56 protein-coding genes, 4 tRNA genes and 1 riboswitch are annotated in these 56,491 nt (G+C 76.2%); of the genes, 43 read left to right on the top strand and 17 right to left on the bottom strand.

Annotated features, from left to right (window positions below):
- Nucleotides 1–205 precede the first annotated feature (205 nt).
- The 5 genes from V9U69_RS05900 (at nucleotide 206) to V9U69_RS05880 (ending at nucleotide 4,672) form a co-directional block, all read left to right on the top strand.
- Nucleotides 206–1,384, top strand: a complete 1,179-nt coding sequence (locus tag V9U69_RS05900) for an aldose epimerase family protein (protein ID WP_337060412.1) — start codon at nucleotides 206–208, stop codon at nucleotides 1,382–1,384.
- A 208-nt stretch (nucleotides 1,385–1,592) separates the two neighbouring features.
- Nucleotides 1,593–2,417: a DUF4397 domain-containing protein gene (locus V9U69_RS05895; protein ID WP_337060411.1), complete on the top strand. Its 825-nt coding sequence runs from the start codon at nucleotides 1,593–1,595 to the stop codon at nucleotides 2,415–2,417.
- A 227-nt stretch (nucleotides 2,418–2,644) separates the two neighbouring features.
- Entirely contained in the window at nucleotides 2,645–3,133 is a 489-nt protein-coding gene (locus tag V9U69_RS05890; protein WP_337060410.1) for a class F sortase, read from the top strand.
- A 77-nt stretch (nucleotides 3,134–3,210) separates the two neighbouring features.
- Nucleotides 3,211–3,864 carry an RNA polymerase sigma factor gene (locus V9U69_RS05885; RefSeq protein WP_337060409.1) on the top strand — a complete coding sequence of 218 codons (654 nt, stop codon included), beginning with the start codon at nucleotides 3,211–3,213 and terminating at the stop codon, nucleotides 3,862–3,864.
- Nucleotides 3,851–4,672, top strand: a complete 822-nt coding sequence (locus V9U69_RS05880; RefSeq protein ID WP_337060408.1) for an anti-sigma factor — start codon at nucleotides 3,851–3,853, stop codon at nucleotides 4,670–4,672. The genes V9U69_RS05885 and V9U69_RS05880 overlap by 14 nt, the downstream gene beginning before the upstream one ends.
- A gap of 61 nt (nucleotides 4,673–4,733) precedes the next feature.
- On the opposite strand, the gene V9U69_RS05875 is transcribed toward V9U69_RS05880, so the two are convergent.
- Entirely contained in the window at nucleotides 4,734–5,348 is a 615-nt protein-coding gene (locus tag V9U69_RS05875; RefSeq protein WP_337060406.1) for a TetR/AcrR family transcriptional regulator, read from the bottom strand.
- A 196-nt stretch (nucleotides 5,349–5,544) separates the two neighbouring features.
- On the opposite strand from V9U69_RS05875, the gene V9U69_RS05870 reads away from it, so the two are divergent.
- Nucleotides 5,545–6,438 carry an alpha/beta hydrolase family protein gene (locus tag V9U69_RS05870; RefSeq protein WP_337060405.1) on the top strand — a complete coding sequence of 298 codons (894 nt, stop codon included), beginning with the start codon at nucleotides 5,545–5,547 and terminating at the stop codon, nucleotides 6,436–6,438.
- 123 nt (nucleotides 6,439–6,561) lie between these two features.
- A complete protein-coding gene (locus tag V9U69_RS05865) occupies nucleotides 6,562–7,554 on the top strand; it encodes an LLM class flavin-dependent oxidoreductase (protein WP_337060403.1) in 993 nt (330 codons plus the stop codon).
- Between the two features lie 25 nt (nucleotides 7,555–7,579).
- Here the strand turns inward: V9U69_RS05865 and V9U69_RS05860 are convergent, their stop codons facing one another.
- Nucleotides 7,580–8,485: a GAF domain-containing protein gene (locus V9U69_RS05860; protein ID WP_337060401.1), complete on the bottom strand. Its 906-nt coding sequence runs from the start codon at nucleotides 8,483–8,485 to the stop codon at nucleotides 7,580–7,582.
- Nucleotides 8,486–8,844: 359 nt separating this feature from the next.
- On the opposite strand from V9U69_RS05860, the gene V9U69_RS05855 reads away from it, so the two are divergent.
- Entirely contained in the window at nucleotides 8,845–10,779 is a 1,935-nt protein-coding gene (locus V9U69_RS05855; protein WP_337060400.1) for a phosphatase PAP2 family protein, read from the top strand.
- A gap of 139 nt (nucleotides 10,780–10,918) precedes the next feature.
- Here V9U69_RS05855 and V9U69_RS05850 read toward each other — a convergent pair whose 3' ends face one another.
- Nucleotides 10,919–11,962 (bottom strand): NAD(P)-dependent alcohol dehydrogenase, encoded by a 1,044-nt coding sequence (locus tag V9U69_RS05850; RefSeq protein ID WP_337060398.1) that lies wholly within the window; start codon nucleotides 11,960–11,962, stop codon nucleotides 10,919–10,921.
- Between the two features lie 193 nt (nucleotides 11,963–12,155).
- Here V9U69_RS05850 and V9U69_RS05845 point away from each other — a divergent pair, with 193 nt between their 5' ends.
- The 8 genes from V9U69_RS05845 to V9U69_RS05810 all read left to right on the top strand — a co-directional run bounded on the left by V9U69_RS05845 (nucleotide 12,156) and on the right by V9U69_RS05810 (nucleotide 20,240).
- The gene (locus V9U69_RS05845; protein ID WP_337060396.1) at nucleotides 12,156–13,532 is read left to right on the top strand and encodes a sensor domain-containing phosphodiesterase; all 1,377 of its coding nucleotides are present in this window, start codon (nucleotides 12,156–12,158) and stop codon (nucleotides 13,530–13,532) included.
- Between the two features lie 48 nt (nucleotides 13,533–13,580).
- Nucleotides 13,581–14,951: a glutamate-1-semialdehyde 2,1-aminomutase gene (hemL, locus tag V9U69_RS05840; RefSeq protein ID WP_337060395.1), complete on the top strand. Its 1,371-nt coding sequence runs from the start codon at nucleotides 13,581–13,583 to the stop codon at nucleotides 14,949–14,951.
- A 107-nt stretch (nucleotides 14,952–15,058) separates the two neighbouring features.
- Nucleotides 15,059–15,685, top strand: a complete 627-nt coding sequence (locus V9U69_RS05835) for a histidine phosphatase family protein (RefSeq protein WP_442907620.1) — start codon at nucleotides 15,059–15,061, stop codon at nucleotides 15,683–15,685.
- Entirely contained in the window at nucleotides 15,682–16,314 is a 633-nt protein-coding gene (locus tag V9U69_RS05830; protein WP_337060391.1) for a TlpA family protein disulfide reductase, read from the top strand. The genes V9U69_RS05835 and V9U69_RS05830 overlap by 4 nt, the downstream gene beginning before the upstream one ends.
- Complete coding sequence (locus tag V9U69_RS05825) at nucleotides 16,311–17,057, top strand: cytochrome c biogenesis CcdA family protein (RefSeq protein ID WP_337060390.1); 747 nt, start codon at nucleotides 16,311–16,313, stop codon at nucleotides 17,055–17,057. Before V9U69_RS05830 ends, V9U69_RS05825 begins: the two co-directional genes overlap by 4 nt.
- 3 nt (nucleotides 17,058–17,060) lie before the next feature.
- Entirely contained in the window at nucleotides 17,061–18,905 is a 1,845-nt protein-coding gene (gene resB / locus V9U69_RS05820; protein WP_337060389.1) for a cytochrome c biogenesis protein ResB, read from the top strand.
- The gene (gene ccsB / locus V9U69_RS05815; RefSeq protein WP_337060387.1) at nucleotides 18,902–19,927 is read left to right on the top strand and encodes a c-type cytochrome biogenesis protein CcsB; all 1,026 of its coding nucleotides are present in this window, start codon (nucleotides 18,902–18,904) and stop codon (nucleotides 19,925–19,927) included. The genes resB and ccsB overlap by 4 nt, the downstream gene beginning before the upstream one ends.
- Before the next feature lies 1 nt (nucleotide 19,928).
- Nucleotides 19,929–20,240 carry a DUF4229 domain-containing protein gene (locus V9U69_RS05810; RefSeq protein ID WP_337060385.1) on the top strand — a complete coding sequence of 104 codons (312 nt, stop codon included), beginning with the start codon at nucleotides 19,929–19,931 and terminating at the stop codon, nucleotides 20,238–20,240.
- Between the two features lie 81 nt (nucleotides 20,241–20,321).
- Here the strand turns inward: V9U69_RS05810 and V9U69_RS05805 are convergent, their stop codons facing one another.
- The 5 genes from V9U69_RS05805 to menE form a co-directional block, all read right to left on the bottom strand.
- Nucleotides 20,322–20,615, bottom strand: a complete 294-nt coding sequence (locus tag V9U69_RS05805; RefSeq protein ID WP_337060383.1) for a hypothetical protein — start codon at nucleotides 20,613–20,615, stop codon at nucleotides 20,322–20,324.
- Nucleotides 20,616–20,640: 25 nt separating this feature from the next.
- Nucleotides 20,641–21,558, bottom strand: coding sequence for a 1,4-dihydroxy-2-naphthoate polyprenyltransferase (locus tag V9U69_RS05800; protein ID WP_337060381.1), 918 nt, complete (start codon nucleotides 21,556–21,558; stop codon nucleotides 20,641–20,643).
- 252 nt (nucleotides 21,559–21,810) lie between these two features.
- Complete coding sequence (locus tag V9U69_RS05795; protein WP_337060380.1) at nucleotides 21,811–22,332, bottom strand: hypothetical protein; 522 nt, start codon at nucleotides 22,330–22,332, stop codon at nucleotides 21,811–21,813.
- Nucleotides 22,333–22,615: 283 nt separating this feature from the next.
- Entirely contained in the window at nucleotides 22,616–22,879 is a 264-nt protein-coding gene (locus tag V9U69_RS05790; RefSeq protein WP_337060379.1) for a PLDc N-terminal domain-containing protein, read from the bottom strand.
- 93 nt (nucleotides 22,880–22,972) lie between these two features.
- Complete coding sequence (gene menE, locus V9U69_RS05785) at nucleotides 22,973–24,250, bottom strand: o-succinylbenzoate--CoA ligase (protein WP_337060377.1); 1,278 nt, start codon at nucleotides 24,248–24,250, stop codon at nucleotides 22,973–22,975.
- 257 nt (nucleotides 24,251–24,507) lie between these two features.
- Here menE and V9U69_RS05780 point away from each other — a divergent pair, with 257 nt between their 5' ends.
- Complete coding sequence (locus tag V9U69_RS05780) at nucleotides 24,508–26,871, top strand: putative bifunctional diguanylate cyclase/phosphodiesterase (RefSeq protein WP_337060375.1); 2,364 nt, start codon at nucleotides 24,508–24,510, stop codon at nucleotides 26,869–26,871.
- A 414-nt stretch (nucleotides 26,872–27,285) separates the two neighbouring features.
- Here the strand turns inward: V9U69_RS05780 and V9U69_RS05775 are convergent, their stop codons facing one another.
- Nucleotides 27,286–28,227: a 1,4-dihydroxy-2-naphthoyl-CoA synthase gene (locus tag V9U69_RS05775; protein WP_337060373.1), complete on the bottom strand. Its 942-nt coding sequence runs from the start codon at nucleotides 28,225–28,227 to the stop codon at nucleotides 27,286–27,288.
- A gap of 149 nt (nucleotides 28,228–28,376) precedes the next feature.
- Between V9U69_RS05775 and V9U69_RS05770 the strand changes: the two genes are divergently transcribed.
- Nucleotides 28,377–29,237 carry a hypothetical protein gene (locus V9U69_RS05770; RefSeq protein ID WP_337060372.1) on the top strand — a complete coding sequence of 287 codons (861 nt, stop codon included), beginning with the start codon at nucleotides 28,377–28,379 and terminating at the stop codon, nucleotides 29,235–29,237.
- Nucleotides 29,238–29,299: 62 nt separating this feature from the next.
- Nucleotides 29,300–30,331, top strand: a complete 1,032-nt coding sequence (locus tag V9U69_RS05765; protein WP_337060371.1) for an o-succinylbenzoate synthase — start codon at nucleotides 29,300–29,302, stop codon at nucleotides 30,329–30,331.
- On the opposite strand, the gene V9U69_RS05760 is transcribed toward V9U69_RS05765, so the two are convergent.
- The gene (locus V9U69_RS05760; protein ID WP_337060370.1) at nucleotides 30,300–30,728 is read right to left on the bottom strand and encodes a hotdog fold thioesterase; all 429 of its coding nucleotides are present in this window, start codon (nucleotides 30,726–30,728) and stop codon (nucleotides 30,300–30,302) included. The genes V9U69_RS05765 and V9U69_RS05760 overlap by 32 nt on opposite strands.
- A gap of 63 nt (nucleotides 30,729–30,791) precedes the next feature.
- On the opposite strand from V9U69_RS05760, the gene menD reads away from it, so the two are divergent.
- The 6 genes from menD to V9U69_RS05730 all read left to right on the top strand — a co-directional run bounded on the left by menD (nucleotide 30,792) and on the right by V9U69_RS05730 (nucleotide 37,425).
- The gene (menD, locus tag V9U69_RS05755) at nucleotides 30,792–32,498 is read left to right on the top strand and encodes a 2-succinyl-5-enolpyruvyl-6-hydroxy-3-cyclohexene-1-carboxylic-acid synthase (protein WP_337060368.1); all 1,707 of its coding nucleotides are present in this window, start codon (nucleotides 30,792–30,794) and stop codon (nucleotides 32,496–32,498) included.
- A 139-nt stretch (nucleotides 32,499–32,637) separates the two neighbouring features.
- The gene (locus V9U69_RS05750) at nucleotides 32,638–33,684 is read left to right on the top strand and encodes an acyltransferase family protein (RefSeq protein WP_337060366.1); all 1,047 of its coding nucleotides are present in this window, start codon (nucleotides 32,638–32,640) and stop codon (nucleotides 33,682–33,684) included.
- 74 nt (nucleotides 33,685–33,758) lie between these two features.
- Nucleotides 33,759–34,472, top strand: coding sequence for a demethylmenaquinone methyltransferase (locus tag V9U69_RS05745; RefSeq protein ID WP_337060365.1), 714 nt, complete (start codon nucleotides 33,759–33,761; stop codon nucleotides 34,470–34,472).
- Nucleotides 34,473–34,537: 65 nt separating this feature from the next.
- Nucleotides 34,538–35,863: a geranylgeranyl reductase family protein gene (locus V9U69_RS05740; RefSeq protein WP_337060364.1), complete on the top strand. Its 1,326-nt coding sequence runs from the start codon at nucleotides 34,538–34,540 to the stop codon at nucleotides 35,861–35,863.
- Nucleotides 35,864–35,873: 10 nt separating this feature from the next.
- A complete protein-coding gene (locus V9U69_RS05735; protein WP_337060362.1) occupies nucleotides 35,874–36,905 on the top strand; it encodes a polyprenyl synthetase family protein in 1,032 nt (343 codons plus the stop codon).
- A 118-nt stretch (nucleotides 36,906–37,023) separates the two neighbouring features.
- Entirely contained in the window at nucleotides 37,024–37,425 is a 402-nt protein-coding gene (locus V9U69_RS05730; RefSeq protein WP_337060361.1) for a hypothetical protein, read from the top strand.
- A gap of 25 nt (nucleotides 37,426–37,450) precedes the next feature.
- On the opposite strand, the gene rarD is transcribed toward V9U69_RS05730, so the two are convergent.
- Nucleotides 37,451–38,446 (bottom strand): EamA family transporter RarD, encoded by a 996-nt coding sequence (rarD, locus tag V9U69_RS05725; RefSeq protein ID WP_442907618.1) that lies wholly within the window; start codon nucleotides 38,444–38,446, stop codon nucleotides 37,451–37,453.
- 85 nt (nucleotides 38,447–38,531) lie between these two features.
- On the opposite strand from rarD, the gene V9U69_RS05720 reads away from it, so the two are divergent.
- The 6 genes from V9U69_RS05720 (at nucleotide 38,532) to htpX (ending at nucleotide 45,562) form a co-directional block, all read left to right on the top strand.
- Complete coding sequence (locus V9U69_RS05720) at nucleotides 38,532–39,935, top strand: FAD-dependent oxidoreductase (protein ID WP_337060358.1); 1,404 nt, start codon at nucleotides 38,532–38,534, stop codon at nucleotides 39,933–39,935.
- A complete protein-coding gene (locus tag V9U69_RS05715; RefSeq protein WP_337060357.1) occupies nucleotides 39,936–40,745 on the top strand; it encodes an electron transfer flavoprotein subunit beta/FixA family protein in 810 nt (269 codons plus the stop codon).
- A complete protein-coding gene (locus tag V9U69_RS05710; protein ID WP_337060356.1) occupies nucleotides 40,742–41,713 on the top strand; it encodes an electron transfer flavoprotein subunit alpha/FixB family protein in 972 nt (323 codons plus the stop codon). Before V9U69_RS05715 ends, V9U69_RS05710 begins: the two co-directional genes overlap by 4 nt.
- Before the next feature lie 47 nt (nucleotides 41,714–41,760).
- Nucleotides 41,761–41,849: riboswitch (SAM riboswitch) on the top strand.
- A 5-nt stretch (nucleotides 41,850–41,854) separates the two neighbouring features.
- On the top strand, nucleotides 41,855–43,204 hold the full coding sequence (locus V9U69_RS05705) for an MFS transporter (protein WP_337060355.1): 1,350 nt from the start codon (nucleotides 41,855–41,857) through the stop codon (nucleotides 43,202–43,204).
- Entirely contained in the window at nucleotides 43,201–44,595 is a 1,395-nt protein-coding gene (locus V9U69_RS05700) for an LLM class flavin-dependent oxidoreductase (protein ID WP_337060354.1), read from the top strand. The genes V9U69_RS05705 and V9U69_RS05700 overlap by 4 nt, the downstream gene beginning before the upstream one ends.
- Before the next feature lie 79 nt (nucleotides 44,596–44,674).
- Nucleotides 44,675–45,562, top strand: coding sequence for a zinc metalloprotease HtpX (gene htpX, locus V9U69_RS05695; RefSeq protein ID WP_337060353.1), 888 nt, complete (start codon nucleotides 44,675–44,677; stop codon nucleotides 45,560–45,562).
- A gap of 130 nt (nucleotides 45,563–45,692) precedes the next feature.
- Here the strand turns inward: htpX and V9U69_RS05690 are convergent, their stop codons facing one another.
- The gene (locus tag V9U69_RS05690; RefSeq protein ID WP_337060351.1) at nucleotides 45,693–46,184 is read right to left on the bottom strand and encodes a YajQ family cyclic di-GMP-binding protein; all 492 of its coding nucleotides are present in this window, start codon (nucleotides 46,182–46,184) and stop codon (nucleotides 45,693–45,695) included.
- 96 nt (nucleotides 46,185–46,280) lie between these two features.
- Here V9U69_RS05690 and V9U69_RS05685 point away from each other — a divergent pair.
- The 8 genes from V9U69_RS05685 to V9U69_RS05650 all read left to right on the top strand — a co-directional run bounded on the left by V9U69_RS05685 (nucleotide 46,281) and on the right by V9U69_RS05650 (nucleotide 50,168).
- A tRNA-Tyr gene (locus tag V9U69_RS05685) sits at nucleotides 46,281–46,362 on the top strand.
- Between the two features lie 84 nt (nucleotides 46,363–46,446).
- Nucleotides 46,447–46,518, top strand: a tRNA-Thr gene (locus tag V9U69_RS05680).
- A 33-nt stretch (nucleotides 46,519–46,551) separates the two neighbouring features.
- Nucleotides 46,552–46,624, top strand: a tRNA-Met gene (locus tag V9U69_RS05675).
- Nucleotides 46,625–46,777: 153 nt separating this feature from the next.
- A complete protein-coding gene (gene rpmG, locus V9U69_RS05670; protein ID WP_012085006.1) occupies nucleotides 46,778–46,945 on the top strand; it encodes a 50S ribosomal protein L33 in 168 nt (55 codons plus the stop codon).
- A gap of 19 nt (nucleotides 46,946–46,964) precedes the next feature.
- Nucleotides 46,965–47,426 (top strand): FAS1-like dehydratase domain-containing protein, encoded by a 462-nt coding sequence (locus V9U69_RS05665; protein ID WP_337060350.1) that lies wholly within the window; start codon nucleotides 46,965–46,967, stop codon nucleotides 47,424–47,426.
- Nucleotides 47,423–47,848, top strand: a complete 426-nt coding sequence (locus V9U69_RS05660) for a MaoC/PaaZ C-terminal domain-containing protein (RefSeq protein WP_337060348.1) — start codon at nucleotides 47,423–47,425, stop codon at nucleotides 47,846–47,848. The genes V9U69_RS05665 and V9U69_RS05660 overlap by 4 nt, the downstream gene beginning before the upstream one ends.
- Entirely contained in the window at nucleotides 47,845–49,068 is a 1,224-nt protein-coding gene (locus V9U69_RS05655) for an MFS transporter (protein WP_337060346.1), read from the top strand. Before V9U69_RS05660 ends, V9U69_RS05655 begins: the two co-directional genes overlap by 4 nt.
- Nucleotides 49,065–50,168, top strand: coding sequence for a UDP-N-acetylmuramate dehydrogenase (locus V9U69_RS05650; RefSeq protein WP_337060344.1), 1,104 nt, complete (start codon nucleotides 49,065–49,067; stop codon nucleotides 50,166–50,168). The genes V9U69_RS05655 and V9U69_RS05650 overlap by 4 nt, the downstream gene beginning before the upstream one ends.
- Here the strand turns inward: V9U69_RS05650 and V9U69_RS05645 are convergent.
- From V9U69_RS05645 to V9U69_RS05625, 5 genes are read right to left on the bottom strand one after another with little or no spacing between them, the layout of a single operon-like run.
- Nucleotides 50,134–50,526, bottom strand: a complete 393-nt coding sequence (locus V9U69_RS05645; protein WP_337060343.1) for a GntR family transcriptional regulator — start codon at nucleotides 50,524–50,526, stop codon at nucleotides 50,134–50,136. The genes V9U69_RS05650 and V9U69_RS05645 overlap by 35 nt on opposite strands.
- Nucleotides 50,523–51,443: a hypothetical protein gene (locus V9U69_RS05640; protein WP_337060342.1), complete on the bottom strand. Its 921-nt coding sequence runs from the start codon at nucleotides 51,441–51,443 to the stop codon at nucleotides 50,523–50,525. Before V9U69_RS05640 ends, V9U69_RS05645 begins: the two co-directional genes overlap by 4 nt.
- A gap of 35 nt (nucleotides 51,444–51,478) precedes the next feature.
- Entirely contained in the window at nucleotides 51,479–52,543 is a 1,065-nt protein-coding gene (locus V9U69_RS05635) for an adenosine deaminase (RefSeq protein ID WP_337060340.1), read from the bottom strand.
- A 22-nt stretch (nucleotides 52,544–52,565) separates the two neighbouring features.
- Nucleotides 52,566–53,003 (bottom strand): ACT domain-containing protein, encoded by a 438-nt coding sequence (locus V9U69_RS05630; RefSeq protein ID WP_337060338.1) that lies wholly within the window; start codon nucleotides 53,001–53,003, stop codon nucleotides 52,566–52,568.
- Nucleotides 53,000–54,232, bottom strand: coding sequence for a pyridoxal phosphate-dependent aminotransferase (locus tag V9U69_RS05625; protein ID WP_337060337.1), 1,233 nt, complete (start codon nucleotides 54,230–54,232; stop codon nucleotides 53,000–53,002). The genes V9U69_RS05630 and V9U69_RS05625 overlap by 4 nt, the downstream gene beginning before the upstream one ends.
- A gap of 163 nt (nucleotides 54,233–54,395) precedes the next feature.
- Between V9U69_RS05625 and V9U69_RS05620 the strand changes: the two genes are divergently transcribed.
- The 4 genes from V9U69_RS05620 (at nucleotide 54,396) to rplK (ending at nucleotide 56,454) form a co-directional block, all read left to right on the top strand.
- Nucleotides 54,396–54,468, top strand: a tRNA-Trp gene (locus V9U69_RS05620).
- Nucleotides 54,469–54,579: 111 nt separating this feature from the next.
- Nucleotides 54,580–54,807 carry a preprotein translocase subunit SecE gene (secE, locus tag V9U69_RS05615; RefSeq protein ID WP_242126788.1) on the top strand — a complete coding sequence of 76 codons (228 nt, stop codon included), beginning with the start codon at nucleotides 54,580–54,582 and terminating at the stop codon, nucleotides 54,805–54,807.
- 62 nt (nucleotides 54,808–54,869) lie between these two features.
- Complete coding sequence (nusG, locus tag V9U69_RS05610; RefSeq protein ID WP_337060335.1) at nucleotides 54,870–55,856, top strand: transcription termination/antitermination protein NusG; 987 nt, start codon at nucleotides 54,870–54,872, stop codon at nucleotides 55,854–55,856.
- Between the two features lie 166 nt (nucleotides 55,857–56,022).
- Entirely contained in the window at nucleotides 56,023–56,454 is a 432-nt protein-coding gene (rplK, locus tag V9U69_RS05605) for a 50S ribosomal protein L11 (protein WP_337060333.1), read from the top strand.
- The last annotated feature ends 37 nt before the right edge of the window (nucleotides 56,455–56,491 follow it).

Genomic DNA, 56,491 nt, shown 5'->3' with positions numbered 1-56,491 from the left:
CCCCCCCCCCCCCCCCCCCCCCCCCCCCCCCCCCCCCCCCCCCCCCCCCCCCCCCCCCCCCCCCCCCCACTCCCGGCCGGCCGGTCGTCCCTCGCCGCCCCGTCACGGGGAGCGTTGACTTCGTTGCACAGCGCCCCTAGTTTCCCGAACGCCACCGCAGCGGCGCCGCCGCTGCCCGAGCGAGGAAGCTCAGACAGGGGACCAGATGCCTTCTCCGACCTTCACCCGACGCAGCGTCGTGCTGGCCGCCACCGCGGCCGGAGCCCTGGCGGGCACCGCCGCGACCGTCCAGTCCGCGGCCGCGGCGCCCTCCCGGCGCCCCACCGTCTCCACCGAGGCGTGGGGGAACCTCCCCGACGGCACGCCCGTCGAGCGGTACACCCTCACCGGCGGCGACGTGACCGTGCGGATCCTCACCTACGGCGGGATCGTCCAGAGCCTGGAGTTCCCCGACCGCGAGGGCCGCACCGCGAACGTCGTCCTGGGTTTCGACGACCTCGAGGGGTACCTGGCCGGCAACAACCCGGGCCCGTACTTCGGTGCGCTCATCGGCCGGTACGGCAACCGCATCGCCGGCGGGAGGTTCACCCTCGACGGCGCCGAGCACCAGCTCCCGCTGAACGACGGCCCGAACTCCCTGCACGGCGGTGACGACTCGTTCGACAAGCGCGTGTGGGACGCCGAGGCGCTGCCCGGGCACCACACCGCCGGGCTGCGCCTGACGCTGGTCAGCCCCGACGGCGACCAGGGCTACCCCGGCACCCTCACCACCGAGGTCACCTACACCCTGGACCGGTTCTCGCAGCTCACCATCGACTACCGCGCCACCACCGACGCGCCGACGGTCGTGAACCTCACCAACCACAGCTACTGGAACCTCGCCGGCGAGGGCACCGGCACGATCTACGACCACGAGCTGACGATCCACGCCGACGCCTACACGCCCGTGGATGCCACCCTCATCCCCACCGGGGAGATCGCCCCCGTGGCGGGCACCCCGATGGACTTCCGCGACCCCACCGCGGTGGGCGCGCGGATCCGCGAGCCGTTCCAGCAGATCCTGTTCGGTCGGGGCTACGACCACAACTGGGTGCTGGACCGCGAGAGCACCGACGAGCTGGAGGAGGCGGCGGTGCTGCACGACCCGGCCAGCGGCCGCACCCTGACGGTCTCCACCACCGAACCGGGCCTGCAGTTCTACTCCGGCAACTTCCTCGACGGCACCCTCGTCGGCACGTCCGGGAAGGTCTACCGGCAGGGCGACGGGCTGGCGCTGGAGACGCAGCACTTCCCCGACTCGCCGAACCAGCCGGGGTTCCCCTCGACGGTGCTGCGCCCCGGTGAGGAGTACCGCTCGACGACGGTGTTCGCGCTGACGCGCTGAACCACCGGCGCGGCGCCGCCCCCGCGGTGGTCGAGGAAGTGGCGACCTCCTCGACCACCGCGGGGAGGGGGTGGGGCCGGCAGTGCCCGCGCGCGCCGGGGAGCTCCCGGGGAGAACTCCGGGCCAGGTGCATCCGGGGGCGCCCCTGCGCGCGCAGAGGGGGCAGGAGCGGGACCACCGAGGTCCCGACCGCCCCGAGGAGGAAACCGTGCGCAAGGCAACCGCTGTCGCCACCTTCGTCGCCGCTCCCGCGGTGGCCCTCGCCCTGCCCGCCGCCGGTGCGTCCGCGGCCACCGCCGAGCAGGCCGTCGTCTCGATCCTGCACGGCGTGCCGGACCTGACCGTCGACGTGTACGCGAACGGGGAGGAGGTCGTCGGCGACTTCGCGCCCGGCACCCTCACCGACCCGCTGGTGCTGCCCGCCGGCGAGTACGACCTGGACGTCTACCCGGCGGGGGCGGACCCCGCCTCGGCCGAGCCGGCGATCTCCGCGCAGGACGTCGCCGTGCCGGCCGGGGTGAACGCCACCGTCGTGGCGCACCTGTCCGCCGAGGGCGTCCCGGTGCTGACGCCGTTCGTGAACACCCCTGCCGTCCTCGACGCCGGCCAGGCGGAGCTGACGGTGCGGCACGTGGCCGCCGCCCCCGCGGTGGACGTGCGCGCCGGTGGCCAGCCCGTCCTCACCGGCCTGACGAACCCGAACGAGGCGAGCACCACCGTGCCCGCCGGGACGGTCAGCGCCGACGCGGTGCTCACCGGCACCGACCAGGTCGCCGTCGGGCCGGCCGACGTGACGCTGCGCGAGGGGACCGAGACGGTCGTCTACGCGTGGGGCTCGGCCGCCGACTCGAACCTGGCGCTGGCCACGCAGACCGTCGACGCGAGCTCCTCGGCGCCCTCCGGCGTCGCGGCCGGTGAGGCCGGGACCGCCGAGGCGGGGCTGCCGTGGTGGGTGGCGGCGGCCGGTGCCGTCGCGCTGGCCGGTGCGGCCGTGCCCGCGCTGCGCACCCGTGCGCAGCGCACCCGGGCGTGAGGCGGCCGGCCCCACGGACCCTGCGCGCCGCCTCGGCCCTGCTGGGCGCCTGCCTGCTGGGCGCCTGGTGGGCCGAGCGGCCCCCCGCCGGCTTCGGCGCCGTCGCCGCCCCCCCCACCCCCTCCCTCGCGCAAACCGTGCTCTCCGCCCCGGCAGGGGCCCCCGCGAGGGCGGAGGACACGGTTTCCGCGGGGGGGAGCGAGCGGGGGGAGGGGGTGCTGCCGCGGGTGACCGCACGCCCGGCGGCCCCGTCGGCGCCGGCGGTCGTGACCGCGCCCGTCGCGCTGCGGGTCCCCGAGCTGGGGATCGACGCCCCCCTCGACCCGGTCGGCGTCACCCCCGCCGGGACCATGGAGGTGCCCGAGCGGGCGGCGCGGGTCGGCTGGTACCGCTTCGGCCCGGTGCCCGGCGCGCCGGGGTCCGCCGTCCTGGCCGGGCACGTCGACACCGCCCGCGACGGACCGGGCGCCCTGCACCCCCTGGCGCGCGCGGCGGCCGGTCAGGTCGTGGAGGTCGCCCTCGCCGACGGTGCGGTGCGGCGGTTCGCGGTGACCGCGCGCCGCGAGGTGGTCAAGACGGAGCTGCCCGTCGCCGAGCTGTTCGCCCGGGACGGCCCGCCGCGCCTGGTGCTGGTGACGTGCGGCGGGGAGTTCGACGAGGAGCGCCGCAGCTACGCCGCGAACGTCGTCGTGGTCGCCGAGCCGCTGCCCGGCTGAACCCGCCCCGGTCGGCCCGTCCCGGCCGGGGCGGCGCCGACTGGCGGCGGGGTGCCCCCTCCGCCACCGTGGGGTGCGTGAGCACCCCGGACGCCGTCGCCCTGGGTGGCGCCGCCCCGGTGCGACCCGCCCCCGCCGCGCAGGACGGGGCGGCCGGCCCGGCGCCCTCGGCCGCCGGGGAGGTGGGCGACGCGGAGCTGGCGCTGGCCCTCGCCGCCGGCGACGAGCGCGCCCTGGCCGAGGCGTTCCACCGGTTCGCCCCGCTCGTGCACGCCCTCGCCCTGCGCCGGCTGCCGGAGGCCGACGCGCAGGACGTGGTGCAGGCCGTGTTCGTCGCGGCCTGGCGCTCGCGCGGGACCTACGACCCCGCGCGCTCGGCGGTGGGGGCGTGGCTGGTGGGCATCGCGCGGCACCGCATCGCCGACTGCCTGCGGGCCCGGCACCGCGACGCGGAGGTGAGCACCGGCTCCGTGGAGCTCGTCGCGGGCCCGCACCAGCAGGTCGCCGCCGACCCCGCGGAGCTGGCCGCCGACCGGATCGTGCTGCTCGACGAGCTGGAGCACCTGGGCGAACCCCAGCGCACCCTGCTGCGGATGGCGTTCTTCGAGGAGCTCACCCACACCGAGATCGCGCAGCGCACCGACCTCCCCGTGGGGACCGTCAAGAGCCACCTGCGACGATCGTTGCGACGTCTGCGCACCCGACTGGAGGGGGACCGTGCTGCCACCTGACCCCGGGGGTCACCCGCCCGCACCCGGGCCCCACCTCGGGGAGGACGAGCTGGCGCTGCTCGCGCTCGGCGAGGACGTCGAGGGCGCCCCGGAGCACCTGACGGCGTGCGCGGCCTGCCGCGCGGAGGTGGCGAGCCTGCGCGAGGTCACCGCCGCGGTGCGCTCCGCCCCGACCCCGCCGGCCGTGCCCGTCCCGGCCGGGGTGTGGGAGGCTGTGGCCCGCGAGACCGGCGTGCGGGCCGTGCCCGGGGGCGGTGCGGGCCAGGCGCCCGCCGGCCCCGGGGACGCCGAGGGCGCCGCCGTCGCGCCCGGCGCCGAGCCCGTCGCCACCGTGCTCCCGGCGGCCCCGCCGCGGGGCCGGTCGCGCCGCTCCTGGCTGGCGCTGGCGGCCGCGTTCCTCGTGGGGACCGCCGCCGGGGTGGGGGCCTCACGCCTGGCGGAGCGGGACGCCCCCGTCCCGGCCGCGCAGCGGGTGCTCGCCTCCACGGAGCTGGCCCCGCTCGGCGCGGGCGCCGCGGCGGGCACCGCGACCGTCGCGAGCGTCGACGGCCACCGCCACCTCGGCGTGGACGTGCGGGGCGTCGACGCCCCCGGCGAGGCCGTGCTGGAGGTGTGGCTGCTGGACCCCGCGGGAGGGGGTCTGCTCTCCCTCGGCACGCTCACCGGCGAGCGCCTGGACGTGGTGCTGCCGGACGTGGTGGACCTGACCCGCTTCGCCGTCGTCGACGTCTCCCGCGAGCCCCTCGACGGCGACCCGGGGCACTCCAGCGACAGCGTGCTGCGCGGTGAGCTGACCCCGCGCGCCTGAGCGCGTGAGCTGACCCCGCGCGCCTGAGCGCGGTGAGCCGGCCCCGCGCGCCCGAGCGCGCTCAGGACCGCCAGGTCGCCGCCCGCACCTCCACCCCGCGGGCGAACGCCTCGAAGGCGGCGTCCACCCGCGCGGTGTCGCCGGTGACGAGCCGGTCCAGCACCAGCCCGCGCATCGTGCCCAGCACGAGCGTGGCCAGCGCTCCCGCCTCCGGCGGCGGGCAGCCCTCGCGCACCAGCCCGGCCTCGACCATGCCGGTGCGCTCGCGCACGGAGCGGCGCACCGCGCCGGCGAGCGCCTCGTCGTGCAGCGCGTTCCCGGTGACGGCGAGGAACAGCCGCACGTACGCCTCGCCGCGGCCGGTGGTGGCGTGCCGCCACAGCGCCCGCAGCGGCCCGCCGGGCGGGTCGGCCTCCAGCAGTTCCGGGGAGGTGAACGCCCGGTCCAGCACCCGCTCGACGATCTCGGTGACGAGGCGCTCGCGGGTGCCGAAGTGGTGCAGCAGGGCGGCGTGGCCGACGCCGGCGCTGTCGGCGACGCGCCGCAGCGACAGCTGGGTCAGGCCGTGGGTGAGCACGTGGTCGGTGGCGGCCTGCAGCAGCTCCTCGCGGCGGTGCCGGTAGCGCAGGCGCCGGCCGTCCACGCGCTCCGCCGGCTCGTCCTCGGTGTCCGCCACGCGGTGAGGGTAGCCGCGGCCCGCAGCCGTGCGGAGATTGCTTGACCGAGTGGTCAGGCTATGGCTAGCTTGTGGCCCACGTCAGGGGGGTGGAACTCCCGGGCGGTGGCCGGCGCGAGGGGGCGCCGGGCTCCGCGCGCTCCGCCCTCCCCGTCGGCCCTCCCTCCCGCTCGCCCGCACCCCTGGAGAGACCGCGATGCCGAACACCACCACGCACCCGTCCCGCCGCACCGCCCGCGGGTTCCGCGCCTCGCTGGCCGCCGCCGTCGCCCTGCCGCTCCTCGCGGGCGCCGCGCCCGCCCAGGCCGCCGACAACCCCTACGAGCGCGGCCCGGCGCCCACGAGCTCCAGCGTCGAGGCCAGCCGGGGCTCCTTCGCCGTCTCGCAGACCAGCGTCTCGCGCTACGCCGTGCGCGGTTTCGGCGGCGGCACGATCTACTACCCCACCACCACGAGCGCGGGCACCTTCGGCGGCGTGGTGATCGCCCCGGGCTACACGGCCTCGCAGTCCAGCATGGCGTGGTACGGCCCGCGCCTGGCCTCGCAGGGTTTCGTGGTGTTCACCATCGACACGAACTCCCGGTACGACCAGCCCTCCTCGCGCGGGGACCAGATCCAGGCCGCCCTGGACTACCTGACCGGCAGCAGCAGCGTGCGCGGCCGCGTCGACGCGGACCGCCTGGCCGTCATGGGCCACTCCATGGGTGGCGGCGGCAGCCTGGAGGCCGTCGCGGACGACCCGTCGATCAAGGCCGCCATCCCGCTGACGCCGTGGAACCTCGACAAGACCTGGTCCGAGGTGAGCACTCCCACGCTGATCATCGGTGCCGAGGACGACACCGTGGCCCCCGTCCGCTCCCACTCCGAGCCGTTCTACGGCTCCATCCCCTCCAGCACCGACAAGGCGTACCTGGAGCTGCGCGGTGCCAGCCACTTCGCGCCGAACATCTCCGACACCACCATCGCGAAGTACAGCATCAGCTGGCTCAAGCGCTACGTGGACGACGACACCCGCTACACGCAGTTCCTGTGCCCGGCGCCCACCGTCAGCCTGGCGATCAGCGAGTACCGCAGCACGAACTGCTCCTGAGCGGTCCCGCACCACCCCCGGCGCGGGCGGGAATGCCCCGCCCGCGCCGGGGGTTCACCACGGCGAGCGCCCTGCCCCGCGCCGGGGGAGGGCCGTCGTGTCGCCGTGCGAGAGGTCGTCCCCGTGTCCGTTCCGCTGTCCGTCCTCGACCTCGCCCACATCGCTCCCGGGCAGACGGCCGGCGAGAGCATCGCGGGCAGCGTCGCGCTGGCGCAGCAGGCCGAGCGGTACGGGTACCGCCGCGTCTGGTACGCCGAGCACCACAGCATGCCCACCATCGCCTCGTCCGCCCCGGCGGTGCTCGTCGCGCACGTCGCCGCGCACACCAGCACCATCCGCCTGGGCGCCGGCGGGGTCATGCTGCCCAACCACTCCCCGCTGACGATCGCCGAGCAGTTCGGCACGCTCGACGCGATCCACCCCGGCCGCATCGACCTCGGCCTGGGCCGCGCCCCCGGTTCCGACGAGCGCACCACCTACGCCCTGCGCCGCGACCCCTCCTCCGCGGAGAGCTTCCCCCAGGACGTGCAGGAGCTGCGCGCCTACCTCGCGGGCGAGTCGCGCGTCCCGGGCGTGGACGCCGTGCCCGGCAAGGGTTCCCGGGTCCCGCTCTTCATCCTGGGTTCCTCCCTGTTCGGTGCCAGGCTCGCCGCCGCGCTGGGCCTGCCCTACGCGTTCGCCTCCCACTTCGCGCCGCAGGCGCTGGAGGCCGCGGTCGCCACGTACCGGCGCGAGTTCCGGCCCTCGGAGGACCTCGAGGCTCCCCACGTCATCGCGGGCGTGAACGTCGTCGCCGCCGACACCACCGAGGCCGCGCAGCAGGCGTTCGAGCACGTGCGCCGCGCGTTCGCGCAGTCCCTGTTCGGGCGCGGCCGCACCTTCAGCGAGGCCGAGGTGGACGTGCTGATGTCCTCCGCCGCGGGCCAGCACGTGAACTCCATGCTGTCGTGCGCCGCGGTGGGAACCCCCGCCGAGGTGCGCGAGCAGATCCAGGAGTTCCGGCGCCGCGCCGACGCCGACGAGCTCATCGTCGCGCACCAGGCGCGGGACACCGAGGAGCGGCTGCGTTCGGCCGCGCTGCTCGCCGAGGCGGTCCAGTCGGTTCCCGCGTCCTGAGCACCACCCCGCCTCACGCCCCGCCTCACGCCGCGGCGTGCTGCACCCGCGCGGCGTGCGCCGCCGCCTCGGCGCGGGCCCACGCCGCGGCGAACCCGTCGGCGATCGAGTAGACCGACGAGCCGACGCCGACGGGCAGACCGGCGTCGGTGAGGGCCCGGTGCAGCCGGCCGACGCACAGCTCGCCGGCCACCGGGGGGATGCGGGTCAGCACGACGCCGACCTCGCCGGCGCCCAGGTCGGCGACGACGTCGTGGTCCCGCAGGTTCTGCCGCAGCACCTGCGCGGCTCGTGCCGCCGCGGCCTCGTCCGCGGCCCGGAACACCGCGACGCGCGCGGGGTCGCCGTGGGCGCGGTGCTGCTCGTCCGCCGCGGTGAGGAACTCGTACCAGGCTCCGCGGTTGAGCACGCCCTTCAGCGGGCTGCCCGCCGCGCCCGCCAGCGTCCACCGGGTGAGCTGGCGGGTCCGGTCGCGGGAGCGCTCGGACCGCAGGACCGCCGTGAGGAGGGAGCCCAGCAGGTCCAGCAGGGGAGCGTGCTGCCCCAGGCGACGGTCCTGGGGCAGCGGGTCCAAGCCGCAGAGGGTTCCGAACAGGCCCCCGTCGGCGTCGTGCAGGGGAACCCCGACGTAGGCGCCGATCGGGGCCTGCTGCCGGACCGGCGCGTTCGCGTACTGCGGCACGGCCGCGACGTCGGGGGCGATCCCCGGGGCCCCGGCGACCATCCGGGCGCACAGGGAGGCGTCCCAGGCGCGGTGGTCACCGGCGCGCACGCCGTAGGTGTCGTCGCGCACCTGGAGGTGGACCTGGCGCTCGCCGTCGTAGCGGTTGATCGACCAGTGACCCAGGGGGATCTCCCGCCGCAGGAAGTCCAGGACCTGCGCGCAGGCGTCCTCGAACGGCGGCTGGGCGGTGGTGCGGGGCAGGGGCACGGCGGGCTCCGGGGAACGTCGGGACGGGGGTGCGGGGGCTCCCGGGGTGGACCGCGGGCGGGTGCCGCCCCTCCACCATCGGTGCCGCACCCCGTGAAGTTTCGCTCTCAAGCGCATTCGGCCGGGTGAACCACCTCCCCGGTGCAGCGGGCCCTCCGTGCGCGTCACCGTGCGCCACCGCGGTGGGCCCGGCCCGCCCCGCGCGGTCGCGGCGGCACCACCCGCGCGGCGCAACCGTCACGGCTGGCGACTGTTCGCCCGGTGGACACCCGAGGTTCGCCGTCCGGTGGCCGGTGCTCAGCAGGCTGCCGGATCGCCGGCGGACGACCGCCGGAGCCCCCTGAGCCCCGGAGACGCCCGTGCCCGCACGCACCGCAGCACCCCGCACCACCGGCCGTCGCGACGTCAGGCGCCGCGACGTCCTGACCCTGGCGCTGGCCGGTTCCACCGCGCTGCTCGCACCGGCCGTCCGCCCGCAGCCGGCCGCCGCGAGCACCACCCCCACCGGTGCGCTGCTGCCGTTCGTCGAGCACTACACGACGAACGTCGCGGAGAACACCACGCAGTGGACGAACGCCGCGGTGCGGATCCTGTCGGGTTTCGACGACCTGTGGGAGACCGGCCCCACCTGGGACACCGGCCGCGTCCTGGACCGCGCGGTGCTGCGCGCCAACGTGCAGCACGTCGTCGACGTGACCCGCGCGCGAACCGACGAGGAGGCGAAGGTCGCCTTCGTCCGCGACCGCCAGCACCAGAGCTACGCCGTCACCGCCGGCCTCGGGCCGCTCGCGGAGCTCTACCGCGAGGGCGCGCAGGCCGTCACCGGCATCACCGAGGGTCCCGACGGCACCCCGCCGGAGAAGGTCAGCGACGAACTGCCGGCCGAAGCGCCCGCCGGTTCCGCGCTTGGTGCCGGTTCGGAGACCTCCGAGCTGGGGTTCGTCGCGCAGCTGGTGAACACCGTGCGCGGCCCGTACGCCTCCAGCAACCCCAGCAAGAACGCCTTCCAGTACCCGCGGCCGTGGCGCCTGAACGCCGACAGCGAGGTCGTGCCCACCGGGGCGACCGACGAGTTCGGTTTCCCCGTCTACGTCTCCGACGTCGTGGTCGCCCCGCAGCTGCTGCGCCAGCGCGGCGACGACCCCGCCGAGGACGGAGGGTTCCCCAGCGGCCACACCAACGCCTTCCACCTGGCCGCCCTCGCCCTGGCCCACGCGGTGCCCGAGCGCTTCCAGGAACTGCTCGCCTGCGCGTTCGAGCTGTCCGACAGCCGCATCGTCACCGGCATGCACTCCCCGCTGGACGTGATGGGCGGGCGGGTCATGGCCACCGCGCTGGCCGCGGCGGCGCTGCACGACCCGGCCAACGCCGTGCTGAAGCGGGCCGCGCGCGAGCAGGCGGCGGCCTGGTTCCAGGAGCGCACCGGCACCGACGCGGCCGGCCTCATCGCCCTGGCCCGCTCGGGCGGCGACGGCGAGGACCCGTGGGGCGACCGCGAGGCGAACCGCGACCTCGTGCAGCGCTTCCTCACCTACGGCTTCCAGCGCACCGGCCCGCGCACGCCGGTGGTGGTGCCGCAGGGCGCCGAGGTGCTGCTGGAGACCCGCCTGCCGTACCTGAGCGCCGCCCAGCGCCGCGAGGTCCTGCGCACCACCGCCCTGCCCGCCGGGTACCCGGTGCTCGACGGCCCGGAGCTGTGGGGGCGCCTCGACCTGTTCACCGCCGCCGACGGCTACGGCCGTTTCGACACCAGCGTGGTCGTCGACATGGACGCCGCCGCGGGCGGTTTCTCGGCGGCCGACGCGTGGCGCAACGACGTCACCGGCCGTGGCGACCTCGTCAAGCGCGGTTCCGGGGAGCTGACCCTGAGCGGGGACAACTCCTTCACCGGCGGCACCCGTGTGGCCGGCGGCACCCTCGTCGCGGCATCGCCGAGCGCGCTGGGCCGCGGGGACGTCAGCGTCGCTGCGGGTGCGCTGCGGGTCACCGCCGGCTGCACCGCGCAGGTGCGCGGCGACTTCACGCAGGCGGCCGGCGCCGCCCTGGAGGTGGCGCCCGCGGCGGGCGGCGGGGTGCCGCTGCAGGTGCGCGGCACCGCCGTCCTGGACGACGGCGCCGTGCTGCGGATCGACCCGGCGGCCGCCGGCGGCTGGGTGCCCGGTGAGGAGCGCCCGGTCCTGCGCGCCCGCCGAGTGCGGGGGAGCTCCCCGGCGGTCGAGGTCGCCGGCGGCGGCCGCGCCGAGCTGGTCCGCGCCCGCGACGGCGTCTCCGTGCGCCTGCTCGCCACCGCCTGACCCCGGGCCGCCGCCCCGAGGCCCCCGCCCCGCCCGCCCCGGCCAACCTCCTCCGACACCGCGGTGATCAAGGAAGTTGCCACTTCCTTGATCACCGCGGGAGGGGTGGGGTGGGTGGGTGGGGGGAACGGGGAGGGGGTCAGCCCAGGGACGGGACGACGACGGCGCGGCCGTCGAGGGTGCCGGCGTGCAGCGCCTCGTACGCCTTCGGCGCCTCGCTCAGCGAGAACTGCTGCGTGTGCACGTCCAGCACCCCGCGGTGCGCCAGCGCCACCAGCTCGTGCAGCTCCGGCAGCGTCCCCCAGTAGGGGGCGCTGACGGAGGTGCCGAACGGCGTGCGGAAGAACCCGACGCTCGCCGCGCCCCCGCCGATCCCGACGATCGTCACGTCCCCGTCCACGGCCGCCGCCGCGATCGCCGTGTCGATCGTGGGCTGGGCGCCGACGAAGTCCAGCACCACCTCCGCCCCGCGCCCGCCGGTCAGCTCCCGCAGCGCCTGCGCCGCGGAGGCGTCCGAGGTCAGCACGTCGTCGGCGCCGACGGAGCGGGCCAGCGCCAGCTTCTGCTCGCTGACGTCCAGCGCGACGACACGGGCGGGGGAGAGGTGCTTGAGCAGCTGGATGCCGATGTGCCCGAGACCGCCGGCACCGATGACGACGGCCGTCGAGCCCGGCACGAGCTTGCCCAGGGACCGCTTGACCGCGTGGTACGGGGTGAGCCCGGCGTCGGTCAGCGGCACGGTCTCCACCGGGTCCAGGTCCCCGATGGGCACCAGGTGGCGCGGGGAGTCCACCAGCAGGTGCTCGGCGATCGCGCCGGGAGCTCCCAGGCCCGGCGGGACGATGCCCAGCTCCGCCGCCCGCGGGCAGTAGTTCTCCTTCCCCTGCACGCACGTGCGGCAGGTCCCGCACCCCCACGGCCCGTACACGATCACGTTCGTGCCGATCTCCAGCCCCTCCACGCCGGCGCCGACGGCCGCGACCTTCCCGGCGCCCTCGTGGCCCAGGGTCAGCGGCAGGCCGTAGGTGTACTGCTCGGCGGGCAGCCCCATGACGAAGGCGTCCGAGTGGCACACCCCCGCGGCCGTCACCTCCAGCAGGACCTGCCCCGGCCCCGGTTCGGGGGTGGGCACCTCCACGACCTCCGGTGCCCGGCCGATCTCCCGGTACTGCAGCGCTCGCACGTCGTACCTCCCCGGTGAGGCCCGGGACCCTCCCGGCCCTCACCCGCAGGAGTACCCCGTGCGCGACGCGCCGACCCGGGCCGGAGGTCCCGGACCGCGAGCCGCTCACGCTGCGCGCCCGGCGGTGGGCCCGGCCGGGTGAACGGCACCGCGAGCGCTGGAGCCCGGCGCCGCGCGACCCGATCCTCCCTCCGTGCCCATCGCGCCGCCCCACCGCCACGAGAGCGACCGCCTCGCCTCCGTGGCGAGCTACCGCTCGGCCTCGGCCGCGGGCGACCCGGGCCTGCAGGCGCTCGTGGACGTGGCCGCCCGCACCCTGCAGGTGCCCTTCGCGGCCCTGGCGCTGCTCGGCGCCGACGAGCAGAGCCACCTGGCGCGGGTGGGCGTGCCCGTGGCCGTGATCCCGCGGCACCTGTCGCTGTGCACGCACACCGTCTCCACCGCCGTGCCCGTCGTGGTCGGCGACGCGCCCGCCGACCCCCGCTTCGCCGACCACCCCCTCGTCACCGGCGAGCACCGCGTGCGCGCCTACGCCGGGGTGCCGGTGTTCGGCCGCGACGGGCTGCCGCTGGGCACGCTGTGCGTGGTGGACGTGCGCCCCCGGGACTTCACCGCCGGCGACGTGGCGCTGCTGGAGCGCCTGGCCCGCGCCGCGGCGGGCCTGCTGGAGCTGCACCGCCGCGACGCCGGTGCGGGCCTGGCGGGCCGCGACGTCCTCACCGAGAGCCTGCGGCTGCGCCGCGCCGTCGACGACGGGGAGCTGCGGGTGCACTACCAGCCGGTGGTGGACCTGCGCACCGGGCGGGTCGCGGCCGTGGAGGCGCTGGTGCGCTGGCAGCACCCCGAGCTGGGCCTGCTGCCGCCGGGGCGCTTCGTGCCGGTGGCGGAGGCCAGCGGGCTCGTCGTCGCCCTGGGGCGGTACGTGCTCGGCGAGGCGTGCCGGCAGGTCGCGGCCTGGCGCGCGCAGGACCCGGCCGCCGCCGCGCTGCGCCTGGCGGTGAACGTCTCCGGCCGCCAGCTCGCCGACCCCGGCGTCGTGGGCACCGTCCTGGACGCCCTCGACGACGCCGGGCTGCCCGCCCACGCCCTCACCCTGGAGCTGACCGAGACGGCCCTCGTGCACGGCACCGACGTGCAGCCGGCGCTGCGGCGGCTGCGGGACGAGGGGGTGCGCATGGCGCTGGACGACTTCGGCACCGGGTACTCGTCCCTGGCCTACCTGCGCGACTTCCCCGTCGACGAGCTGAAGGTGGACCGCTGCTTCACCGCCTCCCTGGGCGACTCGGTGCGCAGCGGCACCATCACGGCCGCGTCCGTCGCCCTGGCCCACGACCTCGGCTGCGAGGTCGTGGTGGAGGGCGTGGAGCACGCCGGGCAGCTCGCGCACGTCGCGGGCCTGGGCGCCCGCTACGCGCAGGGCTACCTGCTGGCCCCGCCCCGGGAGGCGGCCGCGTGCGACCTGGGCGCCACCTGGCCGGTGCCCGTGGGGGCGCTGCGCCGCCCCGCGGCGGTGGCCCTGCGCCCGGTGCCGTCCGCCCTCCGTGAACTTCCTCACGACGCGGCGTCGTAGACACCCCTGCGGCGCCCGCACCCCCGCGAGCTTGCGACACTGGAGCCCGTGACCTCGTCGACGCACCCCCCGGCGACCCCCGACCGGGACACGGCCGGCGCCGCTGCCGCCCCGGCCTCCGCCGCCCTGTTCCGGCGGGCGAGCGCCGTGATCCCCGGCGGCGTGAACTCGCCCGTGCGCGCCTTCCGCGCCGTCGGCGGCACCCCCCGCTTCACCGCCTCCGCGCGCGGGCCGTACCTGCGCGACGCCGACGGCACCGAGCTCGTGGACCTGATCTGCTCCTGGGGCCCGATGATCCTCGGGCACGCCCACCCAGACGTGCTGGCCGCCGTGCGCGCCGCCGCCGAGCAGGGCTTCAGCTTCGGCACCCCCACCGAGCGGGAGGTGGAGCTCGCCGAGGAGATCGTCGCCCGCGTCGAGCCCGTCGAGCAGGTCCGCCTGGTCAGCTCCGGCACCGAGGCCACCATGAGCGCCGTCCGCCTGGCGCGCGGCTTCACCGGCCGCCCCGTCGTGGTGAAGTTCGCCGGCCACTACCACGGCCACGTCGACTCCCTGCTGGCCTCCGCCGGCTCCGGCCTGGCGACGTTCGCGCTGCCCGACACCCCCGGCGTGACCGGCGCCGCCGCCGCCGACACCCTCGTGCTGCCCTACAACGACCCCGCCGCGCTCGCGGAGGTCTTCGCGCAGCACGGCGAGCGCATCGCCTGCGTGATCACCGAGGCGGCGGCCGGGAACATGGGCGTCGTCCCGCCCGCTGCGGGCTTCACCGCCGAGCTGCGCCGCCTGACCCGCGAGCACGGCGCCCTGCTGGTCTCCGACGAGGTCATGACCGGCTTCCGCGTCAGCCGCGCCGGCTGGTACGGCTTCGAGGGCCTCGGCCCCGAGCACGCCCCCGACCTGCTGACCTTCGGCAAGGTCATGGGCGGCGGCTTCCCGGCCGCCGCGTTCGGCGGGCGCGCCGACGTCATGGCGCACCTGGCCCCCGCGGGCCCCGTCTACCAGGCGGGCACCCTGTCCGGGAACCCCGTCGCCACCGCCGCCGGCCTGGCGACGCTGCGCGGCTGCACCGACGAGGTGTACGCCGCCGTCGAGCGCAGCGCCCGCACCGTGCGCGAGGCCGCGAGCGAGGCCCTGAGCGCCGCGGGCGTGCCGCACCTGGTGAACACCGCCGGCAGCATGTTCAGCGTCTTCTTCACCGACCGCGACGAGGTGCGCGACTACGACGGCGCCCGCCAGCAGGACCTCGGCGCGTTCCGGGCGTTCTTCCACGCGATGCTCTCGCGCGGCGTGCACCTGCCGCCCAGCGCGTTCGAGGCGTGGTTCCTGTCCGCCGCCCACGACGAGGAGGCGATCGGCCGGGTGCTGGACGCCCTGCCGCACGCGGCCCGCGCCGCCGCCGAGGGGGCGGGGTCGCTGTGAGCGTGCCCGCCACCGTCACCGGCTCCGGCGTCGAGCCCGGCCCCCGCACCGAGCCCGGCGACGAGCCCCGCGCCGAGGGCCACGACCCCGCCGGCGCCCCGCGCACCGTGGTGCACCTCGTGCGCCACGGCGAGGTCCACAACCCCGAGCGCGTCCTGTACGGGCGCCTGCCCGGGTACCGGCTCTCCGAGCGGGGGCGGGAGATGGCCGTGCGCCTGGGCCTGCACTTCTCCACCCGCGACGTCGCCTCCGTGACGGCCTCGCCGCTGCAGCGCGCCCAGGAGACCGCCACCCCGATCGCCGAGGCCCTCGGCCTGCCGCTGGGCACCGAGGAGCGCATCATCGAGGCCGGCAACAGCTTCGAGGGCTTCCACGTCACCACCGGCGCCGGCTCGATCCGCGACCCGCGCGTGTGGCCGCGGCTGTGGAACCCGCTGCGCCCCAGCTGGGGCGAGCCGTACGCCCAGCAGGCCGAGCGCATGGTGGCGACCGTCCGCGACGCGCGCGACGCCTTCCCCGGCCGCGAGTCCGTCCTCGTCAGCCACCAGCTGCCGGTGTGGGTGACGCGGCTGCGCGCCGAGCAGCGGCCCCTGTGGCACGACCCCCGCAAGCGGCAGTGCGCGCTGGCGTCGATCACGTCGCTGGAGTTCGCCGGCCGGCGCCTGGTGTCCGTCACCTACAGCGAGCCGTGCGCCGACCTGCTCGTGGGCGCCGACCCGGTGCCGGGCGCGTGAGCACCCCCACCCGCCCCCGGCGCCGCGCGCTGGCCGGTGCGCTGGTGGCCGCCGCGCTCCTCGCCGGCTGCGGCGGCGGCGACGGCCTGCCCGAGGCGCAGGGGCAGAACTGGATCTCCGGCGACGGCACCGTCGCGACCACCCCACCGGCCGAGCGCGGCGAGCCGGTCACCTTCACCGGCGAGACGATCGACGGGGAGACGATCGACCTGGCCGACCTGCGCGGGCAGGTCGTCCTGCTGAACACCTGGTTCGCCGCCTGCGGCCCCTGCCGCGAGGAGGCCGACGACCTGCAGCAGGTGTGGGAGGAGTACTCCGACCGGAACGTGCAGTTCGTCGGCATCAACACCTACGACACCGCCGCGATCGCCGAGTCCTTCCACCGCAGGTTCGGCATCACCTACCCCAGCGTGCTCGACGCGCAGTCCGGTGAGGCGATGCTCGCGCTGCGCGGCGTCGCCCCCCAGGCCACGCCCACCACGATCGTGCTCGACACCGAGGGGCGCGTGGCGGCCCGCGTGTCCGGGCCCGCGGACGCCTCCACCTTCGCCGGTCTGCTCGACGACGCCGGCGCCGCCCCCGCCGAGCCGCCGGCACCCACCGCGACCGGCACGGCGGCGCCCGCGTGATCGGCGAGCTGCAGCGGGCCGTCGCCGCCGGGCCCCTGCTGCTGGCGGTGCCGCTGGCGGCGCTCGCCGGGCTGGTCTCGTTCCTGTCGCCGTGCGTGCTGCCCCTCGTGCCGGGGTTCCTCGGCTACGTCACCGGCCTGACCGGCGAGGACCCCGCGCAGCAGCGGCGCGGGCGGATGCTGGCCGGTGCGGTGCTGTTCGTGCTGGGGTTCTCGGTGGTGTTCGTCCTGGTGAACTTCACCGTGGGTGCCCTCGGCGACGCCCTGGTGCGGTACCGGGTCGAGCTGCAGCGCGCCCTCGGCGTCCTCGTCGTCGCGATGGGCGTGCTCGTGGTCGCAGCCCCCCTGTGGGCGCAGCGGGAGCTGAAGGTGCGCTGGCGCCCGCGCGCCGGGCTGCTGGGCGCGCCCCTGCTGGGCGTCGTGTTCAGCCTCGGCTGGACCCCCTGCATCGGCCCGATCTTCGCGGCGATCTCCGCCCTCGGGTTCCAGAGCGGAACCGCCGGGCGCGCCACCGGCCTGGCCGTCGCCTACTGCCTGGGCCTGGGGCTGCCGTTCGTCCTCGTCGCCGCCGGCTACGAGCGGGGCGTGCGCGCCCTCGGCGTGCTGCGCCGGCACACCCGCGCCGTCAACGTCTTCGGCGGGGTGCTGCTCGTCGCGGTCGGCCTGCTCCTCGTCACCGACGGCTTCAACGCGATCCTGGGCTGGCTGCGCGGCCCCATCGGGAACTTCGAGACGGTGATCTGACCCATGGCCCGTACCGACGAGACGCACCTGGACGACCTGCGCGACGAGTACCGCGACGCGCAGCGGGCCGCCGGGGATCCGGCCGCGGGGGAGGGGACCGCGCACGCGCCGGTCGCCGAGCCCTCCGCACCGCGCGGCGCGCGCCGGGCCCGCACCCCCGCCCCGCAGGCCGCGCCGCTGGCGCCGCTGGAGCTCGCCCGCTACTGCTGGCGGCAGCTGACGAGCATGCGCACCGCGCTGTTCCTGCTCATGCTGCTCGCCGTCGCCGCCGTGCCCGGCTCCACCTTCCCGCAGCAGGACAGCGACCCGGCGGGCGTGGCGCAGTGGATGGCCGACCACCCCACCGCGGGGCCGTGGGTGGAGCGGCTGCAGGGCTTCCACGTGTACTCGTCGGTCTGGTTCTCGGCGATCTACCTGCTGCTGTTCATCTCCCTCATCGGCTGCGTCGTGCCCCGCGCCGGCGTGCACCTGCGCTCGCTGCGGGCGAAGCCGCCGCGCACGCCCGCACGGCTGCAGAAGCTGCCCGAGCACCGCACCGCCGAGCTGGCCGCCCCGCCCGCCGAGGTGCTGGCGGCCGCCCGCACCGTCCTGCGCGGGCGCCGCTTCCGCACCGAGGTGCGCGAGGAGGCCACCGGCGGGTCCGTGGCCGCCGAGCGCGGCCACCACCGCGAGACCGGCAACCTGCTGTTCCACCTGTCCCTGGTGGGACTGCTCGTCTCCATCGCCTCCAGCTCGCTGTTCTCCTACTCCGGCCAGCGCCTGGTCGTCGAGGGCGGCACGATGGTCGGCACCACCTTCGACAGCTTCACCGGCGGCGTCGGCGCCGACGTGGGCGACGTGCCGCCCTTCACGCTGGAGCTGGAGGACATGGACGTCGCCTTCGAGGCGCAGCAGAGCTCCCAGATCGGCCAGCCGCGCCGCTTCGCCGCCGACGTCACCCTCACCGACGCCCCCGGCGAGCAGCCGCGCTCGGAGACCATCCGCGTCAACCACCCCGCCCAGGTCGGCAGCACCCAGATCTCCCTGTCCGGCAACGGCTACGCCCCCGTCATCGTCGTGCGCGACGGGCAGGGGAACGTCGTGCAGGACGGCGCCACGCCGTTCCTGCCGCAGACCGGCAACTACGACTCCACCGGTGTCGTGAAGGTCCCCGACGCCGTCGACGCCGACGGGGACCCGGTGCAGATCGGCCTGTCCGGGGTGTTCCTGCCCTCGGCGACGACGGACGCCACCGGCGCGCCGGTCTCCGGCTTCCCCGACCTGGCCAACCCCTTCCTCGTCATGCAGGCCTACACCGGCGACCTCGGCCTCGACGACGGGGTGCCGCAGAACGTCTACGAGCTCGAGGGCGACGGCCTCACCCAGGTCCTCGACGACCAGGGGCGCCCGTTCCTCATCCGGCTCGCCCCCGGGGACAGCGTGGAGCTGCCCGACGGGCTGGGCACGGTGAGCTTCGAGGGCGTGCAGCGCTACGCCTCCTTCGACGTGCGCTCCACGCCCGGGCAGACCGCGGCGCTGGTGTCCTCCCTGCTGGCCACCACCGGTCTGGTGCTCTCGCTGTTCCTGCCGCGCCGTCGCGTCTGGGTGCGGGTGCGTCCCGGCGGCGCGGGCAGCGCCGTGGAGGTCGCCGGGCTGGCGCGCGGCGACGACGCCGGCCTCGCCCTCGAGGTCGACGGCGTGCTGCGGCGGTTGCGCGAGGCGACGGGGGGACCCCCCGTGCCCGGTGCGCCGGCTGCGCCGTCGTCGCCACCCGGCGCGGTGGGCGACGATGAGCACGAGCACCAGCGCGACGAGGGTCGCGACGAGCGCGAGGCGCGGGCGGGGTCCCGCGCGGAGGAGGCACGATGACCGTCGACGAGAACGTCGCGCAGGTCTCCAACCTGCTGCTGTACTCGGCGATGACGGCCTACCTGGGGTCCTTCATCGCCTACGCGGCCGACCTGGCCGAGGGCGGCAAGGAGATCAAGGCCCGCGACGCCCGCCGCCGCGGGAACGCCGGGGCCGCTGCCGCGGGCACGGCCGGGAGCACGGCCGGGAGCACGGCCGGGACGGTGCTGACCGAGGCGCCGGCACCCCCGCCGCGCCGCCGCCGCGCCGCCGCCGTGGGCACCTCCCTGTTCGCGGCGTCCACGCTGCTGCTGGCCGGCTCCGTGATCGCCCGCGCCCTCTCGGTGCACCGGGTGCCGTGGGGCAACATGTTCGAGTTCGCCCTCACCGGCTGCCTCGTGGTGTCGATCGGCTACCTCGTGGCCGTCGTGCGCGCCTCCCGCGCCGGGCTGGGCGGCGGGCGCGACGCCCGCTACCTCGGCACCTTCGTCGCCGGGCCGGTCCTGGCGACCCTCGGCATCGCGCTGCGCAGCTTCTACGTGGAGGCCGCCCAGCTCGTGCCGGCCCTGGACAGCTACTGGCTGGTCATCCACGTGCTCGTCGCGATCCTCGCCACGGCGCTGTCCACCCTGGGCTTCTCCGCGACGGTCCTGCAGCTCGTGCAGGAGAAGCGCGAACGCGTGCGGGCCGGCGGCAAGCACCCCGGCGGGGCGTTCATGGACGCCCTGCCCGGCTCGGCGGAGCTGGAGCGCACCGCCTTCCGGCTCAACGCGGTGGCGTTCGTGATGTGGACGTTCACCCTCATCGCCGGCGCCGTCTGGGCGCAGGTGGCCTGGAACCGCTACTGGAACTGGGACTCCAAGGAGGTGTGGACGTTCATCATCTGGGTCGTCTACGCCGCCTACCTGCACGCGCGCGCCACCCGCGGCTGGGACGGCCGCCGCGCCGCCTGGCTGTCCGTGCTCGCCTTCGGGTGCGTGCTGTTCAACTACCTCGTGGTGAACATCTTCTTCCCCGGTCTGCACTCGTACGCGGGGGTGTGACGTGGGCGCCACGCTGAAGTACACGGTCCTGCGGCTCGGCCTCTTCGTGCTGTGCCTGCTCGCGCTCAGCGCACTGGGCGCCCGCGGCTGGCTGGCCCTCGCCGTCGCCGCCGTCCTGTCGGTGCTGCTGTCGCTGCTGCTGCTGCGCCGCCAGCGCGAGGAGATGGCCGCGCGCCTGCAGCAGCGCGTCGAGGGACGGCTGCAGGGCGGCCAGGGCGGGGCGACGTCCGCGCGCGCGAAGTCCCGCTTCGAGCGGTCCCGCTTCGCGAAGGGCGTGCAGGACGACAACGCCGCGGAGGACGACGTCCGCTGACGCGCCTGCGGGCTCCCGCGCACCCCCCGCGGTGATCGGGGAAGTGGTGACTTCCTCGATCACCGCAGGAGCAGCGGGGTGTCAGCGCAGGGGCAGGTTCGGCAGCAGGTCGGGGACCTGGCGGTCCAGCTCGCGCAGGTCCACCACCTCCGGCACCGCCGGGGTGCGCCCGGCCGCCTCCGCCTCGTCGGCCGAGCGCACCAGCACCTCCAGGACCCGGCGCACCAGCACCGGCTCGTCGGCGGTCGTCGCCCCCAGCCCCTCCAGCACCCCCTCGTCGCACGTCACCACGTGCGACGAGGTGGTGCCGCCCGCCGTCGTGAGCGTCGCCGCGTAGCGGTGCTCCCCGTCTGCCTGCACGTCCACAGCGCCCATGCGGCGCACCCTGGCAGAGGTCCGCTCAGAGCGCGAGACCGACCGCCAGCAGCGCCCCGACGGCCAGCTCCAGCACACCGGTGTCCTTCAGCACGGGGATCAGGTCCCGGCCCGCCGCGCCGCCCAGCACCGTGCGCAGCGGCCGCACCGCCAGCGGCACCGCCAGCAGCACCAGCAGCGCCCACGGGTGCCACGGGGCGCACAGCAGGGCGGCCGCGAAGCCGCCCGCGACGAGCCCGGCGAACAGCGACCGGCTGCGGTGCTCACCGAGGCGCACCGCCAGGGTGCGCTTGCCCGCCACGGCGTCGGTGGGCACGTCCCGCAGGTTGTTCGCCACGAGGATCGCGCACGCCAGGAACCCCACGCAGAACGCCCCGGCCAGCGCCACGCCCCCCACCCGGTCCACCTGCACGTACGTGGTGCCCAGCACGGCCACCAGCCCGAAGAAGACGAAGACGAACACCTCGCCCAGTCCCGCGTAGCCGTAGGGGCGCTTCCCGCCCGTGTAGAACCAGGCCGCCGCGACGGAGGCCGCCCCCACCAGCAGCAGCCACCAGTGCTCCGACAGCGCCACCACCGCCAGCCCGGCCAGCCCGGCGACGGCGAAGCAGGCGAACGCCGCGTCGCGCACCGTGCGCGGCTCCGCGGCGCCGGAACCCACCAGGCGGAACGGGCCCACCCGCTCGGCGTCGGTGCCCCGCACCCCGTCCGAGTAGTCGTTGGCGTAGTTGACGCCCACCTGCAGCGCCAGCGCCACCACCAGCGCCAGCACCGCCGGCACCCACGCCGCCCCGCCCAGGGCCGCCGCGGCACCCGTGCCCACCAGCACCGGGGTCAGCGCCGCCGGCAGCGTGCGGGGGCGCGCCGCGGAGACCCACTGCGCCGCGGTGGGGCGGCGGGCGGGCGGCGGGGTGGGGGAAGGCGTTTCAGCGGGATCCGGCACGGAGGTCCATCGTGCCAAGCGCGCGGACGTCCGTCGCCGAGGGGTCGCTCGTCCGGGCTCCGGTTCGTCGCCGTGGCCGGGTTCGTCGCCGGGGCCACGGGGCGGTCGGGTGCCGGGCTCTCCGCCCGCGCGCTCCCCCGGGCGGCACCGTGTCAGCGTGCGTTCAGCGCGGGCTCCGGACGCCCTGTACCCGGCCACCCCGCGCCCCCTCCAGCGGCACCCGGCCGTGCATTTGAGGCAGACGAGAGCGCACTACCTCCGAGTCAGCACCTTCTGCAGGGCGTTGTTCGTCCGATGATCACGTGCAGGCCATGTCGTGGTGCAGCGCCCGACGTCTGGAGCGATGAACGACACGGTGATCGTCGCTTCGCTTAGCCGGGACCAGTCCTCCTTGGCCACGGACAAGATGCGTTCGCGTGAAGGGTGAGAGCTGTGAGGGGGCACGACGGATGCGGTCAAGTAGAGCGTGGAAGTCGGGGGGTCGTACTCCCTGCCACGGCGTCGGCGCACCTCACACCCGTACTGGATCGTCACGTCGACGTCGCTGACTGGTAGACGGCCGGGGTTGTTGATCGTGTACCCGTACGTCCAGTCCGCGCGCCCCTCCCGGACCTCCGCATCCCGTGGCTTGAATATCACGGTGGTCGCCACGGAGACGCTCGCGATCTCAGCAGCGCGTGCTTCCAGCGCGTCCCGACGCAGTTGCCGCAACTGCCACGCCGCTGCTCCTGCCGCAAGGACCGCCGCACCGGCGGATACCGCTTCCCAGGCCATCCCGGGATCCCACCAGGCTCTGGGGTCAGAACGAGGAAGACTCGCCGTCTGCCAGATGTGCCCTACGAGGTGCACTCGTCCGCCTGACCCGTTCCGTGGTCGTGCCAGGCCAGCCGCGAACCGCAGGGGGGAGGGTGGCGAGGTGGTGGGGTGGCCGAGCGTCCGGAGCCCGCGCCTGATGCGGTGCGGTGACGTGGTAAGCGTGCGGGGGCGCGGGCGGAGAGCCCGGACGCGGCACCGCCTCGTCGCCCGGCCGAGAACGGGACCGGGGTGACGGACCCCGTCACAGACCGCGCAGGAAGTCCTCGTCGTCGTCGGGCCCCTTGGGGCCGGGCCGGTACCCCGGGCGCGAGCGGGGTGCGCTCGAGGCCGTGGGCCGGCCGGCCACCAGGTACCCCACGGCGCCGAACAGCGGCACGAGCACCACGAGCAGCAGCCAGCCCCAGCGGGGCAGGGTGCGCAGTTCACCGTCGCCGGCCTGCACGATGCTCACCAGGCAGTACACGGTCAGCCCCAGCACCAGGAGCACCGGAAGGACGCTGCGCACCGTCGCCCACCTCCTCGGTCCGGCCGGGTCCCGGACCGGTGCCGGCACCCGCGGGGACGACGAACGGGCCGCGGTCGCGGTTCCCGCGGGACGTCAGCCGTCCGTCACCGGCCGTTCGCCGCCCGGTCGGCTGCGCGTCGCCAGCGCGCGCAGCGCGGCCCGGTCGGGCTTGCCGGGGCCGCGCAGCGGCAGCGCGTCCAGGAGGAGGAGCTGGCGGGGGGCGGCGTGCGCGGCCACGCGCTCGCGCACCACCGCCCGCAGCTGCGCCAGCGCGGGGGCGGTGCCGGGCAGCGGCACGACGGCGGCGACGACGCGTTCGCCCCACTCCGGGTCCGGGGCACCCACCACGACGGCCTCCGCGACGCCGGGTGCGGCGGCCAGGGCCTCCTCGACGAGCGCGGGGGCGACCTTCAGCCCACCGGTGGTGATGAGGTCGTCCAGGCGGCCGGTGACGCGCACGAGCGTGCCGTCCCCGTCGGTGCGCACCTCGGCCGCGTCGTCGGTGCGGAAGGTGCGGGTGCCGTCGGGGGCGGTGCGGAACGCGGGGTGCGCGGGCAGGCCGCGGTAGCCGCGGGCGACGACGGGGCCGGTGAGCTCGAGGCGGCCGTCGTCGCGCACGTGCGCCGCCACGCCGTCCAGGGGGCGCCCGTCGTACACGCAGCCGCCGCACGTCTCGGACATCCCGTAGGTGGTGACGACGCGGACGCCGGCGGCGCGGGCGCGCGCCAGCAGCGGCGCCGGGGTGGCGGCGGCGCCCACGAGCACGGCGTCGTGGGCTGCCAGCGCCGCGGTGGCCTCGCCGCCGGCGTCGAGCAGCCGCAGCAGCTGGGTGGGCACGAGGGAGGTCAGCAGCCGGGGTGCGGTGCGGGCGGCGGTGGCGGCGGCGAACGCGGCGGGGTCGAAACCGCCGGTGGTGTCCACGACGACGGGTTCGGTGCCGGCGCGCACCGAGCGCAGCAGCACCTGCAGGCCGGCGACGTGGTGGGCGGGCAGCGCGAGCACCCACTGCTCCCGGCCGGTGCCCGCGGTGGTGCCCGCGGTGGGGGCGCTCAGGCGGGCGGCGGTGGCGTCGGCGGAGGCGCGCAGGGCGCCGGCGCTGAGGAGGGCGCCCTTGGGGGTGCCGGTGGAGCCGGAGGTGGCGACGGCGAAGGCGGTGGGGTCGTCCGGGTCGTCCTCACCCGGGGCGAGGGGTTCGCCGGTGCGCAGGGCGGGGTGGGGGGCGGCGCCGGCCGCGTGGGGGTGCCAGGCGGTGTCCGACCGGCCGGCGAGCGCGTCGGCGAGGACGGGCAGGAGGTCCAGGACGCCCGGGCCGGTGGGGACGGGCAGCGCCCGCAGGAGCCGGCCGGGTGCTCGCGGGGCGGTGGGGCTCACCGCCCGAGCCTAGGCGCGCCCCACCCCGCCCTCCGCGGTCGGGGAAGCCGCCACTTCCCCGACCGCGGAGGGTGGGGTGGGCGAGGGTGAGGTGTCGGAGCGTGGTGAGACACTCACTCGCAGCTTCGATCCGGGGCCCGGTGGTGTCCGGGACTGCTCCGATCACGCGAACCCGGCGAGGAATCACCTCATGGAGCGTGACCACTTGTGACCGGAGTGTCAGGATGAGCCCGCTCGGCCCGGGGGAGGGGATGACGGTGAGCACCACGGTTCCGGAGCGGCGCCCCGCGGCCAGCGTCGTCTACGACGGCCTCGTCACCCTCGCCGCCGCCTGCACCGTCGTGGTCGCGGCCGTCGCCTTCGCGCGCACCGCCGACGCCGCCGCGCTGCGCCAGCTCGGCTGGTGCCTGCTCGTCGGCTTCCCCCTCGTGCAGCTGATGACCCGCTTCCCCTTCCAGGTGAACACCCGGCACGCCGGCGTCGAGGTCCAGTTCGACGTGGGCGTCCTCGTCTTCCTGCTGTGCTTCGCCCCCGCGTGGACGGCGACGCTGGCCTGGGCGCTGTGCGTGGTCCCCACCAACCTCTCCCAGCGCAAGAGCTGGGTCAGCCGCGTCTTCAACGCCTCCATCGGCGTCCTCTTCGCACCCGTGGCGATCGGCGTCACCCACCTCCTCGGCGCCGCGGCCGGCGGCAAGGCGATCGCCGTGGCCGGCGGCCCCGCCGAGCTGCTCGCCGTGGGGGCCGCCGTCGCCGCCGTCTTCGTCGTCGACCTCCTCGTCTCCGCCGTGTCCGTCGCCGTGCAGCAGGGCACCCGGGTGCGCGCCGAGCTCGCCGACGGCGGCACCTGGCTGGCCGGTGCGGCCGCCCTCGCCGTCGGGGCCGTCGGCTACCTCGGCGGCCTCGTGGAGGAGAAGCTCACCCCGTGGGCCGCGGGCCTGCTCGCGGTCCCCATGGTCGTCACCCTCATCGCCACCCGCGCGATGCGCACCACCCGCGACGTCGCCCGCCGCACCGAGGCCCTCTTCGAGGCCGCCACCGCCCTGCACACCCAGGGCCGGCGCGCCGACCTCGCCCGGGCCCTCGCCAAGCACGCCCGCATGGTCGCCGGCACCCCCGCCGCCACCGTCCGCTCCGTCGGGCCCGGCGAGGGCGAGATCGGCGTCCCCGTCGTCGCCGGCGAGGGCCACGTCCTCTACGTCACCGCCCCCCAGCACCGCGACCCCGCCCAGCGCGCCGCCGACGAGAAGGCCCTCGAAGCCCTCGCCTCCGTCGGCGAGGCCGCCTTCTTCCGCGTCGGCGCCAACGAGGAGATGCACGGCCTGGCCCGCCGCGACGTCGTCACCGGCCTGCCCAACCGCCTGCAGTTCTCCGAGCGCCTCGCCCTCGAGCTCGAACGTGCCCGCGAGGGCGGCAGCCTCGACGAGCTCGTCGTGCTCTACCTCGACCTCGACGGCTTCAAGGGCGTCAACGACCGCTTCGGCCACGACGCCGGCGACGAGCTCCTGCGCCTGGTGGGCACCCGCCTGCGCGACACCCTGCGCGGCGGCAGCACCGTCGCCCGCCTCGGCGGCGACGAGTTCGCCGTCCTCGCCCCCCGCTGCCCCGACGTGGAGGGGCTGTGCCGGCGGGTGCTCGCCGCGCTGCGCGTCGAGGTGCGCATGCGCGGGCACGTCGTGCGCGCCCAGGGCAGCATCGGGTGCGCCCGCGCCCGCCCCGGCGACGACGTCGGCACCCTCCTGCGCAACGCCGACACCGCCATGTACCGGGCCAAGGCCACCGGCAAGAACCGCTGGGTGGAGTTCCGCCCCGAACTGCTGGAGGAGGAGATCGCGCGCCTGCAGGTCATCGAGGACCTCCAGCAGGCCCCCGCCGACGCCTTCGTCGTGCACTACCAGCCCATCGTGGACCTGGCCACGTCCGAGGTCGTCGCCATGGAGGCCCTCGTGCGCTGGCGTCGCGACCGCGGCGACGGCGTCGAGCCGCTCGTCGGTCCCGACGAGTTCATCGGCCTCGCCGAGCGCTCCGGCACCGTCGTCGGCATCGGCGACGCCGTCCTGCGCACCGTCGCCCGCGACGCCGCCGACATCCAGGTCCACGCCGGCCGCCGCCTGGACCTCATGGTCAACGTCTCACCCGTGCAGCTGCGCCACCCCGACTTCACCACCCGGGTCGCCGCCGCCGTGCGCCAGGCGGGCGCCTCCGGCAGCCGCCTGCACCTGGAGATGACCGAGAACGTCATGATCGACGACGACACCGTCGAGGTCCTGCGCGAGCTCGCCGACACCGGCGCGCTGCTGACCATCGACGACTTCGGCACCGGGTTCTCCTCCCTCGGCTACCTGCGCCACCGGCCGTTCTCCTCCTTCAAGATCGACCGCAGCTTCGTGCGGGACATCGGCACCGAACCCACCGCCCGCGCCCTCGTGGAGGGCATGGTCAAGATGGGGCAGGCCCTCGGGCTGTCCATCGTCGCCGAGGGCGTCGAGGAGCCGGAGCAGGCCGCGATCCTGCGCGAGATGGGCTGCCCGCTGGCGCAGGGGCACCTGTACCACCGGCCGATGCCGCTGGAGCAGCTGCACGAGGTCCTGAGCCGGCCCGCCGCCCGGCCCCTCATCGCGTAGCTCCCGTAGCCGTGGCCCGGGTCCGTCACCGTGGCCGGGTTCGCCGCCGGGACCGCGAGGTGGTCGGGTGCCGGGCTCTCCGCCCGCGCCGTCGCCCGGGCAGCACCGTGTCGCCGCTCGTTCAGCGCGGGCTCCGGACGCCCTGCACCCGGCCACCCCGCGTCCCCTCCAGGCGTACCTGGCCGCGTGGCCGTCGCACCGCTCCAGTGCGCGGGGTGTCCGGGGTGGTCGTGCCGGACCACGGGTGAACCGCGGGGGAGAGGGTGGCGAGCTGGTGGGGTGGCCGGGCGTCCGGAGCTCGCGCCGAACGCGCCCCGAACCGGTGCCGCCCGGGCGACGGCGCGGGCGGAGAGCCCGGACGCGGCACCAGCTCGTCACCCGGCCGCAGACCGGACCGGGGCGACGGAAGGGGGGTCAGAAGTACCAGGGGAACGGCGACCAGTCCGGTTCGCGCTTGCCGAGGAAGGCGTCGCGCCCCTCGACGGCCTCGTCGGTCATGTAGGCGAGGCGGGTGGCCTCGCCGGCGAACACCTGCTGGCCGACCATGCCGTCGTCGACGGCGTTGAACGCGAACTTCAGCATCCGCTGCGCGGTGGGGGACTTGCCGTTGATCTCGGCGGCCCACTGCAGGGCCGTCTCCTCCAGGTCGGCGTGCGGGACGACGGCGTTGACCATGCCCATGTCGTGGGCCTGCTGGGCGGTGTAGGGGCGGCCCAGGAAGAAGATCTCGCGGGCGAACTTCTGCCCGACCTGGCGGGCCAGGTACGCGGAGCCGTAACCGGCGTCGAAGGAGCCGACGTCGGCGTCGGTCTGCTTGAAGCGGGCGTGCTCGGCGCTGGCGAGGGTGAGGTCGGCGACGACGTGCAGGGAGTGCCCGCCGCCGGCGGCCCAGCCGGGCACGACGGCGACGACGACCTTGGGCATGAACCGGATGAGGCGCTGCACCTCCAGGACGTGCAGGCGCCCGCCCTCGGCCTTCGCGCGGGCGGCGTCGACGGTGTCGGCGGTCTCGCCCTCGGCGTACTGGTACCCGGAGCGGCCGCGGATGCGCTGGTCGCCGCCGGAGCAGAACGCCCACCCGCCGTCCTTGGGGCTGGGGCCGTTGCCGGTGAGCAGGACGCAGCCGACGTCGGGGGTGCGGCGGGCGTGGTCGAGGGCGCGGGCGAGCTCGTCGACGGTGCGGGGGCGGAACGCGTTGCGCACCTCGGGGCGGTCGAACGCGATGCGGACGGTGCCGCGCTCGCGGCCGGGGCGCACGCACCGGTGGTAGGTGACGTCGGTGAGGTCGTCGAAGCCGGGCACCTCCGCCCACGCGGCAGGGTCGAAGGTCTCGCTGACTCCGTCGAGGGCGCTCACGCCGCCCGAGGGTAGGGGCGGGCGGGGCGAGGGGTGCGGAGCGGCGTGTCGGTGACGCCCGGTAGGGGTTTCACGACGCAACGGGGTGGTGCTGGGCCCGATGCGGTGAAGCGGTGGGAACCAGGTGGATGTGGTGCCAGTCTGTGCCGGTGAACGGACGCGGAACCACCGGCGAACGGATCCCGACCGGCGGCGACGCCCCGCCGCGCACGTTCCGGGAGGCCGTCCGGTTGCCCGGTCGCTGGACCCCGGTGCTCCTGCTGGTCGTCGCCGCCCTGAGCGCGGTCAGCCTGCTCAGCCAGGTCCTCAAGCACGGCCTCGGCCTCGACGTGAACGGCCTGAACACCCTCGAGCGGTGGTTCTTCGTGGACCGCGAGATGGGGATCCCCGCGTGGTTCTCCACCCTGCTGCTGTTCCTGGCCGCCGAGCGGCTGTGGCGGACCGCCACCGAGGCGAAGGCGTCCGGCGACCGGTGGCACCGCCACTGGCGCCTGCTCTCGATCGCCTTCGCCTACCTGTCGCTGGACGAGCTGACCGAGATCCACGAGCAGACCATCCCGCCGCTGAAGGCCGCGTTCGGGTTCAGCGGCGTGCTGGCCTTCGCGTGGGTGGTGCTGGCCGTGCCGCTGCTGGTGGTGTTCGGCCTGGTGTTCCTGCGGTTCCTGCTGGCGCTGCCGCGGGCGACCCGCTGGGCGTTCCTCGCCTCGGCGGCCCTGTACTGCGGCGGCGCCGTCGGCGTGGAGATGCTCAGCGCGCCGTTCTTCGACAGCGCCGGCGTGGAGACGGTCACCACCACCGTGGTCGGCGGCGTGGAGACGGTCACGCGCGGAGTCGTGATCGAGAGCGTGCCGTACGCGGTGGTCGCCGGCGTGGAGGAGGCGCTGGAGATGGTGGGGTCGGTGCTGTTCCTGGGAGCCACCGCGGTGGCGCTGCGCCAGCGGACCCGGCGGACGGTGGAGCTGCCGCGCGCGAGCGCGGGGGCGCCGGACCCGGCCGTCCCGCTGGGCTGAGCCCCGCGGCACCCGCCCACCCCCTCGCACCCCGCCCGCCGCGCGGGGCGCAGGATGGGGCGGTGGACGGGACGGGGACCGGGCCGGTGCTGCCGGCGGTGCACGAGCTGCTCGACGCCGCGCGCGTCGTGCGGCTGCCGCTGCGCACCCGCTTCCGCGGCCTCACCGAGCGCGAGGCCCTCCTGCTGCGCGGACCCGCCGGGTGGGGGGAGTTCGCCCCCTTCACCGAGTACGGGGCCGCCGAGTCCGCGCGCTGGCTGGCCGCCGCGGTGGAGGCCGCCTGGACCGGCTTCCCCGCGCCGGTGCGCGAGCGCGTCGAGGTCAACGCCACCGTGCCCGCCGTGCCCGCCGCGGACGTGCCCGCGGTCCTGGCGCGCTACCCCGGCTGCCGCACCGCGAAGGTCAAGGTCGCCGAGCGCGGCCAGCACCTCGCCGACGACGTCGCCCGCGTGCGCGCCGTGCGCGAGGTCCTCGGCCCGGGCGGGCGGGTGCGGGTCGACGCCAACGCCGGCTGGGACGTGGACGCGGCCGAGCGCGCCCTCACGGCCCTCGGCGAGGCGGGGCTGGAGTACGCCGAGCAGCCCTGCGCGAGCCTGGAGGAGATGGCCGAGCTGCGCCGGCGGCTGGCCCGCGCCGGCACGCCCGTGCCGCTGGCCGCCGACGAGAGCGTGCGCAAGGCGGAGGACCCGCTGCGGGTGGCCGGGCTGGAGGCCGCCGACGTCGTCGTCGTCAAGGTGGCGCCGCTGTCGGGCGTGCGCTCCGCGCTGCGCGTCGCGCGGGCGTGCGGGCTGCCCGTGGTCGTCTCCAGCGCCCTGGACACCTCCGTGGGCCTGGCCGCCGGCGTCGCGCTGGCGGCCGCCCTGCCGGAGCTGCCGTTCGCGTGCGGGCTGGGCACCGGGGCGCTGCTCGCCGCGGACGTCACCGCCGACCCCCTGCTGCCGGTGGACGGGGCGCTGCCGGTGCGCCCGCCGCGCGCCGACGAGGACCTGCTGGAGCGGCACCGCGCACCGGCCGACCGCGAGGCGTGGTGGCGCGAGCGGCTGCGCGCCTGCCACGAGGTGCTCAGGGCGTCGCCGGGCGCACCAGGTTCGTGATCCGCGCCGTGCACACCCGCCGCCCCGCCTCGTCGGTGACGACGACCTCGTGGCTGCACAGGGTGCGCCCCAGGGCGATCGCCGTCGCCGTGCCCGTGACCCGCCCCGAGGACACCGCCCGGTGGTGGGTGGCGTTGATGTCCGTGCCCAGGGCCTGCCCGCCCGGCCACACGTGCAGGAACGCCCCGATCGAGCCCAGCGTCTCCGCCAGCACGCACGAGGCCCCGCCGTGCAGCAGCCCGGCCACCTGGGTGTTGCCCTCCACCGGCATCGTCGCCACCAGCCGCTCGGGGGCGGCCTCGACGAACTCGATGCCCATCCGCTCCACGAGGCCGCCGGCGGGGAACGCCGCCAGCAGCTCCGCCAGGGACGGCAGGGACCGGGTGCTCTCGCTCACACCCGGAGGCTCCCACACGCCCCTCGGCGCGAGGCACCGCCCGCCACGGGGTCCAATGGGGGGGTGAACCCCTCGACCGCGCTCGCGACGGTCCTCGTCGACGCGCTGGTCTCCCTCGGCCTGCGCCACCTCGTCCTCTCGCCCGGTTCGCGCAGCGCGCCGCTCGCCTACGCGGCCGCCGCGGCCGCCGACGCGGGCCGGCTCCGGCTGCACGTGCGCGTCGACGAGCGCAGCGCCGGCTTCCTCGCCCTGGGGCTGGCGCGCGGCGCCCTGACCCGCGGCGAGGACCCGCTCGTGGCGGTGGTGACCACGTCGGGCACCGCCGTGGCGAACCTGCACCCGGCCGTGCTGGAGGCCTCCCACGCCGGGGTGCCGCTGCTGGTGCTGTCCGCGGACCGCCCGCACGAGCTGCGCGGTTCCGGCGCCAGCCAGACCGCCGACGCCCAGGCTCGGCTGTTCCTGCCGTCGGTGCGCTTCTCCGCGGACGTGCCCGCCCCCGCGGACGCGCACCGCCAGGCGCCGGCGTGGCGCTCGGTGGTGGCCCGGGCGGCCGCCGCGGCCCGCGGCTCCCGCGGCGGGGGCGCGGGCCCGGCGCACGTCAACGTCGCCTTCGCCGACCCGCTGACCCCCTCGCCGGGCACCGCCCCGGCCGGGGACGCCGGGCTGGCCCGGGTGGAGCGGGCCCCCGCCCCGGCGCCGGTGCTGCTGCCGCGCGGCCCGCGCACCCTCGTCCTCGCCGGCGACGCCCCCGACGCGGCGGTGGGGGCCGCCGCCCGCGCGCTCGCGGAGGACGCCGGCTGGCCGCTGCTGGCCGAGCCCAGCTCCGGGGCGCGCGGCGGGTCGCAGGCGGTGGGTCCGTACCGGCTGGTCCTGGGCGCCGCCGACGCGGACGGCCCGCTGGACGCCGCCGAGCGCGTCGTCGTCTTCGGCCACCCCACCCTGTCGCGGCCGGTGAGCCGCCTGCTGGCCCGCGACGACGTCGAGCTGGTCGTGGTCAGCGCCGCCGGCACGTGGCCGGACGCGGGGTTCCGCGCCGCGCGGGTGCTGCCGGCGGCCGCGGTGGCGGGCCCGCCGGGGGAGCGCGAGTCCGAGTTCTCCGCCCGGTGGGCGCGGGCCGGGAAGCTGGCGGCCGAGGCCGTGGACGCGGTGCTGGACGGCGAGGCCGCCGCCGGCGCGTCCAGCGGCCCGTGGGCGGCGCGCGAAGCGGTGGCGGCGTGCGCGGCGGACGGCTCGGCGTTCGTGGTCGCCGCCAGCAACCCGGTGCGCGACGCGGACCTGGCCGCGCCCGTCGCCGGGGTGCCGGCGGTGTCCAACCGCGGCCTGGCCGGCATCGACGGCACCCTCGCCACCGCGTGCGGGGTGGCGCTGGCCCGCGGCGGCGGTGCGCGCCTGCTGGTGGGCGACCTGGCGTTCCTGCACGACGCGAACGCGCTGCTGCCGGTGCCGGGGGAGCCGCGGGCGGACCTGACGGTCGTGCTCGTCAACGACGACGGCGGCGGCATCTTCGAGACGCTGGAGCACGCCTCCTCGGTGCCGCGCAGCACCTTCGAGCGGGTGGTGGCGACCCCGCACGGGGTGGACGTGGCCGCGCTGTGCGCCGCGTGGGGGGTGCCGCACGAGCGGCCCGCCACGCCCGCGGCCGCGGCCGCCGCGATCGCCGCGCCCCCGTCGGGGGTGCGCGTGGTGGAGCTGCGGGTGCCGCGCGACGAGGTCGCCGCGCGGGCCCGCCGCGTCGCCGACGCGGTGCGGGCGGCGGTCGCCGCGGGCTGAGCGGTGCCGGGCTGAGCGGTGCCGGGGGTTGTGGGGGCGGCCCGCCCTCCCTACCCTCACGTCACGGCAGAGGATCCACCGCAGGGCCGGCCCGTCGCCGCCGCGGCGCGTCACCACGACCCACGACCGGGGGACCGCGATGACCACCACCACCGACGCCGCCACCGGGGCCGGGCGCGCCTCGCGGGGGCACCGCATCGCCTGGGCCGACGCCGCGAAGGGGCTGGCCATCGCCCTCGTCGTGCTGACCCACGCCGCGATCTTCCTCGGTGAGGCCGGGCACGGCAGCCCGCTGTGGCGGGACGTCAACAAGCTCCTGACCGGCGTGCGGATGCCGCTGTTCTTCACCGTCTCCGGCCTGCTCGCCGCCTCCGTGGCGTCGCAGCCGTGGCGGGAGGTGCTGCGCCGCCGGGTCGTGCCCTCCGCGTGGCTGTTCGTGCTGTGGCTGGTGCTGACGACGGCGTTCTTCACGGCCGGGGTGTGGGTGCAGGCCGGTCAGCCCGCCGGGCCGTCGGAGTTCGCGCTGGCGCTGGTGCGCCCGCACACGGAGCTCTGGTACCTGTACGCGCTCGCCGTCTTCGCGGTGGTGGCCCGTCTGCTGCGGCCCGCGCCGCCCGGGGCGCAGCTGGCCGCGGCCGCGGTGCTGTCCGTCACCACGAGCGCGGGGCTGACCGCGACGGGCAGCTGGGCGTGGGACAACATGGCCGCCTACCTCGTCTTCTTCCTCGCGGGCGCCCACGGCCGCCGGGTGCTGCCGCGGGTGGTGGAGGGCGTCGGGGTGCTCGGCACCGCGCTGCTGCTGGTGACGTTCACGCTGCTGGCGGCGGCGGTCTCGCTGCTGGACCTGCACCTGGTGCCCGGGCTGCCGCTGCTGCGCGGCGCCCTGGGGGTCCTGGGGGCCTCGGCGGCGTGCGCGCTGCTGGTGCGGCGCTGGCCGCGCACCCCCTTGCGCGCCCTGGGCCGCGCCACGCTGCCGGTCTACCTGACGCACGTGCTGTTCATCGCGCTGCTCACCACGGCGCTGGAGCTGCTCGTCCCCGAGGCCCTGCCCCGGGCGGTGCGGCTGCTGCTGCCGGTGGCCGTGACGGTCCTGGTGGTGCTGGCCGGGGTGGCGGTGCGCGGGGCGCTGGCGCGGGTGCCGGGGCTGCTGGCGCCGCCGGCCGCGCTGGTGCCCGCCGGCCGCTGAGGCCCCCGGGCACCAGCGCCGCCGGCGCCTCACCGACGCGCTGGTGCCCGCCGGCCGCCTGAGAGGATGGTCCCGTGACGACACCGGGGCGCGAGCTGGCCGACCTGACGAAGCGCCCCCGGCAGGTGTCGGCGATGTTCGACGACGTCGCGGACCGCTACGACCTCACCAACGACGTGCTCTCCGCCGGTCAGGACCGGCTGTGGCGGCGCTCGGTGGTGCGGGCGGTGGACGCCCGGCCGGGGGAGCGGGTGCTGGACCTGGCGGCGGGCACCGGCACCTCCAGCGAGCCGTTCGCCGACCGCGGGGTGCGGGTGGTGCCGTGCGACTTCTCCCGCGGGATGGTGCGCACCGGCAAGCTGCGCCGCCCGGACCTGCCGTTCACGGCGGGCGACGCCACCCGGCTGCCGTTCGCCGACGGCGTCTTCGACGCGGTGACGATCTCCTTCGGGCTGCGCAACGTCGTGGACGTGGACCGCGCCCTGCGTGAGATGGCCCGCGTGGTGCGCCCGGGCGGGCGGCTGGTGGTGTGCGAGTTCTCCACCCCGCCGAACCCGCTGCTGCGCCGGGCGTACGGCGCCTACCTGCACCACGGCCTGCCGCGGGTGGCGAAGCTGGTCAGCTCGCACGGCGAGGCCTACGGCTACCTCATGGAGTCCATCGACGCCTGGCCGGACCAGCGGTCCCTGGCGGCGCGGATCGGGGCGGCCGGCTGGGAGGGCGTGCGCTGGCGGGACCTGTCCGCCGGGATCGTCGCGCTGCACCGGGCCGTGCGGTCGGCGGCCTGAGCGCCGCGAACTACACTCGACGGAGCTCGTGAAGGTTTTCACGAGCGGGGACGACGGAGGACCAGGTGACGGTCGAGACCGGTGGTGCGCTCAGCGCCGCCCAGCGCGCGGCTGACGACGCCGACGTCCTCGTCGTCGGTGCCGGGCCGGCCGGCTCCACGCTGGCGCGGTACCTGGCGGCGGCCGGCCGGCGCGTGCTGGTGCTGGAGAAGAGCGCCTTCCCGCGCGAGAAGGTCTGCGGGGACGGGCTGACCCCCCGCGCCAGCCGCGAGGTGGAGTTGCTGGGCCTGCCCACCCCCGCCGCGGACGGCTGGGTCCGCAACCGGGGCCTGCGCCTGCTCGGCGGCGGCGTGCGCCTGCAGGTGCCGTGGCCGGAGATCAGCGACTTCCCCTCCTACGGGCTGGTGCACACGCGTTCCCGCTTCGACCAGGCGCTGGCCGAGCACGCCCGCGCCGGCGGCGCCACCGTCCTGGAGCGCACCTCCGTCACCGCCCCCGTGGTGGACGAGCGCACCGGCCACGTCGTGGGCGTGCGCGCCCGCCCGGTGGACGACAAGGGCCGGCGGGCCGGCGAGGAGCGCGTCTTCCGCGCGCCCGTCGTGGTGGCCGCCGACGGGGTGGGCAGCCGCCTGGCGCTGTCGATGGGTCTGCACCGGCGCGACGACCGCCCGCTGGGCGTGGCGGTGCGCACCTACTTCCGCAGCCCCCGCCACGACGACGACTGGCTGGAGAGCTGGCTGGAGCTGCGCGAGCCGGGCGCGCGACCGCACGAGCTGCTGCCCGGGTACGGCTGGGTGTTCGGCGTGGGCGACGGCACCAGCAACGTCGGCCTGGGCGTGCTGAAGGCCGACGCCGGCTCCGGCGACGTGGACTACCGCGACCTGCTGCGCCGGTGGCTGTCCTCGATGCCGCCGGAGTGGCGCTTCGACCCCGAGCACCAGGTGGGCGAGGTGCGCGGGGCGGCGCTGCCGATGGCGTTCAACCGCACCCCGCACTACACGCGCGGCCTGCTCCTCGTCGGCGACGCCGGCGGCATGGTCAACCCGTTCAACGGGGAGGGCATCGCGTACGCCATGCAGTCCGCGCGCCTGGCCGCGGAGGTCCTGGACGGCGCGCTGGACGCCCCGGACGCCCGCTCCCGCGAGCGGGCCCTGCACGGCTACCCGGCCGCGGTTCGCGCGGAGCTGGGCGGGTACTACACGCTGGGACGCGTGTTCGTCTCCCTCATCGGCCACCCGGAGGTCATGCGCGCCGCCACCCGCTTCGGGCTGCCGCGGCCGGGCCTGATGAAGCTGGTGGTCAAGCTGCTGGCGAACCTCGCCGACCCGGCGTCGAAGGACGCCACCGACCGCGTGGTCGTGGCGCTGCAGCGACTGGCGCCCGCGGCGTGAGGAGCGACGCGTGAGGAGCGACGTGACCGGTACCAGGACGAGCGCGGGCACCGGCCTGCCGACGGCCGACCCGGCGCTGGAGTCCGCGCTGCGCGAGGGGCTGGAGGTCGTGGAGGAGCGGCTGCGCGAGGCGGTCGGCAACGTCGACCCGCTGGCGGACGCGGCCTCGCGCCACCTGGTGCAGGCCGGCGGCAAGCGGGTGCGGCCGATGCTGACGCTGCTGGGCTCCCGCTTCGGCGACCCCTCCCGCCCGGAGGTGGTGGACGCCGCGGTGGTGGTGGAGCTGACCCACCTGGCCTCGCTGTACCACGACGACGTCATGGACTCCGCCCCCACGCGGCGCGGCGCCCCGGCGGCGCAGCACGTGTGGGGCAACAACGTGGCCATCCTCACCGGCGACCTGCTGTTCGCGCGCGCCTCCAACGTGGTGGCGGGCCTGGGCCCGGAGGCGGTGCGGGTGCAGGCGCAGACCTTCGAGCGGCTGTGCCTGGGGCAGCTGCACGAGACGGTGGGGCCGCGCCCGGACCAGGACGCGGTGGCCCACTACCTGGACGTGCTCAGCGACAAGACCGCCTCCCTGATCGCCACCGCGGGCCGCTTCGGCGCCCAGTTCGCCGGCGCCGCCCCCGAGGTGGTGCGGGCGATGGTCGCCTACGGCGAGGACGTGGGGGTGGCGTTCCAGCTCGCCGACGACGTGCTCGACCTGACCAGCGACGTGGGCGACTCCGGCAAGCGTCCCGGCACCGACCTGCGCGAGGGGGTGCCGACGCTGCCGGTGCTGCTGGCCCGCCGCGCCGCCGCCGGGGGCGACGCGGACGCGGTGCGGCTGGTGGCGCTGCTGGACTCCGGCCGCCTGGGCGACGACGACGTGCTGGCGGAGGCCGTGGCGGCGCTGCGCGCGCACCCGGTGACGCGCGCGGCGCGGGCCACGGCCCGGGAGTGGGCCGAGCGCGCCACGACCCACCTGGTGGACCTGCCGGACGGCGCGGCGCGCCGGGCGCTGGAGACGTACGCGGGCACGGTCGCCGACCGCGTGGGCTGACGTCGCGGCCGCGGGCCGCGCTGGTGCGGTCGCGGTCGGTGAGGACGGCGGGACCGGACGGGTGGTCGCCGCGCCGGCCGGCCGTTCCCGGGCCCGGACCGCAGCAGGATCGACGTCCGTGCCCCCTCGACACCGCGCCCCCGGTCGTGCCCGCTACCTGCCCGCGGTGCGGGTCGACCGCCTCCTGGTGGTCGCGGCCCTGGCCTCCAGCGCCGCGGCGGTGGTGCTCAGCCGGTCCGGCCGGCGGTCCCTGGCCGTGGCGGTGGGCGGCCTGGTGCTGGCGGTGTCCGCGGTGCTGGCCGAGCGCCGGGCGCGGCGGGAGGCGGGGCGCGTGGACGTCGTCGAGCCCCCGCTCGCCCCGCGCCCACCGGTGGTCCGGGTGGACCTGCTGCCGCGCGACGCCGCTCCCGCGCCGCGCGTGCTGCGCGCCCGCGCCGCCGCCCGGGCGGCGGTCGAGCACCACGAGGAGGCCCCGCCGCCCCTGGTGCTCGACGTGGACGAGCCCGAACCCGCCCGCTGAACGGCTCGCGGCGGCCGCCGGGCCGTCAGGTGCGCGGGCGCGGGAGCGCCGGCCGGCGCCGTCGCTGGGCGCGCAGCGCGTCGGCGGTGAGCAGCGCCAGCGCCGCCCACACCAGCGCGAAGCCCACCCACCGGGAGGCGGGCATCGTCTCGCCCAGCACCAGCGCGGCGGCGAACTGCAGCACGGGGGTGGCGTACTGCAGCAACCCGATCGTGGTCAGCGGCACCCGCCCGGCGGCCAGCGCGAACAGCAGCAGCGGTGCCAGGGTGGTCGGCCCGGACAGCACGGTGAGGACCACGTGGTCGGCGCCGCCGGCGGTGAACGTGGAGCGCCCGGTCGCGCCGATCCAGGCCAGGGTCGCCGCGGCGGGCAGCACCAGCACGCCCGTCTCCACCGTCAGCCCCGTCAGCGGGTCCACCCCGGTGCCGCTGCGGGCCAGGCGGTTCTTCAGCAGCCCGTAGGTGCCGAAGGACACGGCCAGCGCCAGCGCCATCCACGGCAGCCTGCCGAGGTCGGCGGTGATGACGACGACGGCGGTGGTGCCGACGGCGACCGCGGCCCACTGCGTCCGCCGCAGGCGCTCGCGCAGCACCAGCACCCCCAGCAGCACCGTCACCAGCGGGTTGACGAAGTACCCCAGGGACGCCTCCAGCACGTGCCCGCTGGTCACGGCCAGGCCGTACACGCCCCAGTTGACGGCGATGGCCACGGCCGCCACGGCCAGCAGCCGCAGCTGCGCGGGGGTGCGCAGCACCCGCAGCACGGCCGGCCAGCGGCGCAGCGCCGTCAGCAGCAGCACCGACAGCGCCAGCGACCACACGACCCGCTGCGCCAGCAGCTCCAGCGCGCCGGTGGGCAGCAGGGCGTGGAAGTAGAACGGGAACAGCCCCCACAGCACGTAGGCGCCCGCGCCGGCCAGGAGCCCGCTTCGGGAGCCGGCACCCGCGGCGGGCGGGCCGGAGCCGCGCTGCGGGCCGGGTGCGGCGGGGGCGGTCGGGCGGGGTTCCTCCACACCGCGCATGGTGCCGTCCGGGGGTGGGTGCCCGACGCATTAGGCTTGCCTGCGCAGTCGACCGCCGACGTCGAGACGAAGGACACCAGATCCCGTGAGCACCCAGCGTCCGCTGCGCGTGGCCGTCGTCGGAGCCGGGCCGGCAGGCATCTACGCCTCGGACATCCTCTCCAAGGCCGACCTGTCCGCGACGGGCTTCGACGGCGTGAGCATCGACCTGATCGAGCGCCTGCCCGCCCCCTTCGGCCTCGTGCGCTACGGCGTCGCGCCGGACCACCCGCGCATCAAGCAGATCGTGGTCGCCCTGGAGAAGGTCCTGGGCCGCGGCGACATCCGCCTGCTGACGAACGTGGACTTCGGCACGGACCTGACGCTGGAGGACGTGCGGCGCCACTACGACGCCGTGGTGTTCTCCACCGGCGCCATCGAGGACGCGCCGATGGCGATCCCGGGCGTCGACCTGCCGGAGAGCTACGGCGCCGCCGACTTCGTCTCCTGGTACGACGGGCACCCGGACTACCCGCGCGAGTGGCCGCTCCAGGCCTCCACCGTCGCGGTCCTGGGCGCCGGCAACGTCGCGCTGGACGTGGCGCGCATGCTCGCCAAGCACGCCGACGACCTGCTGCCCACGGAGATCCCGGACAACGTCTACGAGGGCCTGAAGGCGTCGAAGGTCACCGACGTGCACGTCTTCGCCCGCCGCGGCCCGGCGCAGGCGAAGTTCTCCCCGCTGGAGCTGCGCGAGCTGGGCCACGTCCCCGACGTCGACGTCCTCGTCGACCCGGAGGACTTCGAGTTCGACGAGGGCTCGATGGCCGCCATCGACAAGTCGAACCAGACCAAGCAGGTCGTGAAGACCCTCACGGACTGGACGCTGAAGGAGGGCGACGGCACCGCCTCCCGGCGCATCCACCTGCACTTCCTGCACGCCCCCGTGGAGATCGTCGGCACCGACGGCCACGTCAGCGCGCTGCGCACCGAGCGCACCCGCCTGACGGGCGACGGCACGGTCGAGGGCACCGGGGACGTGCGCACCTGGGACGTGCAGGCCGTGTACCGCGCGGTCGGCTACTTCGGCTCCCCGCTGCCGGGCGTGCCGTTCGACGAGCTCAAGGGCGTCATCTCCAACCACGAGGGCCGCGTGCTCTCCCCGGAGGGCGAGCACCTGGGCGGCGTGTACTGCACCGGCTGGATCAAGCGCGGGCCCGTCGGCCTCATCGGGCACACCAAGTCCGACGCCTCCGAGACGGTCCGCCACCTCGTCGCCGACGCGGCCGGTCTCGAGCGCGCCGCCGAGCCGGACCCGCAGGCCGTGCTGGACGCGCTGACGGCCAAGGGCGTGGAGGTCCTCACCTGGAACGACTGGGAGGTCCTGGACGCCTACGAGCGGGCGCTGGGCCAGCCGCACGGCCGCGAGCGCGTCAAGGTCGTCCCCCGCGAGGACATGATCAGGTACTCGCGCGAGGTGCTCGCCGAGGCCGCCGCCCGGGAGGCCTGAGTGCGCGTCGTCGTCTGCGTCAAGCACGTCCCCGACATCCAGTCGGCCCGCTCCTTCCGCGAGGACGGGCTGCTGGCCCGCGGCGGCGAGGACGACACCCTCAACGAGCTGGACGAGGACGCGCTGGAGGCCGGGCTGCGCCTGGTCGAGGCGCACCCGGTCGCGGAGGGCGCCGAGCCGCACGAGGTCGTCGCCCTCACCGTCGGGCCCGCCGCGGCCGTGGAGGCCCTGCGCCGCGGCCTGGCGATGGGTGCCACGAGCGCGGTGCACGTGCGCGACGACGCGATCGCCGGTTCCGACGCGATCGCCACCGCCCGCGTGCTGGCCGCGGCGGTGCGCCGCGTGCACGCCGAGCGGCCGGTGGACGTCGTGGTCGCGGGCATGGCGGGCCTGGACGGGCTGACCTCCCTGGTGCCGGCCGCCCTGGCGGCCCTGCTGGACTGGCCGCAGCTCACCCTCGCCGACCGCATCACCGTCGAGGACGGCACCGTGCGGGTGCGCCGCGAGACCTCCACCGACGTGGAGGAGCTCAGCGCTCCCGCGCCGGCCGTGCTGTCGGTGACCGACCAGGCGTTCCGCGCCCGGTTCCCCGACTTCAAGGGCATCCTCGCCGCCCGCAAGAAGCCGGTGGAGGTGCTCTCCCTCGCCGACCTCGGCGTGGACCCCGCCACCGTGGGCCTGGACGGGTCCGCGGCCCGGGTCGTGGAGGCCTCACCCCGCCCCGAGCGCTCGGACCGGGTGCTCGTGACCGGCGGCGCGGAGACGGTGCCCGCTCTCGTGGACTACCTGGCGCAGAAGGGTTTCGCGTGAACGTCCTCGTCCTGCTCGACCACGGCGACGGGCGGCTGCGCCCCACGGCCCTGGAGCTGCTGACCCTGGCGCGCGACCTGCCGGACGCGCGGGTGCACGCCGTGTGGATCGGCCCCGCACCGGCCGAGGAGGTGCGCGCGCAGGTCGGCGCGCACGGGGGCCACGCGCTGCACCACGTGCTCGTCGACGGCGCCGACGACCGCCTGACCGCCTCCGTCGTGGACGCGCTGGAGGCGGTGCGCGCCGAGGTGGACGCCCCGCTGCTGCTGGTGGCCTCCACGTTCGAGGGCAAGGAGGTCGCCGCCCGCCTCGCCGTGCGCACCGGCGCGGGGGTCGTCACCGGCGCCGGCGGCCTCGAGCGCGACGCCGACGGCCGCTTCACGGCGGTCAAGACGGTCCTGGCGGGGACGTGGACGACGCGCTGCGCGCTCACCGGGCCGTTCGGCGTGGTGGCGCTGGCCCCGAACTCCGTGCAGGCCGCGCCCGCGGCGCAGGCCGCACCGGCCGAGGTGGTCGAGCACCGCGTGGCGGCTTCGGCGGCCGCGCGCGCGGTCACCGTCCACTCCCGTGAGGCCCGGCCCACCTCGGACCGCCCGGCGCTGGCCGAGGCGGAGGTCGTGGTCGTCGGCGGCCGCGGCGTGGAGGGCGACTTCTCGGCCGTGGAGGAGCTCGCCGACGTGCTCGGCGGGGCCGTGGGCGCCACCCGCGTCGCCACCGACGAGGGCTGGATCGGGCACGAGGCCCAGGTGGGGCAGACGGGCGTGACGATCAGCCCGCGGCTGTACGTGGGTGCCGGCGTGTCCGGCGCGGTGCACCACCGCGGCGGCATGGCGGCCTCGGTGACCGTCGTGGCGGTGAACAGCGACCCGGACGCCCCGATCTTCGAGTTCGCCGACTACGGGATCGTGGGCGACCTCAACGAGGTCCTGCCCGCCCTCAGCGAGCAGATCCGCAGCCGCCGCGGCTGACCCGCCGCGGTTTGCGCGCGGGCGATCGGGTGCCCTAGGTTCCTGGACGACCATCCAGAGCGGCTGAGAGACCTGGCTCGACGACGCCGCAGCAACCACCCCTCGGGGAAGGTGCTTCCGCCAGGACCGATGGGAGTCCCGGTGAGCGCTGCTCGTGTCGTCGTCCCCGCTGCCGTCGACCGCCGCGTCCTGCGGCGGCGCGCCGCGCTCGGCAGCTTCGTCGGCACCACGATCGAGTGGTACGACTACTACCTCTACGGCACGGCGGCCGCGCTGGTGTTCGCCCCGCTGTTCTTCCCGCAGGTCGGCGGTGCTGTCGGGGTCGTCGCGGCGTTCGCCACGTACGCGGTGGGCTTCATCGCGCGCCCGCTGGGCGGCGCGGTCGCCGGTCACCTGGGGGACCGGCTGGGGCGCAAGAAGGTCCTGGTGGCGTCCCTGCTGCTCATGGGCGCCTCGACGGCCCTCATCGGCCTGCTGCCCACCTACGCGGCCATCGGGGTCGCCGCGCCCGTGCTGCTCGTGACCGCCCGCCTGCTGCAGGGCTTCTCCACCGGCGGCGAGTGGGGCGGTGCCGTGCTGCTGGCGGTGGAGCACGCCCCCGAGCGGCGCAGGGGGTTGTTCGGCGCCGTGCCGCAGATGGGCTCGGCCGCGGGCATGGTCCTGGCCAGCGGGGGCTTCTGGCTGACCCGCACCCTCACCACCCCCGAGCAGTTCCTCTCCTGGGGCTGGCGGGTGCCGTTCCTGGCCAGCGCAGTGCTCGTCGTGGTCGGTCTGGTCATCCGGCTGAAGGTGACCGACTCGCCGGTGTTCTCGGACCTGCGCCGCGCCGGTGCCGTCGCCCGCCGCCCGGTCGCCGACGTGCTGCGCGAGGACGCCCGCGGGGTGCTCCTGACCAGCGGCATGCGCCTGGGCCAGATCGGCGGGTACGTCCTCTACACCGTCTTCGCCCTGAACTACCTCACCGAGCAGGTGCGCGCCGACGGCGCCGACGTGGGCCTGCTCGCCGTCCTGGTCGTCTCCGTGCTGAGCCTGGCCACCACCCCGCTGTGGGGACTGGCCTCGGACCGCTTCGGCCGCAGGCCCGTGTACCTGTTCGGGGCGCTGCTCACCGCGGTGTTCACCGGGCCGGCGTTCCTGCTGCTCGACACCGGTTCCACCGTGCTGATCGTCGGCGCGCTCGTCGTCGCCGTGAACCTCGGGCACGACAGCATGTACGGCGCGCAGGGGGCGTTCTTCGCCGAGCAGTTCCCCGCGCGCACCCGCTACAGCGGCGCCTCGCTGGGCTACTCCATCGGCGCGGTCCTCGGCGGCGGGCTGACCCCCCTCGTCGCGGCTTCGCTGCTGGCCCTGGCCGGCGGCGCGCCGTGGCTGGTCGCCGGCTTCGTCAGCGCACTGGCGCTGCTCACCGCCGCCTGCGCCGCCGCGGCCCCGGAGACGGCCCACCGGCCCCTGGACACCACCTCGAAGAACCTGGAGACCGTCGTCCCGTGAGCACCGCACCGCTTCGCCTGAACGCCTTCGCCATGGCCTGCGTGGGGCACCAGGCCGCCGGGTTGTGGGCGCGCCCGGAGGACCGCAGCGCCGAGTACCGCACCCTGCGGTACTGGACGGACCTGGCGCAGCTGCTGGAGCGCGGGGGTTTCGACGCCCTCTTCCTCGCCGACGTCCTCGGCGTGTACGACGTGCACGGCGGCTCGCGCGACGCCGCCGTGCGCGCGGCCGCCCAGGTGCCCGTCAACGACCCGCTCATGGCGGTCTCGGCCATGGCCGCGGTCACCGAGCAGCTCGGTTTCGGGCTGACGGTGACGACCACGTACGAGCAGCCGTACGCCCTGGCCCGCCGGCTGACCACGCTGGACCACCTCACCGGCGGCCGCGTCGCCTGGAACGTCGTCACCGGCTACCTCGACTCCGCGGCCCGCAACCTCGGCTTCGACCGGCAGGTGCCGCACGACGAGCGCTACGACGTCGCCGAGGAGTACCTCGAGGTCTGCTACAAGCTCTGGGAGGGGTCCTGGGAGGACTCCGCCGTCGTGCGCGACGCCGAGCGCGGGGTGTACGCCGACCCGGCGAAGGTCCACGACATCGACCACCACGGCCGCTGGTTCGACGTGCCCGGCGCGTTCCTGTGCGAGCCGTCCCCGCAGCGCACCCCGGTGGTCTTCCAGGCGGGTTCCTCGCCGCGCGGGCAGGAGTTCGCCGCCCGGCACGCCGAGTGCGTCTTCGTCATCGGCCCCACCGCGAAGCACGTCCGCCGCACCGTCGACTCCCTGCGCGAGCGGGTGGAGCGCGCCGGGCGCGACCCGCGCTCGGTCAGCGTCTACGCGGGGCTGACCGCCGTGGTGCGCCCCTCCGACGCGGAGGCGACCGCGCTGCTGGCCGACTACCGGGCGCGCGCCAGCAGGGACGGCGCGCTGGCGCTGTTCGGGGGCTGGACGGGCGTGGACCTGGCCGGCCTGGCGCCGGGGGAGCCGCTGCAGCACGTCACCACCGACGCGAACCGCTCGGCGCTGTCGTCGTTCACCAGCGACCCGGACCGCACCTGGACGGTGGACGACCTGGCCCGCTTCGTGGCCGTCGGCGGGCGCGGCCCGGTGCTGGCGGGCTCGCCGGCCACCGTGGCCGACGCCCTGGAGGAGTTCGCGGAGGTCTCGGGCGTCGACGGCTTCAACCTCATGTACGCGACGATGCCCGGCACGTTCGCCGACGTCGTGGACCACCTGGTGCCGGAGCTGGCCCGCCGGGGGCGCACCGCACCGCCGGTCGCGCCGGGCACCACGCTGCGCGAGCGGCTGGGCTCGGGCGAGGGGGCGCGGCTGGCCGCGTCCCACCCCGGCGCGGCGCACCGGCGCCCGGCCGCGGGCGCCACGGCCCGGGCCTGAGGCGCCGCGCGGAACGATCGCGCGGCGCGGCGCGTTGCACCCCTGGCTGGACCCGGACCAGGGAGGACGAGAGCGCCCGATGCACCGTCACCACAACGGCCTGAAGACCGCGGTCCTCTTCGGGGCGATCTGGGCGGTCCTGCTCCTGATCGGCGGGCTCCTCGCGTCGGCGTTCCGCGTCCCGGCGCTGCTGCTGGTCTTCGCGGTGATCGGGGTGGTCACCTCCGCCTACGGCTACTGGAACTCCGACAAGCTCGCCCTGCGCGCCATGCGTGCCCGGCCGATCTCGGAGGCCGAGCAGCCGGCGATGCACCGGATCGTGCGGGAGCTGTCCACCCGCGCCCACCAGCCGATGCCGCGGCTGTACGTGTCGCCGACGATGGCGCCCAACGCGTTCGCCACCGGCCGCAACCCCGGGAACGCCGCGGTGTGCTGCACCGAGGGCATCCTGCAACTGCTGGACGAGCGGGAGCTGCGCGGTGTGCTGGGCCACGAACTGCAGCACGTGTACAACCGCGACATCCTCACGTCCTCGGTGGCGGGGGCGCTGGCGGGCGTCATCACGTCCGTCGCCCAGTTCGCGCAGTTCGGCGCGTTCTTCGGCGCCGCGGGCGGGCGGGACGGCGAGGGGCGCACCAACCCGATCGCCGTGCTGGCGCTGTCGCTGGTGGCCCCGCTGGCAGCCACCGTCATCCAGCTCGCCATCTCCCGCACCCGCGAGTACGACGCCGACGAGGACGGCGCGCGCCTGACCGGCGACCCGCTGGCCCTGGCGTCGGCGTTGCGCAAGCTGGAGCTGGGCACCCGGCAGCTGCCGCTGCCGCCGGAGCGCGAGCTCGTCAACGCCAGCCACATGATGATCGCCAACCCGTTCCGGGGGCAGGGCTTCAGCCGGTTGTTCTCCACCCACCCGCCGATGGCCGAGCGCATCGCCCGGCTGGAGGCGATGGCCGGCTACCGCCGCTGACGCGGGGGAGCCGACCGGCGCTCGGGCGGGGACGGGCTCGACCCGGTCGGGCCTCCGGAGCAGCCGGCGAGCGCGAGGGCCGCCCCCGGCGCGCGGGGTGCCGGGGGCGGTGGCGCTCACGGGCGCCGGGTCAGCGGTAGTTGACGAACTGCAGCGCCACGTCGAGGTCGGCGCCCTTGAGCAGCGCGATGACCTCCTGCAGGTCGTCGCGGCTCTTGGAGCTGACGCGCACCTCGTCGCCGGTGACCTGGGTCTTGACGCTCTTCAGGCCGCTGTCGCGGACGATCTTGCCGATCTTCTTGGCGACGTCCTGGTCCAGGCCCTCCTTGAGGGTGGCCGTGATCCGGTGCTCCTTGCCCGAGGGGGTGGGCTCGGAGGTGTCCAGGGCCTTCAGCGACACCCCGCGCTTGATCAGCTTGGTCTGCAGGACGTCCAGCACGGCGTTCACGCGGTCCTCGGAGTTGGCGACCATGAGGATCGTCTCGCCGCTCCAGCGCACCGAGGCGTCGGTGCCCTTGAAGTCGTAGCGCTGGGAGATCTCCTTCGCCGCCTGGTTCAGGGCGTTGTCCACCTCCTGGCGGTCGACCTTGCTGACGACGTCGAACGAGGACTCGCTGGCCACGTGTGCTGTTCCCTCCGGAGCGGTGCGCGCAGCCGGTTCGTCCCGGCCGCCAGACCTTGCTATCCTCTCACTCGCACCTGGTCATCCAGGCGCACTGGCGGGTTGCCCGAGCGGCCAAAGGGAGCGGATTGTAAATCCGCCGGCATTGCCTTCGTTGGTTCGAATCCATCACCCGCCACGTCGCGAGCGCGACCCGGGCCCGGCAACGGGCTCGGGTCGCGGCGTGTAGGGTGGACCTCACGTCGTGCGAGCGGCGAGCAGTGCCCCGATAGCTCAGTGGTAGAGCACTTCCTTGGTAAGGAAGAGGTCTCGAGTTCAATCCTCGATCGGGGCTCTCAGCGTCCAGCCGGCCCGCCGGTGGACGTGCGGCGGAGTAGCTCAGTTGGTAGAGCAAGCGGCTCATAATCGCTGTGTCGTCGGTTCAAGTCCGGCCTCCGCTACGGACACCGCAACGCCGTGACGAGCGGCCGCCCCGCCGGGGCGGCCGCTCGTCCTGCGTGGTGGTCCGGGCGCTCGGATCGCGTACCCTGGTGGGCGAGATCGCGGCGCTGAAGTCGCCCGCAGGACCCCAGTTCAGGAAGAGGCAACCCGCCGTGGCCAAGACCACCGACGTCCGCCCCAAGATCACCATGGCTTGCACCGAGTGCAAGGAGCGGAACTACATCACCAAGAAGAACCGGCGCAACGACCCCGACCGGCTCGACCTGGCGAAGTTCTGCCCGCGCTGCGGCAAGAAGACCACGCACCGCGAGACCCGCTGACCCGGGCACGTCCGCCGCAGTGACGTCCGTCACCGTCGACGAGTCCTTCCAGGGGCGGGTCTACCCCGCCTCCGGGGCCACCGCCGTGACCGCCGGCGCGGTCCGGGCCTTCGCCCGGGCCGTGCGGGCGGTCCACCCGGCCCACCACGACACCGCCGCCGCGCAGGCCCTGGGCCACGCGGACGTCGTGGCGCCGCCCACCTTCGCCGTCACCCTGGCGCAGCGGGCCGACGCCCAGTTCATCACCGACCCGGCGGCCGGCATCGACTACTCGCGCGTCGTGCACGGCGAGCAGTCGTTCACCCACCACCGGCCGATCGTCGCCGGTGACGAGCTGTCCGCGGAGCTGCACGTGGACCGCGTGCGCGTCGTGCGCGGCAACGCCATGGTCACCACGCGCACCGAGCTGCGCCTGGCGGACGGCACGCCGGTGTGCACCGCCGTCTCCACCCTCGTCGTGCGCGCCCCGGAGGAGCAGTGAGCACCGTCCGCTTCGAGGACGTCCAGGTCGGTGACGCCCTGCCCGCCGCCCGCCACGAGGTGACCCGCGCGGACCTGCGCGCCTACGCCGAGGCCTCCGGCGACCGCAACCCCATCCACCTCGACGAGTCCGTCGCGCGCTCCGTCGGGCTGCCCGACGTCATCGCCCACGGGATGCTCACCATGGGCCTGGCCGGCCAGAGCGCCGCCGACTGGGCCGGCGACCCCGCCGCCGTGCTCGAGTACGCCACCAAGTTCACCGCCCCCGTCGTCGTGCCCGCGCAGGGCGCGGCCGTCGTCGAGGTCGCCGGCACCGTCGCCGCGCTCGACGAGCAGCGCCGCACCGCCACCGTGGACCTCGCGGTCACCAGCGCCGGCGCCAAGGTGCTGGGCCGCGCCCGCGCCGTCGTCCGCCTGCCGTGAGCTCCGCCGCGCCGGTCGCGGCCGGCGCGGACCGCGCCGGGCTGCGCGCCCGCAACGCCGTCTTCGCCGCGTTCGTCCTCAACGGCTTCGCCTTCGCCTGCTGGGTGTCGCGCATCCCGTCGGTGCGCGACGCCCTCGACCTCAGCCCGGCCGGGCTGAGCCTGCTCCTGCTCGCCCTGTCCGTCGGCTCGGTCGTGACGATGCCGCTGGCGGGGGCCGTCGTGATGCGGCTGGGGCGCGTGCGCACCGTCGCCGCCGGTGCCGTGGCCGTCGCGGTGGGCCTGCTCGCCGTCTCCGCCGGTGCCGACGCGCTGACCAGCGTCCCCGTGGTCGCGGCCGGGCTGGTCGTCCAGGGCGCCGGCACCGCAGCCTGGGACGTGGCGATGAACGTGGAGGGTGCCGCCGTCGAGCGCCGCCTGGACCGCTCGATCATGTCCCGCTTCCACGCCGGGTACAGCCTGGGCACCGTGCTGGCCGCCGGGCTCGGCGTGCTGCTGCTGGCGCTGGACGTGCCCACCTGGGCCCACCTGGGAGCCGCGGCGGTGCTGGCGCTGACCGGGGCCCTGCTCGCCGTGCGCTCCTTCCTCGGCGCCCCGCCCGCCCCGGAGCCCGGCGAGGACGCGCCGCGCGCGGTCTCGCTGCGCACCGCCTGGCGCGAGCCGCGCACCCTGCTGCTGGGCCTGATGGTGCTGTGCATGGCGTTCGTCGAGGGCACCGCCAACGACTGGCTGGCCGTGGGCGCCGTCGACGGGTACGGCACCAGCCACGAGGTGGGGGTCGCCGCCTTCGGCGCGTTCGTGGTCTTCATGACCGTCGGCCGGCTGCTGGGGCCGGTCGTGCTGGAGCGCACGGGCCGGGTCGCCGCGCTGCGCGGCTGCGCCGCCCTCGCCGTGGCCGGGGTGCTGGTGTTCGTCCTGGCCCCCTCCGTGCCGGTCGCGGTGGCCGGTGCGGCGCTGTGGGGGGTGGGCACGGCCCTCGGCTTCCCGCTCGGCATGAGCGCCGCCGCCGACGACGAGGCCGGCGCCGCCGCCCGCGTCAGCGTGGTGTCCTCCGTCGGGTACGCCGCCTTCCTCGCCGGCCCGCCCCTGCTCGGCCTGCTCGCCGAGCACGTCGGTGTCCTGGACGCCCTGCTGGCCGCGGCCGTGGCCTCCGCGCTGGCCCTGGCGCTCTCCGGCGTCGCCCGCCCGCCCGCCGCCGTCCGCCCCGGGAGCAGCCCGTGACCACGCCCGCCACCACCACCGGTCCGCTCATCGCCCCGCTGACCTCCCTGCGCGTGGGCGGTCCCGCCCGCCGCGTCGTCGTGGCCCGCACCGAGGACGAGCTCGTCGCGGCGGTGCGCGAGGCCGACGCCGCGGGCGAGCCGCTGCTGCTCGTCGGGGGCGGCTCCAACCTGCTGGTGGCCGACGCCGGCTTCGACGGCACCGTCGTGCACGTGGCCACCACCGGCGTCCGGCTGGGCTCCGAGGACGCCTGCGGCGGGGCCGTGGTCACCGCCGCGGCGGGGGAGCGGTGGGACGCGCTGGTCGCCCGGGCGGTCGCGAGCGGTTGGTCGGGCGTGGAGGCGCTGTCCGGGATCCCCGGCACGGTGGGCGCCACCCCGGTGCAGAACGTCGGCGCCTACGGCCAGGACGTCTCGCAGACCATCGCCACCGTGCGCACCTTCGACCGCGTGGCGGGCCGGCAGCGCACCTTCGCGGGGGCGGACCTGCGCTTCGGGTACCGCACCTCCCGGCTGAAGACCGAGCGGGTGGCCCTGCACGGGGAGCACGCCGAGAGCCGCTACGTCGTGTTGGACGTGACGTTCCAGTTCCGCTTCAGCGACCGCTCCGCCCCGGTCGGGTACGCGGAGCTGGCCCGCCGCCTCGGCGTCGAGGTCGGCGACCGGGTGCCGATGACGCGGGTGCGCGCCGCCGTGCTCGCGCTGCGCGAGGGCAAGGGCATGGTGTGGGACGAGGCGCACCTGGACGACCACGACACCTGGAGCGCCGGGTCGTTCTTCACCAACCCCGTCCTGACGCCGCAGGAGGCGGCGGTGCTGCCCGAGGACGCCCCCCGCTACCCGGCCGGTACCGGCGCGGACGGCGAGCCGCTGGTGAAGACGAGCGCCGCCTGGCTGATCGAGCGCGCCGGCTTCGGCAAGGGGTACGGCGCCCCCGGCCCGGCGACGCTGTCCACCAAGCACGCCCTGGCGATCACCAACCGCGGCTCGGCGCGCGCGGAGGACCTGCTCGCCCTGGCGCGCGAGGTCGCCGCGGGCGTGCGCGAGAGGTTCGGGGTGCGGATCGTCAACGAGCCGGTGCTCGTCGGCTGCGCGCTCTGAGCAGCGCGTCGCGCACCAGGTCGACCACCTCCTCCTCGTCCAGCCCGGCCTGCAGCGCCCGCTCCACGTAGCCCTCCGCGGCCCAGCGGACCTCCTCGTCCACCGGGGCGGCGGAGGCGGTGACGACGGTGCCGGTGCGGCGGCGGGAGACGACCAGCCCGGCCAGCTCCAGCTCCCGGTAGGCGCGCTGCACCGTGCCCAGCGCCAGGCCGAGGTCGGCGGCCAGCGCCCGGGCGGCCGGTAGCCGGTCCCCGGTGCGCAACGCCCCCGTGGTGACCAGGGTGGCCACCTGCCGGCGCAGCTGCTCGTAGACGGGGACCGGCGAGGCGGTGTCCACGAGGACGCGCAGCGCGGTCACGCCGCACCCGCCGACGCGCGCTCGCGCCGCAGACCCGGGGCCGGCCAGAAGAGCGTGGCGAGGCCCGCGAGCGCGACCGCCGGTGAGCTCCACAGCGCCACCCCCGCCAGCGCCCGCCACCCCCACGGCGGTGCCGAGGTGCGCAGGTCACCGGCCGCGAGCTGGTAGTCGCCGCCGAGCCCGGTGGCCGAGACGCCGGCGAGGAGGAGCAGGCCCGCCAGCGTCAGGGTGGCGGCGGCCGTGGAGGTGCGCAGCACTCGGTGGGCGGCCACCCGGCGCAGCGCGGCGTCCGTGGCCTCGTCGGCTGCCGGGACCGACGGCCGGACCGGGACGAGGTGCAGCACGGCCGCCGTGACCACGGCGGCGAGCAGCCCCAGGGCGCAGACCGGGGCGGTGAGCGCAGCGCCCGGGAAGGTGCCTGCGCTCCAGGTCGCCAGGCCGTCGGGGGAGGACCACTCCACCGAGCGCCCGTCCTCGGCTCCGAGGGCGGCGCCGAGCAGGCACACCGCGGCGAGCAGCGCTCCCGCTGCGACGGCGCAGCGCAGCAGGCCCGGGGAGGCGCCGTCGCGCACCGAGCGCGCCAGCAGCCGCGCGCTGCGCACCCGGGTCAGCGGCCGCGGCCAGGTCGCCTCCGCCGCGAGGGCCACGAGCGCGTAGGCGGTGGCCGCGGCCAGGGGCAGGGTCACGACGAGACGCTCCTCGTGCAGTCGCCAGGCACCCGCCAGGAACGCGGCAGCGGTGCCGCCCCCCGCCAGCGCCGCCAGCCCCGTCCACACCTCACCCCTGCGGCGGGCGCCGGCCACGGGAAGCGGCAGCGAGGCGGCCGGTACCCGGCGGTGCACCGCGAGGGCGGCGGCTCCGCCCGCGAGCCCCAGGGCCACCAGCAGGGGCCCCAGCACGACCAGACCTGAGAACACGTCGACCTCCCGGCACATTGACTCGACTCATTGAGTCAATCACGTCGCGCCCCTCCGTGTCCGCCCTCCGGTGCCTCCGGAGCGGCGGCCAGCCAGTCGTCCGCCTCGGCGTGCAGCGCCCGCTTCGTCGCCGCCGCCGCCAGCGAGGCGCTGATCGACGCCTTCGCCAGCCCCGCCAGCGCGGCGTCGTCCAGCCCGTGGTCCTCCCGGGCGCTGCGGTACTGCGCCACCAGGCGCGGGCCGAACAGCAGCGGGTCGTCCGCGCCCAGCGCCACCGTCGCCCCCGCCTCCAGCAGCCGCCGCAGCGGCACCGCCGCCAGGCCCTCGTACACGCCCAGCGAGACGTTGCTGGCCGGGCACACCTCCAGCGCCACACCGGCGTCCACCACGCGGGCCAGCAGCTCCGGGTCCTCGGCGCACCGCACCCCGTGCCCGAGGCGGTCCGGGCGCAGCGTCTCCAGCGTCCGGCGCACGTGGGCGGGGCCGAGCAGCTCCCCGGAGTGCGGCACCGCGGCCAGCCCGGCGCGGCGGGCGATGCCGAAGGCCCCGGCGAACTCCGCGGTGTCCCCGCGCCGCTCGTCGTTGGACAGCCCGAAGCCGACGACCGTGCCCGGCCCGTCCCCGGCGTGCCGGGCCGCCAGCCGCGCCAGGGCTCGCGCGTCCAGCGGGTGGCGCGTGCGGCTGGCGGCGACCACCACCGCCACCTCCGTGCCCGTCAGCGTCGTCGCCTCCCGCGCCGCGTCGAGCACGACCTCCAGCGCCGGGGTGATGCCGCCGAGGTGCACGGCGTACGAGGTGGGGTCCACCTGCAGCTCCAGCCGGCGCGAGCCCTCCGCGGCGTCGTCGGCGGCGGCCTCCAGCACGATCCGCCGCATGTCGTCGGCGGTGCGCACGCAGGAGCGCGCGGCGTCGTACAGGCGCTGGAAGCGGAACCAGCCCCGCTCGTCCGGCGACAGCGACAGCATGTGCTGCCCGGACAGCGCCGCGGGCAGGCGCACCCCGTGCACCTCGGCCAGCTCCAGCAGCGTGCTGGTGCGCATCGACCCCGTGAAGTGCAGGTGCAGGTGGGCCTTGGGCAACGTCTCCAGCGCGCGCGTCACGCTGCGTGAGTCTGCCAGCGCGTCAAGTGGTCGGCTGGTCGGTGCCGGACAGCGCGGTGAGCACCCGCAGAGCCTCGTCGGCCTGCGCGACGGGCACCAGCACGTGGTCGTGGAAGCGCCCGGCGATCACGTTGGCGGGCACCCCGGCGGCGGCCAGCGCGGCGCTGACGGCGGCGGTGAGCCCGACGGCGTCCAGGGCGGAGTGCACCCGCAGCGTCAGCCACGCGTACCGCTCACCCTCGGTGACCGGTTCACCGAGCTCCCCGGCGCGCTCGGCCGGCAGCACGAGGGTCAGGCCCTCGTCCTCGGCGACGGTCGCCTCGGGGACCAGCCCGGCGGGCAGGTCGGCGACCGTGCCGCCCGGTGGCAGGTGCCGGTGGGTGAACTCCCCGGGGCGGCGCACCGGGCGCAGCGAGCGCAGCAGGACGGCGAGGTCGCGCTCTCCGCCGGGGGTGCTCACACCACCTCGGCCAGCAGCCGCTGGATCCGCCCCGCGCCCTCCTCGAGGTCGGCGTCGGCGAGCGCGTAGGACAGCCGCAGGAAGCCGCTGGGCCCGAAGGCCTCGCCCGGCACGACGGCCACCTCGGCCTCCGTGAGGATCAGCTCGGCCAGGTGCGCCGAGGAGGTGATCTCGCTGCCCCGCAGCGTCCTGCCGATGAGCGCCTCCACGGAGGGGTAGGCGTAGAAGGCCCCCTCGGGCAGCGGGCACTCGACGCCGTCGATCGCGGAGAGCATCTCGGTGATGCGCCGGCGGCGGCGGTCGAAGGCGGTGCGCATCGTCGCCACGGCGTCCAGGTCGCCGGACAGGGCGGCGATCGCGGCGCGCTGGGAGACGTTGGCGACGTTGGAGGTCAGGTGCGACTGCAGGTTGCCCACCCCCTTCACCACGTCCGCCGGGCCGATCAGCCAGCCCACCCGCCAGCCCGTCATGGCGTACGTCTTCGCCACGCCGTTGAGCACCACGCAGCGCTCGGCCAGCTCGGGCACCTCCACGGGCATCGACGCAGCGCGAGCGCCGTCGTAGACGAGGTGCTCGTAGATCTCGTCGGTGACCACCCACAGGCCGTGCTCGTCGGCCCAGCGCCCGATCGCGCGGACCTCCTCGGGGGAGTAGACCGCGCCGGTGGGGTTGGAGGGGGAGTTGAACAGCAGGACCTTGGTGCGCGGGGTGCGCGCGGCCTCGAGCTGTTCGACGGTGACCTTGTAGCCCTGCTCGAGCCCGGCGAAGACCTCCACGGGCACGCCGCCGGCCAGGCGCGCCGCCTCCGGGTAGGTCGTCCAGTAGGGCGCGGGCAGCAGCAGTTCGTCGCCCGGGTCCAGCAGCGCCGCGAAGGTCTCGTAGACGGCCTGCTTGCCGCCGTTGGTGACGAGCACCTGCGAGGGGGCGACCTCGTAGCCGGAGTCGCGCAGCGTCTTGGCGGCGATCGCCTCGCGCAGCGCGGGCAGGCCGCCGGCGGGGGTGTACCGGTGGTTGGCCGGGTCGGTGCAGGCGGCCACGGCGGCCTCGACGACCGCGGGAGGGGTGGGGAAGTCCGGCTCCCCGGCGCCGAAGCCGACGACGGGCCGGCCGGCGGCCTTGAGCGCCTTGGCCTTCGCGTCCACGGCGAGGGTCGCGGACTCGGCGATGCCGGCGACGCGGGCGGACACTCGGGTGCGGGCGGGGGCGCTCGGAGCGGACACGGCTCCCATCCTGGCACTGCCGCCCGGTGCCCGTCCGCTCCACGCGCCGGGCGCCGGGGCGCCGGCCGGGAGGGTGCGGGTTCGACTCCGCGGCGTGTTCTCGCCTAGAGTGCTCGTCGGCGGGCTCGTCCCGCCGTGGTGGAGCGTGCCCCACGGGGTCGCCGAACCGCTCAGGGCAGTGGCGCAATTGGTAGCGCACCGGTCTCCAAAACCGGCGGTTGTGGGTTCGAGTCCCTCCTGCCCTGCGAGCACCACCCGCGTCCCCCGGGGACGCGCCCGCCGCACCCAGCGCGCAGCGGGGCAGCACCAGGCGAGTCAGCACCGGAGCACCGGCAGACGGTGGGGAGCAGGTCGACGTGAGCGAGACGAAGGCCGCGGACCGCGCGGCGGCCAAGCGCCGCGGCGGGATCCTGCTCTTCCTGCGCCAGGTCGTCGAGGAGCTGCGCAAGGTCGTCTGGCCCACGCGCCGCGACCTGCTGAGCTACACGGGCGTCGTCCTGGTCTTCGTCGCGGTGATGATGCTCTTGGTGTCCGTCCTGGACTACGGCATCGGCAAGCTCGTCCTGCTGGTGTTCGGGTCCTGACGGACGGCGGCGCACCGCTGCGGTGCGCGGAGTCCCTATCCCGAAGGAAGCAGGTCAGCACCGTGTCGGAGCAGTGGGGTCCCTCGCTCGGCGAGCGGCGCGCCGACGACAGCCCTGAGGGCGACGAGTCGTTCGGTCCGGTCAGCGACGAGGTGTTCAGCGCCGCGCCCGAGCCCTCGCCCGTGCCGGTGGGCGCGTACGAGGACGAGCGCGCCGAGGCGGACGCCTCCCTGACGGGCTACGACGCCGAGGACGTCGCCGCGGACGTGGAGGCCGACGCCGAGGCCGAGGTCGAGCAGGCAGCGGACCTCCCGGACGTCCCCCTGACGGACGCCGTGGGCGCACCCGAGGGCGAGGAGGCCCACGACCTCGGTGCCGCGGGCCCGGTGGACGGCGACCCGGTGGGCGAGGTCGACGAGCTGGACGCGGACGTCGACGAGGCCGAGGAGTTCCGCAAGAAGCTGCGGCGCATGCCGGGCGAGTGGTTCGTGATCCACAGCTACGCCGGCTACGAGAACCGCGTGAAGACCAACCTCGAGACCCGCATGACCAGCCTCAACATGGAGGACTACATCTTCCAGGTCGAGGTGCCCATGGAGGAGGTCGTCGAGGTCAAGAACGGCCAGCGCAAGAACGTCCGCCGGGTGCGCATCCCCGGCTACGTGCTGGTGCGGATGGACCTCACCGACGAGTCGTGGGGCGCCGTGCGGCACACCCCCGGCGTGACCGGCTTCGTGGGCAACACCCACCAGCCGGTGCCGCTGTCGAACGACGAGGTCTTCTCGATGCTGGCGCCCGCGCTGCAGCAGAAGCCCAAGCAGGGGGGCGCGGCCGGTGCGGCCGCCACCGACGGCGCGCCCGCGGCGGCGCCGCGCGCGGTGGAGTTCGAGATCGGCGAGTCGGTCACGGTCATGGAGGGTCCCTTCGAGACCCTGCCGGCGACCGTCTCCGAGATCTCCGCGGACCGCCAGAAGCTCACCGTGCTGGTCTCGATCTTCGGGCGCGAGACGCCCGTGGAGCTCAACTTCAACCAGGTCGCCAAGATCTGACGGCGTCCCGAGCGCCCGAGCGAGCCCCCGGCCCCCGTGGCCGGGGGCTCGCTCGTCGTGCGCGCCCGGCCCGCGCCGGCGCGTACACTGGACGGCGGCCTCAACCCGTCGTCGCCCGATCCGCGGGCACCGATACGGCCACCCCCAGCACCCGAAGGGATCGCGCATGCCCCCCAAGAAGAAGGTCGCCGGCCTCATCAAGCTCCAGATCAAGGCGGGCCAGGCCACGCCCGCGCCGCCGATCGGCCCCGCGCTCGGTCAGCACGGCGTGAACATCATGGAGTTCTGCAAGGCGTACAACGCGCAGACCGAGGCCCAGCGCGGCAACGTGATCCCGGTCGAGATCACGGTCTACGAGGACCGCTCGTTCACCTTCGTCACCAAGACCCCGCCGGCCGCGGAGCTCATCAAGAAGGCCGCGGGCGTCGCCAAGGGCTCCGGCGAGCCGCACGCCACGAAGGTCGCGAACCTCACGCAGGCCCAGGTGCGCGAGATCGCCGAGCAGAAGCTGCAGGACCTCAACGCCAAGGACGTCGACATGGCGGCCCGCATCATCGCCGGCACCGCCCGGTCGATGGGCATCACCGTCTCGGACTGACGTCCTCCCCGCCGCGGCCGGCCCCACCGGGCCGGCC

It is taken from the genome of Kineococcus sp. G2 (assembly GCF_037154035.1).
GTDB lineage: Bacteria > Actinomycetota > Actinomycetes > Actinomycetales > Kineococcaceae > Kineococcus.
This window is presented reverse-complemented; position numbering and strand designations above follow the sequence as displayed.

Bases quoted from the DNA above. Each gene is read 5' to 3' on its own strand.
- V9U69_RS05900 (WP_337060412.1), top strand. From the start codon at position 206: ATGCCTTCTCCGACCTTCACCCGACGCAGCGTCGTGCTGGCCGCCACC.
- resB (WP_337060389.1), top strand. From the start codon at position 17,061: ATGGCCCGTACCGACGAGACGCACCTGGACGACCTGCGCGACGAGTAC.
- rarD (WP_442907618.1), bottom strand. From the start codon at position 38,446: ATGCGCGGTGTGGAGGAACCCCGCCCGACCGCCCCCGCCGCACCCGGC.
- rplK (WP_337060333.1), top strand. From the start codon at position 56,023: ATGCCCCCCAAGAAGAAGGTCGCCGGCCTCATCAAGCTCCAGATCAAG.
- V9U69_RS05805 (WP_337060383.1), bottom strand. From the start codon at position 20,615: ATGGGCGCTGTGGACGTGCAGGCAGACGGGGAGCACCGCTACGCGGCG.
- V9U69_RS05870 (WP_337060405.1), top strand. From the start codon at position 5,545: ATGCCGAACACCACCACGCACCCGTCCCGCCGCACCGCCCGCGGGTTC.
- ccsB (WP_337060387.1), top strand. From the start codon at position 18,902: ATGACCGTCGACGAGAACGTCGCGCAGGTCTCCAACCTGCTGCTGTAC.
- V9U69_RS05750 (WP_337060366.1), top strand. From the start codon at position 32,638: ATGACCACCACCACCGACGCCGCCACCGGGGCCGGGCGCGCCTCGCGG.
- V9U69_RS05625 (WP_337060337.1), bottom strand. From the start codon at position 54,232: ATGGGAGCCGTGTCCGCTCCGAGCGCCCCCGCCCGCACCCGAGTGTCC.
- htpX (WP_337060353.1), top strand. From the start codon at position 44,675: ATGCACCGTCACCACAACGGCCTGAAGACCGCGGTCCTCTTCGGGGCG.
- V9U69_RS05795 (WP_337060380.1), bottom strand. From the start codon at position 22,332: ATGGCCTGGGAAGCGGTATCCGCCGGTGCGGCGGTCCTTGCGGCAGGA.